This window comes from Dyella sp. 01L423 (assembly GCF_056399945.1).
The window spans coordinates 1-57,671 of record NZ_JBFTSI010000007.1 but is presented as its reverse complement, the minus strand read 5'-3'; the positions used below and the strand labels follow the sequence as shown (position 1 = coordinate 57,671).

44 protein-coding genes, 1 tRNA gene and 1 pseudogene (1 of these 46 running past the window's edge) are annotated in these 57,671 nt (G+C 64.1%); 21 read left to right on the top strand and 25 right to left on the bottom strand.

Annotated elements, in window-relative coordinates; translation table 11 throughout:
* The 3 genes from plsB to AC1DMY_RS17630 all read right to left on the bottom strand — a co-directional run.
* Positions 1-612 carry the start of a glycerol-3-phosphate 1-O-acyltransferase PlsB gene (plsB, locus tag AC1DMY_RS17640; protein ID WP_477166170.1) on the bottom strand. Its footprint begins 2,034 nt before the window's first position, so the window shows 612 of its 2,646 coding nt (coding positions 1-612); it begins with the start codon at positions 610-612; the stop codon falls past the left edge of the window.
* A gap of 141 nt (positions 613-753) precedes the next feature.
* A complete protein-coding gene (locus AC1DMY_RS17635; protein WP_477166169.1) occupies positions 754-1,755 on the bottom strand; it encodes a hypothetical protein in 1,002 nt (333 codons plus the stop codon).
* A 311-nt stretch (positions 1,756-2,066) separates the two neighbouring features.
* Positions 2,067-2,969 carry a 5'-nucleotidase, lipoprotein e(P4) family gene (locus tag AC1DMY_RS17630; RefSeq protein ID WP_477166168.1) on the bottom strand — a complete coding sequence of 301 codons (903 nt, stop codon included), beginning with the start codon at positions 2,967-2,969 and terminating at the stop codon, positions 2,067-2,069.
* A gap of 141 nt (positions 2,970-3,110) precedes the next feature.
* Between AC1DMY_RS17630 and AC1DMY_RS17625 the strand changes: the two genes are divergently transcribed.
* The 3 genes from AC1DMY_RS17625 (at position 3,111) to AC1DMY_RS17615 (ending at position 10,592) form a co-directional block, all read left to right on the top strand.
* Positions 3,111-4,139, top strand: a complete 1,029-nt coding sequence (locus AC1DMY_RS17625) for an AI-2E family transporter (RefSeq protein ID WP_477166167.1) — start codon at positions 3,111-3,113, stop codon at positions 4,137-4,139.
* A 353-nt stretch (positions 4,140-4,492) separates the two neighbouring features.
* Positions 4,493-7,351 (top strand): TonB-dependent receptor domain-containing protein, encoded by a 2,859-nt coding sequence (locus AC1DMY_RS17620; RefSeq protein ID WP_477166166.1) that lies wholly within the window; start codon positions 4,493-4,495, stop codon positions 7,349-7,351.
* A gap of 415 nt (positions 7,352-7,766) precedes the next feature.
* On the top strand, positions 7,767-10,592 hold the full coding sequence (locus AC1DMY_RS17615; RefSeq protein ID WP_477166165.1) for a TonB-dependent receptor domain-containing protein: 2,826 nt from the start codon (positions 7,767-7,769) through the stop codon (positions 10,590-10,592).
* 72 nt (positions 10,593-10,664) lie between these two features.
* On the opposite strand, the gene AC1DMY_RS17610 is transcribed toward AC1DMY_RS17615, so the two are convergent.
* Complete coding sequence (locus AC1DMY_RS17610) at positions 10,665-12,242, bottom strand: tetratricopeptide repeat-containing sulfotransferase family protein (RefSeq protein ID WP_477166164.1); 1,578 nt, start codon at positions 12,240-12,242, stop codon at positions 10,665-10,667.
* Between the two features lie 57 nt (positions 12,243-12,299).
* Positions 12,300-14,279: a UvrD-helicase domain-containing protein gene (locus AC1DMY_RS17605; RefSeq protein ID WP_477166163.1), complete on the bottom strand. Its 1,980-nt coding sequence runs from the start codon at positions 14,277-14,279 to the stop codon at positions 12,300-12,302.
* Between the two features lie 120 nt (positions 14,280-14,399).
* Here AC1DMY_RS17605 and AC1DMY_RS17600 point away from each other — a divergent pair, with 120 nt between their 5' ends.
* From AC1DMY_RS17600 to AC1DMY_RS17580, 5 genes are all read left to right on the top strand, one after another.
* Entirely contained in the window at positions 14,400-15,137 is a 738-nt protein-coding gene (locus AC1DMY_RS17600; RefSeq protein WP_477166162.1) for an SEL1-like repeat protein, read from the top strand.
* 64 nt (positions 15,138-15,201) lie between these two features.
* Positions 15,202-15,999 carry a hypothetical protein gene (locus AC1DMY_RS17595; protein WP_477166161.1) on the top strand — a complete coding sequence of 266 codons (798 nt, stop codon included), beginning with the start codon at positions 15,202-15,204 and terminating at the stop codon, positions 15,997-15,999.
* 58 nt (positions 16,000-16,057) lie between these two features.
* Complete coding sequence (locus tag AC1DMY_RS17590) at positions 16,058-17,416, top strand: NAD(P)/FAD-dependent oxidoreductase (RefSeq protein ID WP_477166160.1); 1,359 nt, start codon at positions 16,058-16,060, stop codon at positions 17,414-17,416.
* 70 nt (positions 17,417-17,486) lie between these two features.
* Positions 17,487-18,119, top strand: coding sequence for a thymidine kinase (locus AC1DMY_RS17585; protein ID WP_477166159.1), 633 nt, complete (start codon positions 17,487-17,489; stop codon positions 18,117-18,119).
* Positions 18,120-18,152: 33 nt separating this feature from the next.
* Entirely contained in the window at positions 18,153-18,908 is a 756-nt protein-coding gene (locus tag AC1DMY_RS17580) for a hypothetical protein (RefSeq protein ID WP_477166158.1), read from the top strand.
* Positions 18,909-19,055: 147 nt separating this feature from the next.
* Here the strand turns inward: AC1DMY_RS17580 and mutM are convergent, their stop codons facing one another.
* The 6 genes from mutM to AC1DMY_RS17550 form a co-directional block, all read right to left on the bottom strand.
* Positions 19,056-19,883, bottom strand: coding sequence for a bifunctional DNA-formamidopyrimidine glycosylase/DNA-(apurinic or apyrimidinic site) lyase (gene mutM, locus AC1DMY_RS17575; protein ID WP_477166157.1), 828 nt, complete (start codon positions 19,881-19,883; stop codon positions 19,056-19,058).
* A gap of 146 nt (positions 19,884-20,029) precedes the next feature.
* Entirely contained in the window at positions 20,030-21,439 is a 1,410-nt protein-coding gene (gene gndA / locus AC1DMY_RS17570) for an NADP-dependent phosphogluconate dehydrogenase (RefSeq protein ID WP_477166156.1), read from the bottom strand.
* A gap of 148 nt (positions 21,440-21,587) precedes the next feature.
* Positions 21,588-22,082, bottom strand: coding sequence for a hypothetical protein (locus AC1DMY_RS17565; RefSeq protein WP_477166155.1), 495 nt, complete (start codon positions 22,080-22,082; stop codon positions 21,588-21,590).
* Positions 22,079-23,434 (bottom strand): GldG family protein, encoded by a 1,356-nt coding sequence (locus AC1DMY_RS17560; protein ID WP_477166154.1) that lies wholly within the window; start codon positions 23,432-23,434, stop codon positions 22,079-22,081. Before AC1DMY_RS17560 ends, AC1DMY_RS17565 begins: the two co-directional genes overlap by 4 nt.
* Positions 23,434-24,219 (bottom strand): ABC transporter permease, encoded by a 786-nt coding sequence (locus AC1DMY_RS17555; protein WP_121883057.1) that lies wholly within the window; start codon positions 24,217-24,219, stop codon positions 23,434-23,436. Before AC1DMY_RS17555 ends, AC1DMY_RS17560 begins: the two co-directional genes overlap by 1 nt.
* Positions 24,216-24,971 carry an ABC transporter ATP-binding protein gene (locus AC1DMY_RS17550; RefSeq protein ID WP_477166153.1) on the bottom strand — a complete coding sequence of 252 codons (756 nt, stop codon included), beginning with the start codon at positions 24,969-24,971 and terminating at the stop codon, positions 24,216-24,218. Before AC1DMY_RS17550 ends, AC1DMY_RS17555 begins: the two co-directional genes overlap by 4 nt.
* A gap of 174 nt (positions 24,972-25,145) precedes the next feature.
* On the opposite strand from AC1DMY_RS17550, the gene AC1DMY_RS17545 reads away from it, so the two are divergent.
* On the top strand, positions 25,146-26,339 hold the full coding sequence (locus AC1DMY_RS17545) for a DesA family fatty acid desaturase (protein WP_477166152.1): 1,194 nt from the start codon (positions 25,146-25,148) through the stop codon (positions 26,337-26,339).
* A 661-nt stretch (positions 26,340-27,000) separates the two neighbouring features.
* On the opposite strand, the gene AC1DMY_RS17540 is transcribed toward AC1DMY_RS17545, so the two are convergent.
* The 4 genes from AC1DMY_RS17540 to rpmB all read right to left on the bottom strand — a co-directional run bounded on the left by AC1DMY_RS17540 (position 27,001) and on the right by rpmB (position 28,510).
* On the bottom strand, positions 27,001-27,414 hold the full coding sequence (locus tag AC1DMY_RS17540; protein ID WP_477166151.1) for a thiol-disulfide oxidoreductase DCC family protein: 414 nt from the start codon (positions 27,412-27,414) through the stop codon (positions 27,001-27,003).
* The gene (locus tag AC1DMY_RS17535; protein WP_477166150.1) at positions 27,404-27,952 is read right to left on the bottom strand and encodes a DUF4166 domain-containing protein; all 549 of its coding nucleotides are present in this window, start codon (positions 27,950-27,952) and stop codon (positions 27,404-27,406) included. The genes AC1DMY_RS17540 and AC1DMY_RS17535 overlap by 11 nt, the downstream gene beginning before the upstream one ends.
* A 143-nt stretch (positions 27,953-28,095) precedes the next feature.
* Positions 28,096-28,263 (bottom strand): 50S ribosomal protein L33, encoded by a 168-nt coding sequence (gene rpmG / locus AC1DMY_RS17530; RefSeq protein WP_008211962.1) that lies wholly within the window; start codon positions 28,261-28,263, stop codon positions 28,096-28,098.
* Positions 28,264-28,273: 10 nt separating this feature from the next.
* Entirely contained in the window at positions 28,274-28,510 is a 237-nt protein-coding gene (gene rpmB / locus AC1DMY_RS17525; protein WP_046971178.1) for a 50S ribosomal protein L28, read from the bottom strand.
* Between the two features lie 310 nt (positions 28,511-28,820).
* Here rpmB and secB point away from each other — a divergent pair, with 310 nt between their 5' ends.
* From secB to AC1DMY_RS17510, 3 genes are all read left to right on the top strand, one after another.
* Positions 28,821-29,312, top strand: a complete 492-nt coding sequence (secB, locus tag AC1DMY_RS17520; protein ID WP_477166149.1) for a protein-export chaperone SecB — start codon at positions 28,821-28,823, stop codon at positions 29,310-29,312.
* Positions 29,313-29,329: 17 nt separating this feature from the next.
* Entirely contained in the window at positions 29,330-30,358 is a 1,029-nt protein-coding gene (locus AC1DMY_RS17515) for an NAD(P)H-dependent glycerol-3-phosphate dehydrogenase (RefSeq protein WP_477166148.1), read from the top strand.
* Between the two features lie 146 nt (positions 30,359-30,504).
* Positions 30,505-33,522, top strand: a complete 3,018-nt coding sequence (locus tag AC1DMY_RS17510) for a DEAD/DEAH box helicase (RefSeq protein ID WP_477166147.1) — start codon at positions 30,505-30,507, stop codon at positions 33,520-33,522.
* A gap of 121 nt (positions 33,523-33,643) precedes the next feature.
* On the opposite strand, the gene AC1DMY_RS17505 is transcribed toward AC1DMY_RS17510, so the two are convergent.
* Together AC1DMY_RS17505 and AC1DMY_RS17500 are read right to left on the bottom strand one after the other, a co-directional pair.
* Positions 33,644-33,970, bottom strand: a complete 327-nt coding sequence (locus AC1DMY_RS17505; RefSeq protein WP_477166146.1) for a hypothetical protein — start codon at positions 33,968-33,970, stop codon at positions 33,644-33,646.
* A gap of 174 nt (positions 33,971-34,144) precedes the next feature.
* Positions 34,145-34,828, bottom strand: coding sequence for an HAD family hydrolase (locus AC1DMY_RS17500; RefSeq protein ID WP_046971182.1), 684 nt, complete (start codon positions 34,826-34,828; stop codon positions 34,145-34,147).
* A gap of 302 nt (positions 34,829-35,130) precedes the next feature.
* On the opposite strand from AC1DMY_RS17500, the gene AC1DMY_RS17495 reads away from it, so the two are divergent.
* Positions 35,131-35,439 carry a hypothetical protein gene (locus tag AC1DMY_RS17495; protein WP_477166145.1) on the top strand — a complete coding sequence of 103 codons (309 nt, stop codon included), beginning with the start codon at positions 35,131-35,133 and terminating at the stop codon, positions 35,437-35,439.
* Between the two features lie 23 nt (positions 35,440-35,462).
* On the opposite strand, the gene glk is transcribed toward AC1DMY_RS17495, so the two are convergent.
* Together glk and AC1DMY_RS17485 are read right to left on the bottom strand one after the other, a co-directional pair.
* Positions 35,463-36,482, bottom strand: a complete 1,020-nt coding sequence (gene glk / locus AC1DMY_RS17490) for a glucokinase (RefSeq protein ID WP_477166144.1) — start codon at positions 36,480-36,482, stop codon at positions 35,463-35,465.
* Between the two features lie 158 nt (positions 36,483-36,640).
* Positions 36,641-37,342 carry an SDR family oxidoreductase gene (locus tag AC1DMY_RS17485; protein WP_477166143.1) on the bottom strand — a complete coding sequence of 234 codons (702 nt, stop codon included), beginning with the start codon at positions 37,340-37,342 and terminating at the stop codon, positions 36,641-36,643.
* A 206-nt stretch (positions 37,343-37,548) separates the two neighbouring features.
* Here AC1DMY_RS17485 and AC1DMY_RS17480 point away from each other — a divergent pair, with 206 nt between their 5' ends.
* From AC1DMY_RS17480 to AC1DMY_RS17465, 4 genes are read left to right on the top strand one after another with little or no spacing between them, the layout of a single operon-like run.
* A complete protein-coding gene (locus AC1DMY_RS17480; RefSeq protein ID WP_477166142.1) occupies positions 37,549-38,088 on the top strand; it encodes a winged helix-turn-helix transcriptional regulator in 540 nt (179 codons plus the stop codon).
* Positions 38,085-39,188 carry an HlyD family secretion protein gene (locus AC1DMY_RS17475; protein ID WP_477166141.1) on the top strand — a complete coding sequence of 368 codons (1,104 nt, stop codon included), beginning with the start codon at positions 38,085-38,087 and terminating at the stop codon, positions 39,186-39,188. Before AC1DMY_RS17480 ends, AC1DMY_RS17475 begins: the two co-directional genes overlap by 4 nt.
* Positions 39,185-40,783 carry a DHA2 family efflux MFS transporter permease subunit gene (locus AC1DMY_RS17470; RefSeq protein WP_477166140.1) on the top strand — a complete coding sequence of 533 codons (1,599 nt, stop codon included), beginning with the start codon at positions 39,185-39,187 and terminating at the stop codon, positions 40,781-40,783. The genes AC1DMY_RS17475 and AC1DMY_RS17470 overlap by 4 nt, the downstream gene beginning before the upstream one ends.
* Before the next feature lie 33 nt (positions 40,784-40,816).
* Complete coding sequence (locus tag AC1DMY_RS17465) at positions 40,817-42,328, top strand: efflux transporter outer membrane subunit (protein WP_477166139.1); 1,512 nt, start codon at positions 40,817-40,819, stop codon at positions 42,326-42,328.
* Between the two features lie 19 nt (positions 42,329-42,347).
* Here AC1DMY_RS17465 and AC1DMY_RS17460 read toward each other — a convergent pair whose 3' ends face one another.
* The 3 genes from AC1DMY_RS17460 to AC1DMY_RS17450 are packed head-to-tail and all read right to left on the bottom strand — an operon-like array spanning position 42,348 to position 46,284.
* Positions 42,348-43,787: a c-type cytochrome gene (locus tag AC1DMY_RS17460; protein WP_477166138.1), complete on the bottom strand. Its 1,440-nt coding sequence runs from the start codon at positions 43,785-43,787 to the stop codon at positions 42,348-42,350.
* Complete coding sequence (locus tag AC1DMY_RS17455) at positions 43,784-45,559, bottom strand: GMC family oxidoreductase (RefSeq protein WP_477166137.1); 1,776 nt, start codon at positions 45,557-45,559, stop codon at positions 43,784-43,786. The genes AC1DMY_RS17460 and AC1DMY_RS17455 overlap by 4 nt, the downstream gene beginning before the upstream one ends.
* Complete coding sequence (locus AC1DMY_RS17450; RefSeq protein ID WP_477166136.1) at positions 45,556-46,284, bottom strand: gluconate 2-dehydrogenase subunit 3 family protein; 729 nt, start codon at positions 46,282-46,284, stop codon at positions 45,556-45,558. The genes AC1DMY_RS17455 and AC1DMY_RS17450 overlap by 4 nt, the downstream gene beginning before the upstream one ends.
* Positions 46,285-46,673: 389 nt before the next feature.
* Between AC1DMY_RS17450 and AC1DMY_RS17445 the strand changes: the two genes are divergently transcribed.
* Positions 46,674-47,576: a cation diffusion facilitator family transporter gene (locus AC1DMY_RS17445; protein WP_477166135.1), complete on the top strand. Its 903-nt coding sequence runs from the start codon at positions 46,674-46,676 to the stop codon at positions 47,574-47,576.
* 804 nt (positions 47,577-48,380) lie between these two features.
* Here AC1DMY_RS17445 and AC1DMY_RS17440 read toward each other — a convergent pair.
* Together AC1DMY_RS17440 and AC1DMY_RS17435 are read right to left on the bottom strand one after the other, a co-directional pair.
* A complete protein-coding gene (locus tag AC1DMY_RS17440; RefSeq protein ID WP_477166134.1) occupies positions 48,381-49,232 on the bottom strand; it encodes a lysophospholipase in 852 nt (283 codons plus the stop codon).
* A 218-nt stretch (positions 49,233-49,450) separates the two neighbouring features.
* Positions 49,451-51,712 (bottom strand): TonB-dependent receptor, encoded by a 2,262-nt coding sequence (locus AC1DMY_RS17435; protein ID WP_477166133.1) that lies wholly within the window; start codon positions 51,710-51,712, stop codon positions 49,451-49,453.
* 201 nt (positions 51,713-51,913) lie between these two features.
* On the opposite strand from AC1DMY_RS17435, the gene AC1DMY_RS17430 reads away from it, so the two are divergent.
* Positions 51,914-56,515 carry a DEAD/DEAH box helicase gene (locus AC1DMY_RS17430; RefSeq protein ID WP_477166132.1) on the top strand — a complete coding sequence of 1,534 codons (4,602 nt, stop codon included), beginning with the start codon at positions 51,914-51,916 and terminating at the stop codon, positions 56,513-56,515.
* A 138-nt stretch (positions 56,516-56,653) separates the two neighbouring features.
* On the opposite strand, the gene AC1DMY_RS17425 is transcribed toward AC1DMY_RS17430, so the two are convergent.
* Positions 56,654-57,025, bottom strand: coding sequence for a nuclear transport factor 2 family protein (locus tag AC1DMY_RS17425; RefSeq protein ID WP_441602053.1), 372 nt, complete (start codon positions 57,023-57,025; stop codon positions 56,654-56,656).
* Positions 57,026-57,194: 169 nt separating this feature from the next.
* Between AC1DMY_RS17425 and AC1DMY_RS17420 the strand changes: the two genes are divergently transcribed.
* A tRNA-Ile gene (locus tag AC1DMY_RS17420) sits at positions 57,195-57,270 on the top strand.
* An 85-nt stretch (positions 57,271-57,355) separates the two neighbouring features.
* Positions 57,356-57,523, top strand: a pseudogene (locus tag AC1DMY_RS17415) (site-specific integrase); the annotation flags it as partial.
* Positions 57,524-57,671: the final 148 nt, after the last annotated feature.

The window sequence follows — 57,671 nt, the reverse complement described above, 5'->3', positions numbered from 1 at the left end:
CAACACACGGGCGATCTTGCGGGTGAGACGTTCGGGGCGAATATCGCCCGCCTCGTTCACCACCGTGCGCAGCGACACCGGCGTGGAGAAATGCACCACGGTGTCGCGGCCATTGAGCAGCAGCGCCAGCATGCGGCGGAAACGGCCGACGACGACCCAGTTTTCCGAGAACAGCACGCTGAACCAGCCCGACTCGCGGGTCGGGGCGCGACCGACATAGATGGAGACGGGCACGATCTGTACGTCGCGGTCGGGGTCGCCTTCCAGCGAGCGCACCAGCTGGCCCAGCGGCTCGCTGGGCGAGCGCTTGCGGCTGCGGCCGAACAGCCAGCCGTCGCGGCGCGCCAGGGCAAACACCGAACGCTTGCGGCGCGTGCCCGACAGCGGCGCCATCGGTGACGGCAAGCCGGCCTCGCGGCAGGCGCGCTCCAGGATCAGGGCATCGGAAAAGCCATCGCGCTCGATCACATAGCAAACCGGTATGCCTGCCTGAAGCAGGGCAGCCGGTTCGGCGGGATCGCGGCGGATGCGCATCCAGGGTTCGAGCAACTGCCCGGCCAGGTTGAACCACCAGGGCGCGCGGCTACGGGCGGGAGAGTCCGTGGTCGACATATTCTGCATTCCCCAATTGTAACTGGTGGCCCGAGAGGTCCGGACCGTTTGGGCGGTTCAGGCGGTAACGGCGAACGCCGCCCATGGCGCCGCCCCGGCCTTTTACCGGAGCGGAAGTAAACAAGGTGTTCTGGCCGGGGCTTAGTGCTTGGCCGGCGGTGGCGTCGTCATGGCCTGGACCGGCGTGCCGACGCTGGCCGGCATCGCCGGTGCCGCGGCACTTCCGGCCGGAGCCGGCGGAGCAAGCAGCCGCTCATGCGCTTCGCGCACGTTCTGCAGCACATCCTCGCTATACCAGCGCCCGTCTTGTTCGATCAGGTCCGACTCGGTAGCCAGCGGCTTGCCCAGCAAGACGTAGTCGATGCGCACATGGGCATGGCCGTTGCGGTTGTCCACCGTACTGACCTTGGCCGAATCGAGCGTGTCATCCACCGACAGGCCGTACACGGCCAGCGCCTGTTTGATGCCCAGGAAGCCGACGCTGTACTTCTGCATCGCGGTGTCGAAGTCCATCGCCTTCAGCTGCTCAGGCGTCTTCAGGTCGAGCTTGCGGGCGGTCGCCACGGCGATGCCGACGACCTGCTTGGCGCGGGCCTGGTCGAACCACGGCACGGTCTGCGCCCACGGCGCCAACACATTGATGACCTCGGTGGCCTGCTGCTTCTGCGGGTTGGTGAGGTCCTTGCTCTGCGACACGCCGGTGGCGGCAATCGCCTGGAAGATACCGATCATCACCGGCACCTGGTCCTGGTACTGCGCCTGCAGCTGGGCCAGCTTGGGCTTGGCCACCGCATAGAGCTTGGTTTCGGCATCGGGCGCGGTGAGCTGCTGCATGGTCTTGATGAAGTCCGCGCGGTCTTCGGGCGTAAGCGGGTGCTCGTCGGGGCGCGGGCGCGTCCAGTCGGAACGCAGCGTGTCGTAATCGGCCGGGGGCAGGGCGTGCTTCCAGAAGCCGGCGAAGTCGCCGGTCTTGATCAGGGCAATCGACTGCTGCACCGACGCTTCGGGGGTATCGCCGCCGACGACCACCGGCACCGGGCCGACGGTCTTGTGGTGCGAGGTCATGAACAGCGCGGCCGCCGTGGCCAGCACCAGCAGGGCAATGAACGCACCAACGGCGTAGTAGACGGATGAGCGACGCATGGAGTCTCGTTTGGTGGCGCCCGGCGACCTACGGAGGCGGTCGGCTGAGCGTAAGCGTGTCGACTCTGCGTGAACAAGAGGCGTGACGCCAAGTTGGGAGCCCGTTCAAGCGCTCTTTAAGTAGCACCAAAAGAAAACCCCGCGGGCGCTGAGCCTCACGGGGTAATCCGGCAGAGCCGGAAGGGAAATGGCCTTGCCTGCGGAGTTATCAAGGTCAGCAGGTGTCAGCGGGGAGGATGTTACTTCCCCGTCAAACTTAAAGCAATACTTTAGATTATGCTGCGTAAGTTGTTGTTTTTTCTTAATTGCAATCAGTCAAAACGCAGCGACTGGATCTTCTGGCGGCGACGCTCGTCGCGCGGGGCCGTGTAGTCATTATTAAACAGAGCGGGCTCCCATGCGCCATAGGTCGGGTTGGGCAGCACGAACCAGCGGGTGCCGATCCAGTCCATATAGGGCTTCATGGCCTTCTGGCGGCCCTCGGCGTTGTTCGCCAGAACGGTCACAAAATCGCCGATCTGGTCGCCAAACTGCATCAACACGCGATATTTATGGCTGATCAGCTGGCGGCGGCAGCCTTTCTCGGTGCCGATCTGTTCGCAGTCTTCGACAAACGTGCCCAGGCCCAGGAAGGATTCCGGACCCGCCACCGGCAGGCCGGCCTTGCGCAGGTTGGCCAGGGTGGCCTGATCCAGGTCCTTGGCGCGGTTGGAGATGTAGATCACCGCAATGCCGTGCTTGGCGGCGAACTGGGTGAATTCCACCACGCCCGGCAGGGCGCGGGCGCGCTGCTCGTTGCACCAGGCCGCCCAGTCAGCCTCGTTGTACTCGCCGCCGCTCTTGATCAGGCGTGCCTGGTAAGGCGAGTTGTCGAGCACGGTTTCGTCGATGTCCAACACCACGGCGGGCTTGAGGTCCTTGGACGGCGCCACGCGGTCGTCCTTGGGCAGCGCGTCCCACTGCTTGTCAGCCAGCGCGGCCGGCAGGCGGGCCTGCGCGTCGCGGTAGGTCTGCAGAAAGATCAGGTCATGCTCGATCGCCGTCTGGCTCCAGGCGACCGCGTTGAGGTTGTCATCGGCCGGTGACTTGGGCGTGGGTGCGGCGGCAGCCGGTGCGGCCGGAGCCGTCGGCGCAGGCGTCTTGGTCGGGGTGGATGTGGAACAACCAGCAAGCAGGACCAGGGCGGCAAGCGCCGCCGACAAACGAACGGACATAGAGGATTCCCGATTAAACAGAGCGCGCAGAATCGGATAAGTTTACGACAGGGGCGTGTCGATGCTGCCCGCGAGACAGGGCTGGCGGCCCTCTCCCGCTACTGACAGACTGCCTCCCATCCCCGCCGCCGCAAGATTTGCATGGAACCTGCCCAGAACGTCCGTCTCCCGTCGTCGGCCATCCGCATCACCAGCTATGTGTTGGCCGGCGTGGTGCTGGTGCTGGTCTTGGGCTTGCGCTTGTTGCCTGCGTTGTTCGCCGGCCTGCTGGTGTACGAGCTGGTGCAATCCACTGCGCCGCTGCTCGGCAAGCGCGTGCCCAGCGATCGGGCGCGGGTACTGGTGGTGGCCTTGCTCGCCACCATCGTGGTGGGTTTGCTGGTGTTGCTGATACTTGGCGCGGTGAGTTTTCTGCGCAATGAAATCGGCAACCCCGAGCTGTTGTGGCAACAGCAATTGATGCCGCTGGTGGAGAAAGCGCGCGAGCAGTTGCCAGGCACCGTGGTGGGCTGGTTGCCAGACAGCGTGGACGACTTGCGCGTGATGGCGCTGGAACTCACGCGCAGGCACTCGGTGAGCCTGCAGACCATCGGCAAGGAAGCGGCGCGCGTGTTCGTGCACATCCTGATCGGCATGGTGCTCGGCGCGATCGTGGCGCTCAGCCGCGCGCGTCCCGCGCACCAAGTCGGTCCGTTGGCTTCCGCGCTGGGCCTGCGCGCGCAGCGACTGGCGGAAGCGTTCCACAACATCGTCTTCGCGCAGATCAAGATATCGCTGCTCAACACGGCGTTTACCGCGATTTTCCTGCTCGGCGTGCTGCCGCTGCTGGACATACATGTACCACTGGCCAAGACCCTGGTGGTGGTGACCTTCATTGTTGGCTTGCTACCGGTCATCGGCAATCTGATTTCCAACACGGCGATCACCATTGCCGGCTTGTCGATTTCCCTGGGCGTGGGCATCGCAGCCCTGGGTTTCCTCATACTCATCCACAAGCTCGAGTATTTCCTCAACGCACGCATCGTCGGCAGCCAGATCCGTGCACGCGCATGGGAATTGCTGGTGGCCATGTTGCTGATGGAAGCCGCCTTCGGTCTGGCCGGCCTGATCGCCGCGCCGATCTACTACGCGTATCTCAAGAGCGAGCTTGAAGCCGAACGGCTGATCTGAGTCGCCGCGCGCGCACTCGCGCGCCAACGCAAGAACTGCACGACGTCCGTTCGCACTTGCGAATGGACGCATTGTGTTGCGCGCCTTCAGCAGTGACCTGCGAATACGAAGGCTTTCCTGCGAATGCATCGCAACTCTGCGATGCAAGAAAATAGTTCTTGCGCATCAATTATTTGCGACTTGCATGGGCCTGTTGCGATGCGCCTTCTTCGTGTTAGAAAGCCAAACAGGTGATTTCATTTGGGCGTCCAAATGATGACAACACCCGCGGGAGACGGGGACGCCGAAATCATCGGGCGTGCGAAGACGCGCGTGTGGGACAACCATTCATAGATTCGATGTAGGGGAGATCCATGTTGAAGTCCAAGCTCACGGCCGCCGTGCTGGCGGCCTTGGCGTTCGGCTGCGCGCCAGCCTTCGCCGCAACTACCGATACAAGCAGCAACGTCCAGCCGGGCGGTGCTGCTGCCACGGGTTCAAGCGCCGACGCGGCGCAGGATCAGTCCACCGATACCGATCAGCAAAAGAAGGCCAAACGCCTCGATGCGGTCACCGTCAGCGGCACCCTGATCAACAATGCGCAGATCCAGACGGCCGCGCCGATCTACACGATCACCAGTCAGGAAATCAAAGCCCGCGGCTTCAACAGCGTGGCTGAAGTGCTGCAGAGCTCGGTGATGTCCACCGGTTCCGTGCAGGGGCCGCAGGCCAGCGGTGGCTTCACCCAGGGTGCGCAGACCATCAGCCTGTACGGCTTGAACCCCGAGTACACGCTGACCTTGATCGATGGCCGGCCGATCACCCAGTTCGGCCAGCTGTACAACGGCCAGAGCAACTTCACCAATATCTCCAACATCCCGTTGGCGATGATCGACCACATTGACGTGCTGCCCGGTGGCGCCTCGTCCATCTACGGTTCGCAAGCCATTGCCGGCGTCGTGAACATCATCACCAAGCAGCACATGGACGGCGCCGAAGTGCTGGTGCGCGCGGGCGGCTACGACGGCGGCGGCGGTTCCAGCCAGCGTTTGTCGCTGACCTTCGGTCACCAGTTCGGCAAGCTCGACGTGCTCGGTGCCATTGAATTCGACAATCAATCGCCGATCTGGGCGTACCAGCGCTCGTTCACCGCGACCAATCCCACGCCGGTCACGGTGGCGCGCGTGCTCGACTACGGCACGCTCGATACCTATACCGGTGCCGTGCAGGGCTATATCAGCCCGCAGGACAACTGCGCCGCGATGAGCGGGTTGTTCAAGGGCACCACGGTCAACGCGCATTCGACCGATACCAGCCGCACCGGCACCTTCTGCGGTTCGAACAACGTCTACGGTTACACCACGTTGCAGAACCAGAGCCGCAGCTACGACGGCATGCTCAAGCTCAAGTATGACCTCAACGAATACGTGCGCTTCTACGGCGATGCGCTGGTCGACTGGCAGCAGCAGAAGTGGACGCCCGGTTCCCAATTCAACTGGTGGGGACCGATCGACTATCCGGGTGGACTGATCGAGGACACCAACGGCCATATCCTGTATCCGGAGCGCGTGTTCGGCCCCGAGGAAGTGGGCAACAATTACTACAATCAGTTCGGCCGCCAGGACGACCTGATGTATCAGGCCGACATCGGCGCCAACGGTACGTTCGGTGATTCGAACTGGTTGTGGGATATCTACTTCGTGCGTTCGGGCGACCGCACCACCTCGAGCACGCCTGAGCGCATGGCGGCGTCCGTGGACAGCTTCTTCGGCAACATCATTGGTCCGTCGCTGGGCAACGACCCCAACACCGGCCTGAACATTTACAACCCGAACTATGCGCAGTTCTACACCCCGCTGACGCCGGCCCAGCTGGCCAGCTTCATGCAGAACGTCGGCAGCGAATCCAACACCTGGGTCAACAACACGCGCGCCACCGTCAGCAACAGCAGCTTGTTCTCGCTGCCCGGCGGCGATGCAGCGTTGGCCGTGCTGGTGGAAGGCGGCAGCCAGGCCTGGTATGAGCCGATCAATCCTCTGATCTTGAACAACGAGGTGTGGGGCCTGACCGGTACCTCCGGCGGCGGCACGCGCAGCCATGCGGCGTCTGCCTTCGAGTTCAACGCACCGATCTGGAAGATGCTGACGGTCGATCTGTCGGGTCGATACGACCACTACGATGCCTCGGGCAGCGACACCGGCAAATTCACCTACAAGGCAGGCCTGGAGTTCCGCCCGTTCGAAACCTTGCTGTTGCGCGGCAATTATTCGACGTCGTTCCTGGCGCCTGACATGTCGGCGCTGTATCTGGGCCCGAGCGGCAACTACCAGAACATCACCGACTACTACCTGTGTGCCACGCAGGGCGGCGGCAACAACTGCAGCCAGAACTATTACTACGAGACCAACGGCACCACGCTGGCCAATCCCAAGCTCAAGCCCACCACCGCCAAGAGCTGGTCGGCCGGCTTTGTGTGGGCGCCATTGAACAACCTGAGCATCACCGCGGACTATCTGCATATCAACATCAGCAACGAGATCGCGCCGCAACCGGTGGATCTGCTGATGCGCGAGAACTCGCAATGTCTGCTCGGTCAGTTGCCTGCCAATTCGCCCGACTGTGCGGCGGCGATCTCGCAGGTGCAGCGTGATTCGCTGACCGGCCAGGTCAGCAGCATCACCCAGTACTACATCAACGTGTCGAGCGAGCAGACCGAGTCGGTGACCTCGCAGATCAAGTACCTGTTCAATCCCACCCCGGTCGGCCAGTTCAACCTGCAGCTCGACTGGAACGACATGCTCAAGCATGCCTACCAGATCTACCCGGGCGGCCCGACCATCAACCAGCTCACCAATCCCCTGTACAGCTCGGAATTCAAGAGCATCGTCAGCGGCTCGCTGGGCTGGTCGTTCCACGATACCTGGTCGAGCACGGTCTATTACCACCGCGATGGACCGTCGCCGAACTACACCGGCCTGATCAACGGTCCGAACTACCCGGGCGATGCCAAGGTGGCACCGTGGATCACCTGGAACTGGAGCGTCACCTACTCGCCCACCAAGGATGTGGACGTGTCGCTGTTGACCAACAACGTGTTCAACAAGATGCCGCCCAAGGATGGTTCGTACGCCGGTACGTACCCGTACTACAACAACGAGAATTACAACGTTTACGGCCGCGAAGTGATGGTGCAGCTGCAGTGGCGTTTCGGCGGCCACACCAACAACGGTTGATGTCCCCAGACCGGGATTGACCCAGCGAGCGGAGCTCTCCGCCCGCACTCGAAAGCCCCGCCAGGCTGGCGGGGCTTTTTTTTTCTCCATACGCCAGCGTTCCAGCCGGCTTGCCTGACTGAGCTGACGGGCTTTGAGGGGGCTTTTGTAGGAAAAACCCTACAGGCGACTGTCACATTCCTGCGAAAAAAATACGTAAATTCACACACTTACGAATTCGCAAGAAGAAACGGTTGTGTAAAATTTTTGTCTCGTGCTAAACATGTTTTTACGGCCTGTTCAGCTAGCCGTCAGCTAAACAAACCGTAGGCGCAAGTGCCTTTTTGCGAGTGGTTATGTCGGGTAGGGAGCCCGCCATAGCTGAAAACACGGCAGCAACGACACAAAAATCATTGCTTTTAGTAGGGGAGACAGCATGTTGAAGTCCAAGCTCACGGTTGCCGTGCTGGCAGCCATGGCGTTCGGGTATTCGTCCGCTTTTGCGGCCACCGCCACGCCAGATCCGCAAGATACGCAGCAGAGCGCGCAAGATGCCGCGCAGGCCGAAAAGGCCAAGAGGCTCGAAGCAGTGACCGTTACCGGCTCGCTGATTCCGCAGTCCCAGATCGAAACTTCTGCTCCGGTCACGACCATCACGGCCGAAGACATGAAGGTGCGCGGCTTCACCTCCGTCGCCGAAGCGCTGCAGCAGTCCTCGTTCGCTACCGGTAGCGTGCAGGGCGCGAGCACTTCCGCGAGCTTCACCCAGGGTGCGCAGACGCTCAGCCTGTTCGGCTTGCCCGTGGGCTTCGTGAAGTACCTCGTCGACGGTCGTCCGATGGGCAACTTCCCCGCGCTTTACAACGGCAGCGATTCGTTCAACAACCTCAGCGGCATCCCGATCGACATGGTCGATCACATCGACATCCTGCCGGGTGGCCAGTCATCGCTGTACGGTTCGGACGCCATTGCCGGCGTCATCAACATCGTGCTGAAGAAGAAGATCGACGCCCCGACCATCGACGCCCGCTACGGCTGGCATTCCGATGGCGGCGGTGCGGATCGCCGTCTCAGCTTTGCCGACAGCTGGAACGCCGGCAAATTCAACATCCTCGTGGGCGGCCAGTACGAAAGCATCCAGCCGATCTGGGGCTTCGACCGCAGCCTGACCAGCCAGTACTTCACCAAGGGCACGACTGCTGCTGTCGCTTCGCGCGACTTCCTGGTGTACAGCCCGTTCTCGGGCCAGTACTACTTCGAAGATCCCGCCAATTGCGCCGGCACCACCAGCCTGTTCCACGGCACGGAAGGCCTGCAGACGCGCAGCGGCGGCCGCACCTATTGCGGTACGTTCCAGTCGCCGGGCTATCGCACGCTGCAGAACGATACGAAGACGGCCAACCTCTACACGCACGCCACCTTCGACGTTAACGAGAACCTGCAGCTGTACAGCGACCTCCTGTACAACTACCAGGAGCAGAAGTACACCGCCGGTGCGCAGTACACCTGGTGGGGCACCGCCGATTTCGGCAGCGCCTTCTACGATCCGAATCTGGACGATTTCGTGGCGCTGCAGCGCGCATTCGCACCCGAAGAAGTCGGCGGCTTCCAGAACATCATGGACAAGCAGACCGAGAACTCGTACATGTTCACGTTCGGCGGCAAGGGCACGTTTGGCCAGTCCAACTGGGATTACGACCTGGGCTTCACCCACTCCGACGACAAGCTCGAGATTCGCAACTTCGATCGCTTCGCTGGCGCCATGGATGCGTACTTCCAGAAGAACGTGCTGGGTCCGCAGCAAGGTGTCGACCCGTACTACCAGAGCTATCCGGTCTTCACGCCGAACTACGCAAACTTCTACAAGACCATCTCGCAGGCCGACTTCAAGGCTATGACGGGCTACACCACCACCAAGGCCAAGACCTGGGACAACATGATCCGCGGCCAGGTCACCAACGGCTCGCTGTTCACCCTGCCGGGTGGCGACGCGGGTCTTGCCGTGGTGGCTGAAGGCGGCAACCAGGGTTGGTCGTACGTGCCCGATGAGCGCCTGCTCAATGGTGATATCTGGGGTCGTTCGGACGTGCAGGGTGCCGGTCATCGCACGCGCTACGCGGTCACCACCGAGCTGCGCCTGCCGCTGCTCAGCCAGCTGACGCTGGACGCCGCGGGCCGTTACGACAGCTATCACGTGGACGGCAACGATGTCAGCCACGGCACCTACAATATCGGTCTCGAGTACCGTCCGTGGGAGTCGTTCCTGCTGCGTGGCCGTTACGGCACGGCGTTCAAGGTGCCGACCCTGTCCGACGAGTTCCAGGGCGAGAGCGGCTACTACTCCTTCGTGCCCGACTACCTCAACTGCGCCCGCATGGGCCACTCGCCGGCGGACATCTCCAACTGTAAGGTGCCGTACGACAGCACTCAGTTCCAGGGCACGCAGTCGGGCAACCCGGCGCTGAAGCCGATCACCGCCAAGGTGTGGAGCTACGGCATGGTGTGGGCGCCGGTCACGCGCATGTCGTTCAGCGTGGACTACTTCCACTACGACATCAGCAACGAAGTGGCGGTCGAAAGTGCCGACAAGCTCTCGCAGGCGGAATACCTGTGCGACATCGGTTCGCTCGACATCAACTCGCCGACCTGTAAAAACGCGTTCGCCAAGATCACCCGCAACATTTCGCTCGATCCGGCCCTGCTTGGCCAGATCCAGTCGATCCTCACCCCGAAGGTGAACGTGGCAAGCGAGAAGGTCAACGCGCTGACCGCCGAATTCAGCTATGGCTGGAGCGTCGGCAGCCTGGGCAACATGACCTTCGCCACCTCCTACAGCGATGTGCTCAAGCACGAAATCCAGCAGTACCCGGGCGACCCGCTGATCGACGTGCTGCGCCATCCGTACTACAGCACGGACTTCAAGACCAAGGTCAACGGCTCGCTGACCTGGACGCCGAACGACCAGTGGAGCGGCACGGTGTACTTCAACCGTTACGGTTCTACGCCGAACTATCTGTCAACGGTGGCAGACAACTACACCGTCGCGGGTACCGGCAAACTGGCCCCGTGGATCCTGTACAACGCCAGCGTGACGTACAACCCGATCAAGAACCTGGGTCTGTCGTTCCTGGTCAACAATGTGTTCAACAAGATGCCGCCGCAGGATACGAGCTATCCGGGCACCGAGGCGTCGCCGTACAACGACACGAACTACAACGTGTACGGTCGTGCTTACTACATCGAGGCGAACTACAAGTTCTAAGCCAGCCTCGATGTCGCAACATGAAAGGCCCCGCGCAAGCGGGGCCTTTTCTTTGTGTACCGCAGGCTGCCGTTAGTCGCGGATGGCGACGCCTTCGTGTTCCAGCAGCGTGCGCAAGGCGTCCATCGGCGCGCCGTAGCGCTTCCAGCGCTGCAGAGATCGACGGTTCATGGGCTCGCGCACTTGAACCGCGCTCGCCGTGGCGACGGGCGAGGTGTTTTCGTGGAAGCTGAGGCAGGCCTCGTTCCATGCCAGTCCGCAGAAGTCGATGATGCGGCGCGACTGGCCTTCCTGGTCGTTGACCAGCGACTCGTAATCCACCTCGAGAATATGGCCGGGAAAGACCTGTTGCCAATGCGCCATCAGCCGCTCGAATCCAACGTAGTATCGGCCGGTATCTTGCAGATCGAATGAGTAGTCGTAGTGCGGCGTGGTAAGGCTGAACAGTTGCCTGAAATTGCTCAGGCAGATGTCCATGGGGTCGCGCCTCAGGCAAATGATCCGGGCGTTGGGCAGCGCGCGCGCGATGAAGCCGGCGTAAAGAAAGTTGTGCGGCAGCTTGTCGATGAAGCGCGGGCGCGCACCGGTGCCCGGTCGCGTGCTCATGACGTAGTGTCGGCCCAGTTGCTCCGGGTCGGTCTGCAGGCTGCGCAGAATGGTGTCTTCGTCCAACAGCATGGGCGTAGGGCTGCCGGACAAGCGTTTCAGCACCAAGCCGAAGTTCTGCAGCTCGCCGGCGGTCTGCACGTCGGGATGATTGCTAACGATGCGCTCGACCAGCGTGGTGCCCGAACGCGGCATGCCGATGATGAAGATGGGTTCCGCGGTGTCGTGCCCTTGCCGGTTGGTCGCGGCTGATGGAAACGCCCTGATCAGTGCGTCGAACAGCGCCCGATCGCGTTCGTGCCGATACCCGCGCCCAATGCCGCCGGCAGCTTTGCCCTTTGCCAAATGCTCGAAGGCCTCGGCAAAGTCTCCGAGGTCCTCGCACTCCTTGGCCAACGCCAGATGCATGTACATCCGCGCGTGGTTGTCGCCGGACGTCTCGGCAAGCCATTGCTCCAGGCGAGGGCGATGATGGCGTTCCGGCGTCTGCCGTCGCGCGTGCGCCAAGGTGAAATGTGCCCGCCACGCGCGCGGGTCGAGCGCAAGGCAGCGCTCGAGCGCGCGCTCGGCATCGTCTAGCCGCCCGTTGGCGATAAGGGACGACGCCAGGTTATAGAGATGGTGAGGGCTGTGCGGGGCCAGCGCCGTGGCGCGCTCGAACGCCTCGCAGGCTTTCTGATGGGCGTTTGCCAACGTATAGATGACACCCAATGTATCGAGCTGGGTGGCGTCAGCAGGTGCCAGCGCCATGGCGCGATCCGCTTGGGCAAGCGCATCCGCGGTGAGATTGCAGTTGGACAAGGTGCGGGCGAACTGGCTCGCATAAAGGCTGCTGCCGGGTTCCAGCGTGGCGGCGTAGCCCACGTGCCGCGCAGCGACTTGTAGTTGTCCCAGTTCCAGCGATGCCACGCCGAGCACGTAGTGCAGCCCGGCGTCCTCCGACATCATGCGCAACAACGGCATGCCGAGCTGGAGCACTCGCTGCCATTCGCGCTGGTTGAACGCGGCGAGGGTCTGCTGGTAAATCGTGGAAATATCGTTCATGGCACCCGGCAACGCAGAACGTGCGAAACCCGATAGTAACCGGATGCCGCAGGCGTGTTATCCCGCCAGCATCGCCGCAATCTTCGCCATGTGCGACTCGGCGGTCTCACGCACCACTTCCTTGTCCGCCTCCGGGTCCTTGCCCTGCCAGTGCAGGTCGTCCTGCGGCAGTTCGTGCAGGAAGCGGCTGGGCTGGTTGCTGTTCACTTCGCCGTAGCGCTTGGTCTTGGCCGACCAGGACAGCGTGAGCATTTCCTTGGCGCGCGTGATGCCCACGTACATCAGGCGGCGCTCCTCGTCGATGCGGCCCTCGTCGATGGCGCCGTCGTGCGGCAGCGTGCCTTCCTCGCAGCCCACGATGAAGACGAAGCGGAACTCCAGGCCCTTGGCTGCGTGCAGCGTCATCATGCGTACGGCGTTGCCCGGCTCGTCGCGATCGGCATGTGTGAGCAGGGCAAGCTGGGCGGCGAGATCGCCGGTGGTGTTGTCGTTGCGCTGCATCGCGCGGAACCAGTCAGCCAGCTCGCGCAGATTGCCAAGGCGCCGCTCGCGCAGCGTGGCATCGGTGGTGCTGGCGGCCACATGGGCGGCGTAACCGGTTCGCTGCAGCACGGTCTCCACCAGATCGGCAGCGCTCTGATGCAGCGATGCGCTGCGCAGCTCGTCCATCAATTGTGTGAACGAAGCGAGCGCCGAGGCAGGGCGCGGCGATAGCTGGCGCAACACGGCATCGCTGCGTGCGGCGTCCAGCAGCGGTGCGTGGCGCGTCTGTGCGATTTCGCCAAGTTTTTCCAGCGTGGTGGCACCAATTTCGCGCTTGGGTACGTTCACCACGCGCAGGAAGGCGGCGTCATCGCTCGGGTTGGTAAGCAGGCGGAAATAGCACAGCAAGTCCTTCACTTCCGCGCGATCGAGAAAGCTCAATGCGCCGGAGAGGTGATAAGGCACGCGTGCCAGGCGCAGTGCTTTCTCCAGCGGACGCGCCTGGAAATTGCCGCGATACAGGATGGCGATGTCGTGCCAGCGCGCTTTGTGCTTTTCCGCGAGCGACGCGGCGATGGCGGCCACGCGTTCGGCTTCGTGCTCGTTTTCCTTGCACTCCAGCACGCGGATCTGCGCGCCTTCCGGGTGCTCGCTCCACAGCTTTTTTTCGTGCAGATGCGGATTGTTGGCGATCAGCTTGTTGGCGGCGCGCAGGATGCGCTTGCCGCAACGGTAGTTCTGTTCCAGCTTGATCACGCGCAGGCTGGGCCAGTCCTTGCCGAGCTGGTCGATATTCTCCGGATTGGCGCCGCGCCAGGCGTAGATCGACTGGTCGTCGTCGCCCACGCAGGTGAAGCTGCCGCGTTCGCCAGCCAGCGCCTTCAGCAGGCGGTACTGCGCGTCGTTGGTGTCCTGGTACTCGTCTACCAACAGATAGCGCAGGCGTTCGCGCCACACCGTGCGGCACTCTTCGTCGCTTTCGAGAATGCGCAGCGGCAGGCGGATCAAATCGTCGAAATCCACCGCATTAAAGGCGTTGAGGCGCTGCTGGTACATCTCGTAGATGGTGGCCGCGTCGAGCTCGCGCGGACTGCGCGCGGCGGCCAGCGCCTCTTCGGGCGACAGGCCGGCATTCTTCGCACGGCTCACCAGGTTGCGTATGCCGAACAACACATCGGGCTTGATGCCCTTGGGCGCCAGTTCCTTGATGATGCCTTCGCTGTCGTCCGCATCGAGCACTGAAAAGCCCTTGCGCAGCCCGGCGCGCGCATGCTCCATCTGCAGGAATTTCAGGCCCAGCGCGTGGAAGGTACACACGGTGAGCGCGGCGGCGTCCTCGCTGCTGATCAGCTTGGTCACGCGCTCGCGCATTTCCTTCGCCGCTTTGTTGGTGAAGGTGATGGCGGCGATGCGCGAGGGCGCGAGCTTCTTGCGCTCGATGAGATAGGCAATCTTTTGCGTGATCACCGAAGTCTTGCCCGAACCGGCGCCTGCCAATACCAGCAGTGGACCGTCACAGTGTTCCACGGCGGCCAATTGTTGGGGATTGAGCATGAGAATCGCGGTAGATGGGCGGCGCCCGATGTTAGCAGAGCGCCCCCGCCCAAAGCAGGCTATGCTGCCCAAACCGCAGGCCGTGGAACGCCGGAAACCTGCGCATCACGGGAGCGTGAGATGGGCAGACTGGCGGGTATCGGCGTGGTGATCCTGGGGCTTGCGTGCGCCGGACACGCGTTGGCGCAGCAGGCAGCCGACACCACCGACATCAAGCGCAGCACCGAGCTGCTCAAGGGCATGGAGTCGCGCGTCTTCGTCGATGCCCACAGCGACTTGCGTTATCGCTATAAGGGCATGGAGGCCTACGGCGAAGGCCACCATCGCGACGCCTTCCACTATTTCCGCCTGGCGTCCCGCTACGCCGACAAGACCTCGCAGTCGCTGGTGGGCGTGATGTATTGGACGGGCGACGGCGTGGCCATGGATCGCCCGCTGGCTTATGCATGGATGGAGCTTGCCGCCAGCCGCGGCTATCCCGAATTGCTGCGTCAGCGACAGATCTACTGGGATCAGCTGAGCGCCGCGGAACGCGCCAAGGCGCGGGAACTGCGCCCGACGCTCGAAGACGACTACGGCGACGCCGCCGGTTCCAGCCGGCTCACCCTCGAGATCGGCGCCAGTCTCAGACAAGTGACCGGTAGTCACGTCGGCTGGCTGGGCAACGGCAGCGCTATGTACGGCGACAACGCCGTGGAAGACTTCAGCAGTTTCGACAAGGCGTTGCACATGAAGACGGCCGAGTACCTGCAGGTGAAGGATGTGCAGTGGGAGTTGCAGATGAATAGCCGCGTCAACGTGGGCGAGCCCGAACCGGTGGAGCCGCCCCGGACCAAGCCGACACGACCGGCAGCCTGAGCCGGTAAAGCCCGGGCGGGCGGTATGCTTGGCGGGCAGCGTCGATCACCATGGAGAGCGTGATATGGCCAAGGCAGTACTTTGCAGTCTCTGTATCGCCGTGCTTGCGGTGGCGCCGGGATGGAGCATGGCGCAGACGGCGGATCCGTCCATGCATTCGGACGATCTGAAGCAACTGGGTGTGCTGGAGCAGGCGCTGGCCGAGCCCGGTGTGGTCGAGCACCACTCCGATCTCTATTTCCGCAGCCTGGGCGCGGACGCCTACAAGGCGGGCCACAAGGAGCGCGCACTTGAGATGTTCACCGCGGCGGCGCGCTTCGGCGACAAACCATCAGAGGCCATGGTGGCCACGATGTACTGGAACGGCGATGGCACCGCGGTCGATCGTCCACGCGCCTACGCGTGGATGGATCTGGCCGCCGATCGCGGTTACCGCGACCTGCTGATCCAGCGCGAGCTTTACTGGAATCGACTGAGCCCGTCCGAACGCGACGAAGCCATCAGCGTGGGCAAGCAGATCTACGACAAATACTCGGACGAACAGGGCAGGCAACATCTTGCCGCCGAGCTGTTCCGCGTCACCCATCAGGTCACCGGCAGCCACGCGGGCTATGTGGGCAATGGCGTCGTGGTCTACTCGCTGGGCGGCCTGGATGCGGCCAACGCGGGCCACACCGGCTATATCTCCGATGGCGATATGACACAGCTCAGCAAGTACTACAGCAAGGCCGTGTGGTCGACGGACGACTATTTGCACCTGAAGGACGTGCAATGGCGCCTCAAGGGCCCCTTGCAGGGAAACGTCGAGGTCGGCGAGCCGCTGCAGGTCTCACCCGCGCCCGAGTCGCAGCCGCGAGGCTGAATAGCGCGCCGCGCGGTACGCCACGGCCCGTGCCGCGCGGCCATAATCCAGATAGGCCATGACGTGGGGATGCAACGTGGTAGAAGCGAGTTCGGAAGTCCACGACCAGTGCGACGTGGTGGTGATCGGCGGCGGCCCTGCGGGCAGCACGGCCGCCACGCTGCTGGTGCGGCGCGGCTATCGCGTCATTGCACTGGAGAAAGACCATCATCCCCGATTTCACATCGGCGAATCGCTGCTGCCGATGAATCTGCCGATCTTCGAGCGGCTGGGCGTGCTCGATCAGGTCCGCGCGCTGGGCGTATTCAAGCCGGGCGCGGATTTCGAGGCCGATAACGAGTCTGGCTACATCACCTTCGAATTCGCCCGCGCGCTCGGCAACAGCCCACCGCATGCCTATCAGGTGCGGCGGCAGGACTTCGATCAGATGCTGTTCCGCCACGCCGCCAGCAGCGGCGCGGATACGCGCGAAGGCCATGAGGTGCGCGGCGTGGAAGAACGTGGCCCGCATGACTGGCTGGTGCAGGTGACCACCGATCGGGGCGAGCAGTACGCCATCCGAGCACGCTACGTGGTGGACGCCTCCGGTCGCGATGCGTTCCTCGCGGGCAAGAAGAAGCTCAAGCGCAAGAATGCGGAACACCAGAGTGCAGCCATTTTTGGCCACTTTCGCGGCGCGGAGTACCGGGCCGGCGAACACGCCGGCAATATCAGCATCTACCGGTTCGATCACGGCTGGATGTGGATGATTCCCTTGCCCGACGGCGTGATGAGCGTGGGCGCGGTGTGCTGGCCCGACTATCTCAAGCAGCGACGCGGCCGCAGCACCGATTTCCTGCTGGAAACGCTGCGCCAGAATCCGGCGCTGTGGAAGCGCATCGAACAGGCCGAGCTGATCGACAACGAAGTGCGCGTGACCGGCAACTATTCGTACGACTCGGCGCGCATGGCGGGTCCGGGCTGGGTGCTGATCGGCGATGCCTTTGCGTTCCTCGACCCGGTGTTTTCCTCCGGCGTCTACCTCGCCATGAGCGGAGCGGAACAGGCGGTGGAAGTGGTGGATGCCGCGCTGCGCGATCCGACCCGCGAGGCGGCCTTGCAGCGCCGACTGGAGCGTCGCCAGCGTCGCGGCATGAAGCGGTTTGCGTTCTTCATCTACCGCTTCAACGGATCGATCATGCGCCAGGTCTTCAGTTCGCCGCGCAATACCTTCCAGATCGAGCAGGGCGTGATCTCGATGCTGGCGGGCGACGTGTTCGACTCGTTCAAGGTGTGGATACGCATACTCGCCTTCAAGGGCGTGTACCGGGCGCTCACCCTGCGCGAATGGCGGCGCTGGAACGGCGACCGCCACTACCGGCTGGCGCAAGCCCATGCACAGTTCAGCGGGGGCACCACGCCGCTGGACAAGGAATAGGCAGAGCGCCTCAGGCGCTGAAGGCCAGCGGTCAACCGGGTAACATCAGCGCCCCGCCACAGGAACCGTCATGGCCAAGCTCTATTTCTATTATTCGGCGATGAATGCCGGCAAGACCACGACCTTGCTGCAGAGTGCCTACAACTACCACGAGCGTGGCATGCGCACGCTTATCCTCACGCCGGCGCTGGACAATCGCTACGGCGAGGGCGTGGTGGCCTCGCGCATCGGCCTCAAGGCGAACGCTGTGCGCTTTGGCGGGGAAGAAGACCTGCTGGCCCTGGTGCAGGCAGATATCGCCGTGCGCGGCCCGCTGCATTGCGTGTTTGTCGACGAGGCGCAGTTTCTCAGCAAGGCCCAGGTTTGGCAGCTGAGCGACGTGGTGGACAAGCTCAACGTCCCGGTGCTCGCCTATGGCCTGCGCACCGATTTTCGCGGCGAGCTGTTCGAGGGCAGCCGCTACCTGCTCGCCTGGGCCGACAATCTGGACGAGATCAAGACCATCTGCCACACCGGCCGCAAGGCCACCATGGTGGTGCGCGTGGATGAACAGGGCCGGGCCGTCACCGAAGGCCCGCAGGTTGAGATCGGCGGCAACGACCGCTATGTCTCGGTGAGTCGCGCCGAGTTCAAGAACATTACGGAAGGACACGGCAGGATTGAACTGCAGCAGCCCGTGCTGCCGCTGGGCGAAGGGCATTGAGCGTTTCGCACTCATCTAAGGAATGGTAACGGTATGTCGAAGATCCCTTTTCCCGCCTGGCAACGTCCGCACTGGCAGTCGAGCAACGAAGACATCCTGTTGCAGTTCTTTGTGTTCGGCAAATTCCAGTCGGGGCGGGCGCCATCGCTGGATTACGGCAGCGAAGGCCTGCCCGAAGGCGTGGAGATGACCAGCCATAACCACGCGCAGCTGCGCCAGTGGGATGGCTATCCGTTGCGCGGCAGCGTCGGGCGCATGTTCAAGGACGGCGCGCCTGAGGCGTATCGCCAGGCCATCGATGCACCGGAAGTGCTGGTGATCCGCGGGCGCCTGCCCGACAGCGCCGACACTGGCTATCTGCGCGACACGCTGGGCGTGCTTGCTGCGCTGCTCGACATGGGCGGCGTGGCCATCCTCGATCCGCAGACGCTCAACCTCTACGACGCCGACACTTGGCGCAGGCACTTTGTCGTGCGCGACGGCGCGCCGATCCGCAATCACCTGTTGATACTGCGCGACGCGGAGCAAAACGGAAACTACTGGATCCACACGCGCGGCATGCGCAAGTTCGGTCGCCCTGACGTCAGCATTCGCAACGTGCCTGAGGCTGACAGCGATCGCGCTGGTTTGTTGTGCGAACGCCTGGTGGAGTTGGAGGCGCTGGGGGCGCGGTTTGCCGAGGGGCAGGAGTTGGAGGCCGACGGCATGTCGCTCGTAGCCACCTTGGGCGGCGGGCTGGAAGATCCGGACTTCAACAATACGTTTGTGGAGTTTCGCTGGCCGGAGTGATTTCCGCGCCCCTGCGAGCAGGCCGGGCTACTGTGGGAGCGCACACTGTGCGCGACGAGCCGACGGAGCGATACATCCCGGCGTGGCTGTCGCGCCCAGGGTGCGCTCCCACTAGTAGGGCGAGTAGCGTGGAATCGCGCCCCAAACCTACTTCTGACACTTCCCACACCAGAACGTCGACCGCTGCCCCAGCACCACCTGCTTCACGGGCGTCCCGCACGCCCGGCACGCTTCCCCTTCGCGCCCGTACACCTGCAACTCGCGAAAGAAATATCCCGGTGCGCCATCGGGGTTGATGAAGTCGCGTAACGTGGTGCCGCCGCGTTCGATGGCCCAGGCCAATATCCGCTTCACCTCGCCCGCCAGTCGCGCATATCGCGCTCGCGAAATGGACCCGGCGGGTTTGCGCGGATCGATGCCCGCGGCAAACAGCGCCTCGCTTGCGTAGATGTTGCCCACGCCAACAACGACGGCGTTGTCCATCAGGAACAGCTTCACCGCCGCCTTGCGCCCACGCGACAGCCGCCACAGAAGGTCGCCGTCGAAATCATCGGTGAGCGGCTCGGGGCCGAGGTCCGCCAGCAATTCATGGGTCTCGCCAGCGGGTTGCCACAGCAGGGAGCCGAAGCGTCGCGCGTCGGTGTAGCGCAAGATGCGGGGACCTTCGGTGGTCGTGGGTTCCAGTGCAATATCGACATGATCGTGCTTGCCCACCAGCGCATCCGGCGGCAGTACGCGCAATACCCCGGTCATGCCGAGGTGGAATAACGCGCTGCCAATGGGCGTGTGCAGCAACAGATACTTCGCGCGTCGCTCCACCGCCTCGATGCGCTGGCCGGGCAGTTGCGTGGTGATTTCCGGCGGAATGGGCCAGCGCAGATCGGGGCGGCGCAGGATCACGCCGGTGACGCGACGGCCGATCACGTGCGGGGCGATGCCGCGGCGGGTGGTTTCGACTTCGGGTAACTCGGGCACTTCGGGTCTCAGTGGGAGGAGGCGGGGACAGAGGTTCCTGAGAGTCCGCGGTCGCGCACAGGGTGCGCTCCTACAAGGTCCGGCCGACCTGTAGGAGCGCACCCTGTGCGCGACCGCAGAGCAGCAGGATCACTTCGATCCGCAGCTCAACCCCAGTCGTTATGGAAACTGCCTTCCTTGTCCACGCGCTCGAACGTGTGCGCGCCAAAGAAATCGCGCTGCGCCTGGATCAGGTTGGCGGGCAATTGCTCCGCACGGTAACCGTCGTAATACGCAATGGCAGAAGAGAAGCACGGCACCGGCACGCCCGCCTTCACCGCCGCCGCCACCACCTCGCGCAGCGCATCCTGATAGTCGGCAGCGATATCGCGGAAATAGCTATCCAGCAGCAGATTCTTCACCTGCGGATCGCGCTCGTACGCATCGGTGATCTTCTGCAGGAAGCGCGCGCGAATGATGCAGCCGGCGCGGAAGATGCTGGCGATGGTGCCGTAGGGAAGATTCCACTGGTATTCGTCCGATGCCGCACGCAGCTGTGCAAAGCCCTGTGCGTAGGACACGATCTTGCTGAGATACAACGCACGACGCACGGCTTCGATGAACGCCTTGCGATCGCCATCGAATTTATGCGGTGCGGGACCCTTGAGGATCTTGCTGGCGGCGACGCGTTCGTCCTTGAGCGACGAAAGCAGGCGCGCAAACACCGATTCGGTGATCAGCGGCAACGGCACGCCAAGATCGAGCGCGCTCTGGCTGGTCCACTTGCCGGTGCCTTTCTGCGCGGCGCGGTCGAGGATGATGTCGACCATCGCCTTGCCGGTGTCCTTGTCCTTCTTGGTGAAGATGTCGGCGGTGATGCTGATGAGGTAACTGTCGAGTTCGCCCTTGTTCCAATCGGCGTAGACCTCGGCCAGTTCGTCGTTGGATAGCCCAAGCACGTTGTGCAGCACCGAATAGCTTTCGGCGATGAGTTGCATATCGCCGTACTCGATGCCGTTGTGCACCATCTTCACGTAATGGCCGGCGCCATTGGGGCCCATATAGGCCACGCAGGGATCGCCATCGGGCGCGCGTGCAGCAATTTCGGTGAGGATGGGCGCCACCAGGTCATACGCTTCGCGCGGGCCGCCCGGCATGATCGACGGCCCGTGCAGCGCACCTTCCTCGCCGCCGGACACGCCGGTGCCGATGAAGTGCAGTCCGGCCGAGCTCATCTCGCTCTCGCGGCGCATGGTGTCCTTGAAGAACGTATTGCCGCCGTCGATGACGATGTCGCCCTTGTCGAGCAGGGGCTTGAGCTGCGCCAGCGTGGCGTCGGTGGGTTCACCGGCCTTCACCATCAGCAGGATGCGGCGCGGCTTTTCCAGCGAGGCCACGAATTCCTCGAGCGAGTAGGTCGGCACCAGGCGCTTACCGGGGTTGTCCTTGACGACTTCGTCGGTGCGCTCGCGATGCCGGTTGTAGATCGACACGGCGTGACCGCGGCTTTCGATATTCAGGGCCAGATTGCTGCCCATCACGGCCATTCCCACTACGCCGATCGCCTGCTTGCTCATGACATCGCTCCTGTCGAGGTTTGCTATCCCATATGGGGAGTCTGCGAGACGGTGCAAGGTACGCCTGGGTGGGGCAGGAGTGAGTGAAGAGGAGTGAGAAGTGAGAAAAAAGCCGGAACGACGTCTCTCACTTCTCACTCCTCTCGCCTCACTCCTTGATCTTGGTCGCTTCGCCCGTCGCCCCACGCGGCGTATAGCGCACGGAAATCAGCGCCACGCGATCGCCCACGCGCACATAGCGCTGCGGTCCCGTCACCGAGGTTTCGCCAAATTCAAGGCGCTGGCCATCGAGCGTGAGCACCGCCATGGGGGTGGCCAGGCCGATCTTGGCGGGGTCGAAATCGTGCAGCGGTCGCCAGCTCAGCACGGCGGCGGCGGCCGTATCGGCCAGTTCGCCCAGGCGTCCGTCGTCCGCGCGTGCGGGCGTGCCATCGGTGCGCCACCAGTGGCCGTCGCGCCGCGCGAAGTGTTCGGTATTACCGCTCCCCAAGGCGAGCGAAATGTCGTGGACGCCGGCAGGGTCGAGCGTCAGCAGCGTGCCTGCCGCCTGCGCGCGATCCTGCTGCCACTGCCAGCCAGCGATCGCCACGATCACCAGAATGCCCGCCGCAAGCCACCAACGCTGTCGGGTCGTCCGCTTCATGCGCGACGACGGCGCCACACGATGAAGCCGCCGATCAGCAACAGCAGTACCGGCAGTGCCACCAGAAAGCCGAGCGTGACACTGCTCAGCTGCGCCTGGGTGATCTGCAGCAGGCGATCGGGCGCGCCGCGCTGCGGCAGATTCACGAGGGCATCGTCGCCCAGCAGCCAATCGAAGATGCGTTCGCCCAGCGCGCGGTTGCCGCCGTTGCCAAGAAAGGTGTTGGAGAGGAAATCGCCATCGCCAATCACCACCACGCGTTGCTCTGCTTTATCGGGGCTCGGCGAGAGGCGACTCAGGGCAAAGCCGAAATCCAGCGGTCCCTTCAGCTCGCCTGCGCTGGCGTCGTACTGGATGCTTGAGCTCTGCGCATTGTCGATCGGCTTGAACTCGGTCCAGCTCTGCGCGCTTGAGCGCAGGAATGGCGCCACCTTCCAGTCGGTACGCGCGGCCATCGCCAGCGCGGATACCTGCGGGAACAGCGTGGTGAGCTGGAAGCCGCGCGTGATCGCGTGCTGCGGGTAGTCACCCAGTGCGAGCATGCGCGGATCCTTCAAACCCAGCGCGGCGCCCTGGCCATCGACCAGCACGCCCGGAAGGATGCGGATGCCAAGCGCATCGGCAAGCGGAGCCAGGTGCAGGTCGTCATTGGTGGGTTCGCTCAACCACAACAGGTTGCCGCCGTTGCTCACGTAGTCGGTGAGTGCCTTCACCGCACCATCGGGCAAGGCCAGCTCGGGGCTGGCCAGCACGACCAGGTCGGTGTGCTGCGGCACCGCGGTGACCTGGGCGAAATTCAGCGGCACGGCGCGCATGCCGCGGCCTTCCATCTGCGCCATGAACGTGCCCAGATCGGCGTTGCCTTTCTCGTCCGCACGACGCTCGCCATCGCCGGACACGAACGCGACGATGCGCTCGCCGCCGCGCGCGAGGCGCTCCAGTGCATTGGTGAGACTGCGCTCGGACAGCTCGTCGAGCCGCTGCTCGCGGCCCTGGTAGTGCAGGATCAAAGCGCCGTCCACCGTGATGCCGAGCTCGCGCATCGCGGCTGGATCCTGCTGCGGGTCGACGAAGCGTAGCGTGAGGTCAGGCTTAGCGCGCTCATAGCGTTCGACGAAACCAGCCACGGTATGGCGCAGGTCGCCTTGCGGATTGGCGTAGCTGACGATCTCCACCGGGCCGTGCAGCGTCGCCAGCACGGCGCGACTTTCCGGCGACAGGCTGGCGCGCCCGCCGAAGGTCCAGTCGCCGACAAGATCGTGGCGCGTGGTGAGATAACCGATGGCGCCCGCGGCCAACAACAGTGCCAGGGCAAATAGCCATCCATTCAGATGCCGGAAAAAGCGCGCCATCAGCCACGCTCCTTTTCGGCAGCCAGCCGTTGCGTGGCGAGTGCCAGCGCCACCACGATCACCAACAGGAACCACGCGACATCCGACAACGACACCAATCCACGCAGCATGTCTTCGAGATGTCCGCTCAGTGCCAGCCAGTTGAATACGCCACTGGTCGCGCCCGCTTTCTGTACGGCGATGTTCATACCGGCCAGGACCAGGCCGACGGTGAGCGCGATCGTTGCGGCGATGGAGGCATGCGACGCGTAGGCGGAACTGGCCACGCCAATCGCCGCCAGCGCCGCGAGCGTGAGCAATGCCCCCAGCGATGCCGCGGCGAGCTTGCCCCAATCAAGCGTGACACCGTGCGAAAGACTCAACGGCATCGCCAGCGCAAGCGCAAGCCACAACACCAACCACAACATCAGCGCGAGGTACTTGCCCAGCACGATGCGCGAAGCGGGCAGGCCGGCAGCGAACCACAATGGCAGCGTGCCATTGCTGCGTTCGCCGGCGAGCGAGGACATGGTGAGCAGCGGCACGATCACCAGCGCCAGCTCCACCACGCCAAACGGCAGGATGCCGCCGGTGAGGATGCTGCTCAGCATCGGCACGCCGACCAGATCGGTATAGCCCGGACCGCCGGGCAAGGCGGCGAGCTTGATCTGTCCAGCCAGGAAGCCGCCCAGCAGCAGGGTGAAACGCCATGCCAGCTGCGCCAGCGTCAACGCGGCAAGCACCCAGGCGAGCGGCCGAACGATCAGGCGGCGCAGCTCCAGCCGCGTCACGGCGAGCACACTCATGCGGCCCGCGCCTTGTCGTTGCCGTCGCCGCCGCGCAGGGCGATATCGAAGAAAGTCTGCTCGAGCATCTTGTGGTCGTCGTCGGTGATGGGGCCGTCGTAGCGCAGCTGCCCCTCATGCAGGATCGCCACGCGATCACAGGCCGCGGTGACTTCGGCCAGCAGGTGCGTGGAAAGAATGACGGCGGTGCCGGCAGCGGCCTGTTCGCGGATCACGGCGCGCAACGCAGCCACCTGCACCGGATCTAGCGCATTGGCCGGCTCGTCCAGCACCAGCAGCGACGGCTCGTGCAGCAAGGCGCAGGCCAGGCCGAGACGTTGGCGCTGGCCCTGCGACAGCACGCCGGCCAACCGACGCGAGAGCACGCCAAGTTCCAGGCGTTCGACGATGCGCTGGCGCGCCTTGGCCAACGCCGCGCCGCCCAGGCCACGCAGACGGCCGTGCGCATCCAGATGCTCCAATACGGTCAGTTCTGGCCATAGCGGGGCACGTTCAGGCAGCCAGCCGATGCCGCGTTGGGCCAGTTCCGGATGCTCCAGAAAGTCCTTCCCATTCAGCTTGATGGCGCCGCTATCAGGCGTCAGCGCACCGGCAATCATCGCCAGGGTGGTGCTCTTGCCGGCGCCGTTGACCCCCAGCAAACCCAGCACCTGTCCCGAGTCCAGGCAAAGGCTGAGATCGGCGACGGCCGCTCGTCCCGCGCGATGTCGGGTTATGTGATCCAGTTGCAATACTGCGGTAGGCGCGGTCATTGCATGATTGTCAGTGCGGCCCCAATTTCATACAACCGGGAGTGGGCGCCGATGGGCGATACAGCACATTAACTTTGTTGCCGCAAATGGGTGCGACAATATTTTGCTGGTCCATGCTGGCGGGTACGGAAACCCCTCGTTTAGACTGACTTTTCATACACCTGGGTGTTTCCCATGCTAGATGCAGTACTCAATTTCTTGTCCAACGGCCTGACGCACGCCAGTTGGCTGACCATGCTGGTCTACATGCTGGTCATGACGCAGCTCACCATTTTCACGGTGACGCTGTACCTGCATCGTTGCCAGACCCATCGCGGCGTGGACCTGCATTGGTCCATTTCGCACTTCTTCCGCTTCTGGGGCTGGCTCACCACGGGCATGGTCACCAAGGAGTGGGTGGCAGTGCACCGCAAGCACCACGCCAAGGTCGAGACCGAGGAAGATCCGCATAGCCCGCAGATCTACGGCATCAAGAAGGTCTTCTGGGATGGCGTGTCGCTGTACCGCGACGCCAGCGAAGTGAAGGAAGATCTCGAGAAGTACGGCCGCGGCACGCCGGATGACTGGATCGAGCGCAAGCTCTACAGCGCGCACCCGTATTGGGGTCCGACCCTGATGCTGTTCATCAGCGTGGCTTTGTTCGGTGTGATCGGTGCGGCCCTGTGGGCGCTGCAGATGGTCTGGATCCCGTTCTGGGCCGCCGGCTTCGTCAACGGCATCGGCCACTGGTGGGGCTACCGCAACTTCGAGAGCGCCGACACCGCGACCAACCTGATTCCCTGGGGTTTCTGGATCGGTGGCGAAGAGCTGCACAACAACCACCACGCTTTCCCGAGCTCGGCGAAATTCGCCCTGCGCAAGTGGGAGTTCGATATCGGCTGGGCGGCCATCTGCGCGCTGCGTGCGGTTGGCCTGGCCAAGGTGTTGCGTGTGGCGCCGACGCTCGACGTTCGCCCGAACGTGCACCTGCCGGATGCCGAGACGCTCAAGGGCGTACTGACCCATCGCTTCGCCGCGATGACCGATTACTACCGCAACGTGATCATGCCGACCCTGCGCGACGAAGCGCAGCACGCCGGCGACAGCATCAAGTCGGTGCCGCGCCGCATGCGTCGCGCCCTGGCTGACGGTGGCCGCTGGTTGGATAGCGAAGGCCGTGACCGCATGCAGGCTGTGCTGGCCAAGCGTCCGACGCTGAGCACGGTTTGCGAGTTCCGCAATCGCCTTGCCGCTCTGATGGAGCAGCGTGGTGCGGATCAGGCGCTGAAGGGGTTGCAGCAGTGGATCGCTGAAGCCGAGCAGAGCGGTATCCGCGCGCTGCAGGAATTCGCGGGTCGCTTGAAGAGTTATTCGGTGGCGAACGCGTAAGCGGTGTCACCGGTTGAATGAAAAAGGCCCGCCGAATGGCGGGCTTTTTTTATGGGGTGGACTAACAACAAAGCGAGCTCGCGCTTTGCTCCTTGTCCCCTCTGGAGAGATGGTTGGGGCATTGCCACCTTTACGGTGGCATTGAGACCTTGAAGGTCGTGAGGGGCCAACCTAGCCTCACCTTCCGCAACTACCTCGGTCCGCTCTTGCTCGTCGTCCCGGCGAAGGCCGGGATCCAGGGCCTCGGTGGCTGGCTGTCGCGTGATCGCCAGCTTGCTCGCCTGCCGCGGGCTTCCGTGCCGCTGCCGCGGCCCGGGTCACTTTTCTTTGCTTGCCCAAAGAAAAGTAACCAAAAGAAAGGGCCCCCGGATGACGCGCCTTCCGGGCCTTTGGCCCTCCAGGTGCGCGTGCGGGCTCCGGGGTTTTTCGACAGGACATCCCTGTCCTGTCGAAAAACTGGCCGCATCCCTGCGGCCACCCTTCGGGCTTTCCTCCACCCGCCCGCCGCGTCATACGGGGACCCCCAAGAGCCAAGAGCCGATGCCAAAAGCCGGAGCCGAGAACTGCAGGGCTACTGTGGGAGCGCACCCTGTGCGCGACAAACCAACGGAGCGATACATCCAAGCGTTGCTGTCGCGCACAGGGTGCGCTCCCACAGGGGCTAGTCGATGAATCGCCAGGCCTGCTCCGGCTCAGGCAGACGACACTGCTGGCGCCGGCCGAACAAGCGATAGCGATGGCGTGCGATCCAGCGATACGCGGGATCGCGCAGCGGCCTGGGTACCGCGCGCAATGCGGCAGCGACCCCACGCCAGCGGCCGCCCAGGCGGTGCAGGACGCGTGCGATGGCATCCGTATCGCTGTAACCGTGGCCGTCGTCGACCAGCAGGAAGGAGGTGGGGTCGTCGGGTGACAGTCCGTGCGCAAGCAGCAGGGCGCGCCCTTGCGTCCCCTGCATGGCCGCCAGTCGGAAGCACCCGGTTCGGTCGTGGCGCAGGATGAAATCCACCCATCGGCTGCACAGCACGCATACACCGTCGAAGACGATCACGGGATGATCGAATTCAGAGGACATGGTCGATCTCCAGCCAACCGCGGTAGGCAATCAACTGTCCCAGCAAGGGCAGGCGCACATCGATGTCGAAGGTATAGCGGCCATCCTGTGCGCCGCTGCGCGACAGCACCTGGCCGCAAAGCATGCGCGGCAGAGGTAGGCCGAGCAGAGTGACACGGCACAGTTGCCAGTCGATCGCATCGTCGTCGCGGCGCAACGTGAAGTGCAGTGCCACGGGGCCCAGGGCTTCCCGCAGCGAGGTTGGTCCACCCGGATGCAAGGTCGAGCGCATGCAGCCGCGCGCGAAGCGCCGGGTCCATTGCTCGTGGGTGGAATGACGCTCGATGGTGAGTGCGATGTGCTGGCCCCGGCCGGGTTCGGGCAGCGTCAGCAGGCGCCGCAGCAGTCGCGCGAAGGCGTGGCGCGCACCGTCAACGTCGGCCTCGCCACTGGCGTGGATCACCCTGCCCTTGGCGTGCATGCGTTGCACCGCCGGCGCCAGGGAGGCCCAGTCGGCGGTATCCAGCAGCGAGCGGAACAGGGCGGTAGCTGATGGCATGCCACACCATCATCGGGAACCGGACGGACGAGGGCAAGCGTGTGCGTTTTGCTTCACGCGGGATGGCCATCCGCGAAAGGGGCCCAACAAAAAACCCGCCTCGCGGCGGGTTCTTCGTGGAAGCGTCAACTAAACCCGAAGGCTTACTTGATCTTGCCTTCCTTGTAGATCACATGCTTGCGAACCACCGGATCGTACTTCTTGAACTCGAACTTTTCCGGGGTGTTCTTCTTGTTCTTCTGCGTGGTGTAGAAGTGGCCGGTGCCGGCCGAAGAGATCAGGCGGATCTTGTCTTGCTTGCTGTTAGCCATGGCTCAATCCTCAGATCTTTTCGCCGCGGGAGCGCAGGTCGGCGAGGACGGCTTCGATGCCGTTCTTGTCGATCGTGCGCAGGGCATGGTTGGAAACGCGCAGCTTCACCCAGCGGTTTTCGCTCGGGACCCAGAAGCGGCGCTCATGCAGGTTCGGCAACCAGCGGCGGCGAGTTTTGTTGTTTGCGTGCGAGACGTTGTTACCAGTCTGCACACCCTTTCCGGTGACTTGGCAAATACGGGCCATGATGACCTCCTGTTAGGCGCCCAAAGGCGCGTTTGCCACCCGTTAGCCAGGGCGGCATCGGCCCAGCGGCACAAGGCCTCGCGATGCTGGAGATGGTGCTTTTTCGCGCCTGCCGTGAGGTCCGCATCGCGTGGCGGACGTGCCCGATGAATCGGGTCGGCATGGTCGAGCCGGCTATTCTCCCAGAAAAACAGGCCGGTGCGCAATATTTGCTCAACATAGGCTCCGGGCGCATGGCGGGCCGCGGGGATGTATGGAACAATTAAACCCTTTGCGTTTTCACGCACCGAACACTTACGAGGAATACCCCATGGCAGACGTTTCCGCCAACGGCCAGGCCGGCCAGCCCCAGCTGGTGCTGCAGAAGATCTACATCAAGGACGTTTCCTACGAGGCGCCCAACGCCCCGCAGATCTTCCAGGAAGTGGGCGAGGGCGACCTGCAGCCGCAAGTCCAGCTCAACCTGGGCCAGAAGTCCGCCGACATGGGCAACGACCTGTACGAAGTGGTGCTGAGCCTCACCCTGACCTGCTCGCTGAACGACCGCACCGCCTATCTGGCCGAAGTGCACCAGGCCGGCGTGTTCGGCATCGCCGGTTTCTCGGAAGATGACCTGGCCGGCATCCTCAACAGCTATTGCCCGAACCTGCTGTTCCCGTACGCCCGCCAGATGCTGTCGTCGCTGGTGCTGGAAGGCGGCTTCCCGCCGTTCCTGCTGCAGCCGATCAACTTCGACGCGCTGTATGCCGAACAGCAGCGCCGCATCCTCGGCGGCAGCGCCGTCCCGACGCTCAACAGCTAATCCAAGAGTCTGTGCTCATGGTTGAGCGTTCGACCCTGGCCGTACTCGGTGCCGGCTCCTGGGGCACCGCCCTGGCGGCCCTGGCCGCCCGCAACCAGGTGCCGACCCGGCTGTGGGGGCGTGACGCCTCCGCGCTGAAGGCAATGGCTGAAACCCATTGCAACCAGCGCTACCTGCCCGACGTCGAGCTGCCGGCTGAGCTTGTCTACGAAGCCGATCTGGCCGCCGCGGTGCGCGGGGCCCAGGTCGTGCTGATCGTGGTGCCCAGCCATGCCTTCGCCTCCATGCTGGAGGAGCTGGCGCCGTACCTGGAGCCCGACGCCCGCATTGCGTGGGCGACCAAGGGCTTTGAGCCGGGCACCGGCCGGTTCCTGCATGAACTGGTGGCTGAGCGCTTCCCGGGTCGCCCGGCAGCGGTCGTCACCGGCCCTTCGTTCGCCAAGGAAGTGGCCTCGGGCATGCCCAGCGCCGTCACCGTGCATTCGGACGACGCCGCGTTCGCGCATGAAATGGCGCTGATCCTGCACGCGCCCAACTTCCGCGCCTATTCCGGCAGCGACGTGCTTGGCGCCGAGCTCGGTGGCGCCATGAAGAACGTGCTGGCCGTGGCCACCGGCGTGGCCGACGGCATGGATCTGGGCCTGAACGCGCGAGCGGGCCTGATCACGCGCGGCATGAACGAAATGCTGCGGCTGGGCATGGCGCTGGGTGCGCGTCCGGAAACGCTGATGGGTCTCGCTGGCCTGGGTGATCTCGTGCTCACCTGTACCGGCGATCTTTCGCGTAACCGTCGCCTCGGTCTCGCGCTGGGTCGCGGCAAGGCCATCGACGAGGCCGTGCGCGAGATCGGCCAGGTGGTGGAAAGCGTGCTCACGGCCGACGAAGTGGCGCGACTGGCCGCCAAGCACGGCCTGGATCTTCCCATCAGCAGCGGCGTGCGCGCCGTGCTTCATGGCGAGGTGACGCCGGCCGAAGGACTCAAGCGGCTGATGAGCCGTGAGCAGAAGCCGGAATATCCGCACGGCCTGTTTACACCGACGGTGTAAGCCCGTTGCTCGATCGTTCCGGCGCCCACGCTGAACGGTTCCGTCATCCAAACGCGCATCGGTTTGAAAAAACCGGTGCGTGAGACGCGCACGCACGCAAGACCCTTGCTAAGCTGAATCTTTTGGTCGCCCTGGATCGAATGCGCATGCAGTCACCGGACGATAAACGACACACGCAACGCGACGACGCTGGCGTCAGCGAGCCGCTGCCCGGCGTCTGGCGCAAGCTGCTCGCGCAAGCGGCACCGCTCGCGCCGGCGGAGCCCTTGGTGCTGGGCTTCTTCCTCGACGTGGTGCCCGAAGAGGGCGTGGCCTACGCGCATGTCGATGTGGCCCCAGTGCTGCTGGCGATGGCCGATCAGACCCGCTACGTGCGCCCGACGCCGTTCGACAGCAAACACCTGTCGCAACAGCCACTGCAGCCGCACGAACAGCGCCTGGCCGCGACCGTGCTCGGCCTGCCGCAGACCCTGCGCAAGAGCCGCACCTACGCGCGCCTGTCCGGCCATGTGGGCGATGCGCTGCTGGCGGAAATCCTCGACACCACACCGTGCTTCCTCGGTGGCCTGGCCGGCTTGCGCCTGTCGCGCGGCAAGGGTCATCAGCTCAACTGGCAATGGCATCTGGAAAACGACGGCAGCCAGCGCCTGATGCCGTGCATGCCGGCCAACCATCGCGTGCTGCGCATCGACGCGCTGTGGTACCTCGATGCCGAGCGTGCCGAGATGGGCCATCTGGATGCGCCGCTGGAAGAAACCTCCTGGCTCGACCTGCCGGCGCTGAAGCACGAGTACAGCCAGATACTGCGCGACGCGCTGCCGGGTAGCCGCCTTTCACATCGCCTGCCGTTGCCGCAGGTGCTGGGCGAGCTGCGTCGTGCGGAGCTGTCGCCCAAGCCGGTACTGACCCTGCATGCGCTCACCCGCCATGCCCGCCTGGCCGCAGGTACGCCACCGCTGGCCTATGCGCGCCTCAACTTTGACTACGCGGGCGAGCGTCTACCGGGTCGCGGTGGCGAACCGCTGGTGCGTCGCGTGCGCAATGGCCATCTGGTGGAAATCATCCGCCGCCGTGCGGAAGAGCTCTCGGCGATGGAACAGCTCGAGCGCGCCGGCCTCACGCCCGGCGTGGATACCGAAGGCCTGCCCTGGGATCTCGCCGACACGCTGCCCGAGGACGCCTGGCTGTTCCCCGGCAAAGGCTATGCGGGCGCGCTGGAAGTGAACACGCCGGCACGCTGGCTGGCGCTGCGTCCCAAGCTGGAAGGGGAAGGCTTCGTGCTCGACTACGCGCCGAGCTTTCCGTTCGAAGTGCTCGAAGGGCCGGTGCGCTGGTACGGCAATGCGGTGGAAGACACCGACGACCACGCCTTCGACCTGGAGATCGGCATCGAAGTGGAAGGCAAGCGCCACAACCTGCTGCCCGCCGTGGCGCAGGCGCTGGCCGATCACCAGTTGAACCTCAGCCCGGTACCGAACGAGCCGGAAGACGCCGTGTGGTACGCGCCGGTCGACGAACGTCGCCGCGTGCCCGTGCGCCTGAAGGAACTGCGCGGGCTGCTGGCGCCGCTCGCCGAATACCTCGAGCGTCCGCGCAAAAAGCTTCATCTGCCGCGCGTGCAGGCCGGCCGCCTGGAAGAACTGGTCGAGGCGCTGCCCACCGGCGGTGAGCTCGTCGCTCCCGACGCCCTGCGCGGATTCACGGCGCGTCTGCGCGATGCAGCCGAGCGCGCCAGCGATGTGGTGCCCGAAGGCCTCACCGTCGAGCTGCGCCCTTATCAGCGCGAAGGCCTGCGTTGGCTCAACGCGCTCGCCGAAGCCGGCGTGGGCGGCGTGCTCGCCGACGACATGGGCCTGGGCAAGACGCTGCAGCTGATCACCCATCTGCTGTCGCTGAAAGACAGCGGTGCGCTGACCGAACCGGCGTTGGTGGTGGTGCCCACCAGCCTGATTCCGAACTGGCTTGCGGAAGTGGCGCGCTTTGCGCCGGCACTGCGCGTGCTGGCCCTGCATGGTCCGCAGCGCAGTGGCGACTTCTCGCAGATCGCCACGCATGATCTGATCCTCACCAGCTACGCGCTGTTGCCGCGCGACGTGGTGTCGCTGCGCAAGCAGCCGTTCTCGCTGATCGTGCTGGACGAAGCACAGCAGGTGAAAAACCCGCGCACGCAGGCACGCCGTGCCGTGCTCAGCCTGCGCGCGCCGCGTTGCATCTGCCTCACCGGTACGCCGCTGGAAAATCACCTCGGCGAGCTGTGGTCGCAAGTGGATCTCTCGGTGCCCGGCCTGCTCGGCGACGAAGGTGCGTTCCGCCGCCACTATCGCGTGCCGATCGAACGACATCGCGATACCGATTGCCAGGATCGACTCAATCGTCGTCTTGCACCCTTCATCCTGCGACGTACCAAATCGCAGGTGGCGAGCGAGCTGCCGCCGAAAACCGAGATCACGCGTCGTGTGATCCTCGAGGGTCGTCAACGCGAACTCTACGAAAGCCTGCGCCTGTCGCTGGCGGAAGAACTGCGCGAGGTCATCGCGCAGCGCGGCATCTCGCACAGCGGCATCGTGGTGCTCGATGCGCTGTTGAAGCTGCGCCAGGTCTGCTGCGATCCGCGCCTGGTGAAACTGGAAGCGGCGCGCGGCGTGCGCGATTCGGCGAAGTTCGAATTGCTGATGGACATGCTGCCTGCGTTGCTGGCGGAAGGCCGCAAGGTGCTGCTGTTCTCGCAGTTCACCGAAATGCTCAAGCTGATCGCGCACGAGTTGGATCGCCATCGCATCCGTTACGTCACGCTCACCGGCGAAACGCGCGACCGCGCCGAACCGGTGCGGCAGTTCCAGGAAGGCGAGGTGCCCTTGTTCCTGCTGTCGCTGAAGGCTGGCGGCGTGGGCCTCAACCTCACCGCAGCCGACACCGTGATCCATTACGACCCATGGTGGAATCCGGCAGCGGAAGCGCAGGCGTCCGACCGTGCCCATCGCATCGGCCAGGACAAGCCGGTGTTCGTGTTCCGCCTGATCACCGGCGGCACGGTGGAGGAGCGCATCGAGGAGTTGAAGGCGCGCAAGGCGGAGCTGGCAGAGGCGGTGCTTGAGGGTGGCGGTACGCGGGAGAAGTTGAGTTTCGATCAGTCGGATCTGGATGCGTTGTTGGCGCCGGGTTGATCGGCCGCTGACGCCTCAATACCCCCAACTGTGGGAGCGCACCCTGTGCGCGACTGCCACGCTTGGGTGTACCGCTCCGTAGGCTTGTCGCGCACAGGGTGCGCTCCCACAAACTGGCTCGTTACAGCGCCGGCCGCGTCCGCAACAGCGCATCCACTGCCTGCTGCCATTGCGGCGACCCTAGCGGTGATTGCGGAGCCTCCTGGCCCAGCTTGTGTTGCACGGCGGTGTTCCATTCCGAGGAGCCGCGGTCGGGGCCGTGGCCGTCGTCGGTGATGTGCAGGCGGTCGTCGACCCATTCGTACCATTGCGGGGAGCCGAGTTCGGCATTGTCGGGCGTGCTGGTCGCCGTGGCCTTGGGCGCGGGTGGTTTCTGCTCGGGCGGTGGCGACGACGGCGAGCACGCCACGAGCAGTGCCAGGGGAAGCAGGGCGAGGAAACGGCGCATGAGCCCTCCGGGTGTTACGGATCCTCTTCCGAGACTAGCGCAAGTGCTTGCGGGGCGATGAATCGACGGAAAACATAAGGAGCGAGTTAAAAGACAGGAGTGGGTGGAGAGGAGTGAGAAGTGAGAGAAAAGCAGGCACGCTCTCTCTCACTCCTCTTCCTTCACTCCTCGCTCTCAGCTGCGCGCCACCACTTCGTCGATGTGCTTCAGCAGGTCCGCCGGATCTTCATACACGCGAAACGCGCCAGCGTCTTCCAGCTCTTCCTCGCCATAGCCACCGGACAGCAAGCCCACGCCGAGCGCGCGGGCGCGCTGCGCGGCGAGCATGTCCCAGATGCTGTCGCCAATGACCAGGCTGTAGTGGATGTCGATGCCGAGACGCTGCGCAGCGGCGATGAAAAGATCGGGATCGGGCTTTGCGTGGCGTACCTGGTCGCGCGTCACCACCGGTACTTTCGATGGATCCACGCCGAGCGCTTCGAGATTGTGCGCAGCGGTGGTCATGCGGCCGCTGGTGGCGATGGCCCAGGGAATTTCAGCGTCAGTGAGGAAGGCCAGCAGCTCGCGTGCGCCCGGCAGCGGACGAACCGAACCTTGCGTGGCCTGGCGGTTGTACGCCTCGGCGTGCCAGGTGCGCAGACGGGTGAGGCGTTCCTCGGTGATTTCGATGCCGGTTTCGCGCAGCAGTATGTTGGCGAACAGGCCGCCGCTCATGCCGATCTTGCGATGGATGCGCCACACCGACAACTCGACACCTTCGCGATCGAGCGCTTCCTTCCAGGCGAGCACGTGCTGGTAGACGCTGTCGACCAGCGTGCCGTCGAGATCAAACAGGAAGGCGGTGTCGCTGCGTGGCATGGGAGGCACTCGAGCTGGGGGAGGGTGCTAAAGCGTAGCACTCGTTCAGCGCGCTCCCTGGAAGCGTGATGCAACGCACGGCCCGATGTAGGCCTCGCATTGCCTGACAGAAAACTTCCCGCCGGCTGCCTAACGTAGGTGTCGTCGAACTAGCGACTCCCGCCGGGGGCGGGGAGCGCACGTTGTCGCAGGGCGGAGTGCGCTCGCTGGATGGCTCATCGCTCCTGGCGACCATCGCCCACGTGGACATCCCCGGCAGATCGCACGCGCGACGACACCACCATCGCGAACAGGGGAATCTCATGAACAGGAACAGGCTGATCGCCGCGGCAGGCTTGGCGGCATGCATGGTTGCAACTACGGCCGGTGCGCAAGAGGGCTATGCGCATCTCTACTTCACCGGCCGCATCGTGCAGCAGGCCTGCAGCTCGGGTCTCGCGCCACTGGGTAGCAATGGCGGCGACCGCAGTTGCGGCAGGGGCAGCTCGCGCGCTGCCTATGTGGAAAACACGGCGACCGCCCGACACGCTACGGGCGTCGCCATGCTCGACTATTTTGCCGATCGGCCCGACGGCGGACGCAAGCTCGTGGTGACGCGCCAATACCGTTGAGCACGGCCAACGGCTGACGACGCTCAGCCGTTGGGCACCAGCGCTTTGCCGGCGTCGAGCACTGCCAGTGCGGCGGCGCCGAGCAAACCCGGATCCGGATGCATCATGGCCACGGTGGGCACCTGTTCCATGGTTTCGCGGAAGCGGCCCTTGGCTTCGAAGCGCTCGCGGAAACCGCCATGCTTCAGCCACGGCAGCAGGATCGGCAGCATGCCGCCGGTGAGATAGACGCCATCCCAGCCGCCCAGGCTCAACACCAGGTCGCCTGCCACGCTGCCGAAAATGCCGGCGAGCGTTTCCACCGTGCGTACGCACAACGGATCGCTGCCTGACTCGGCGCGCGCGGTAATGTCTTCGGGCGTGTATTCCTCCGGCGGCTGGCCGGCGATGTCGGCCAGGGCGAGGTAGAGATTCACCAGGCCGTTGCCGCAGATCATGCGTTCGCTGGAGACGCGGCCGAAACGCGCGTTGAGGCGATGCAGGATTTCCACGTCTTCGGTGGTGTGCGCAGCGAAGCCGGCGTGGCCGCCTTCGGTTTCCAGCACCATCCAGCGACCTTCGCGGCGCATCAGGCCAGCCACGCCAAGGCCGGTGCCCGGACCCACCACCACAAAGGTCTGTGATTCGCGCGTGCCCAGTTCGGTGATCGGCTGCGGGCCGACCGAGGACAGCTGATCATGCGTGTGCAGCGGCACGGCCATCGCCTGCGCGGCGAAATCGTTGACCAGGTGTACCGCTTCCATGCCCAGCTCGGCTTGCAGCGCATGCGCCGCGACCTGCCAGGGATTATTGGTGACCTTCACCGTTTCGCCTTCGCTGACGCGACCGGCGGCGGCGATGATCGCGCGCTGTGCGGTGAACCCCGTGTCCTTGAAGTATTCGCGCATGGCTTCGGCCAGCGAGTCGTGATCCTTGACCCGGTAGCGACGCACGCTGTCCTCCATCAACGGATTCGCACGGCTCGTATCGGCCAGTGCAAATCGCACGTTGGTACCGCCAAGGTCAGCAAGCAAGGTCGGGGCGGCACGGGCGGGTGTTCTCATGGACGGTCCTGCACTTGGGGAGACGGTAAGCGTGACTCCCTCGGGCTTTTTCGTCCAGTACTGCGCTGCAACGTAAGCCTGCCATTCGCGACCGAATGGACGGCCTTATGGCCGTCCACCGGTGTCCAGCGCATGGACTTGCGCGATGCGGCTGCGGATCAGCCGCCCAGATACGCCGCGGGCGTAGCGCCGAAGCCTGCCTTCACGTGCTTGGCGGTGTCGTCCGCCAGCACTTCAGAGTCGCCGCGCTCCAGCGCTTCCAGCGTGCGGGCAGCGATATCGGCGGGGCTGGTCTTGGGCGCGTCGACGTGGCTGACCATGTCGGTGTCGATATAGCCGGCATGGATGCCGAGCACCTGCGTGCCCTGTCCGCGCAACTCGATGCGCAGGCTGTTGGTTAGCGCCCATGCGGCGGCCTTGGTCACCGAGTAGGCGCTGGTGCTGTCCAGGCTCAGCCAGCTCAGCGCGGACAACATATTCACCAGGGCGCCGCCGCCGTTCTTCTTCAGCACCGGGGCAAACGCGGCGCTTACCGCGTACACGCCGTACAGATTGGTTTCCATGATGCGGCGCAGGCTGCTCTCGCCATCGGTCGCGTCCAGCAGCGGGGTGCCGCCAGTGATGCCGGCGTTGTTGATCACGATGTCCACGTCCGCAGCCAGCTTCGCCGCAGCGGCCACGTCCTGCGGGTTGGTCACATCGAGCTTGACCGGCACGACGCCGGGCAGGGTGACGGTGGACGGATCGCGCGCAGCGGCATAGACCTTGCGCGCTCCGGCGGCCAGCACGGCCTTGGCGAAGGCGAGACCGAGGCCGCGGTTGGCGCCGGTGATGAAGACGGTTGAACCCTGGATTTTCATGATGGTGTGTCCGGTAGCGGGGAGAGGAGAACGGCGTTTCGTTATATGACCTAAATCATATAATTCGCGTACTCGCGAGTTTCAAGGGTACGTCCGAAGTTTTTTTGCACCGGTGCCTTTCACGCCGTCCTCACAAAAAGTCACTTGCATTTCGCAAGTTACCATTTATATGATGCTTATCATCTAATGAAGTTGAGGCCGCCAGCGTGCGCCACACCACCGCCGAAAACATGCAATGCCCGATCGCCCGCGGACTGGACCGGGTCGGCGAGTGGTGGAGCATGCTGATCCTGCGCGACGCCTTTTATGGCTTCACGCGCTTCGACGATTTCCAGACCAGCCTGGGGATCGCGCCGAACATCCTCAGCCGCCGCCTGGCGATGCTGGTGGAAACCGGCATGCTGGAGCGCCGTCGCTACAGCACCCGACCGGTGCGCCACGAATACGTCCTCACCGAGCGCGGCCGCGATTTCCGTCCGGTGCTGCTGGCGATGATGGCCTGGGGCAACCGGCACTTCGCCGAGGAAGGCCACGCCATCGAGCTGGTCGACCGCCAGCTGGGGCACATCGTCGAACCGGTGCTGGTCGATCGCCACACGGGCGAACCCATTACCCGCGAACGCCACGAAATGCGCGCCGGCCCTGCCGCCAGCGAGCGCATGCGTGCGCGCATCGAATTCAGGAATTCACGGGCGCAAGCCCTGCAAACCCTTTCCCATCCCAAGTCTCCGGAGTCACTCCCATGAATGCCGTCACCGTTGCCGAGCGAGCGGACGCACCCGCCGTTACGGAATCCGCTCCCCGCAGTCGAAAGAAACAGCTGCTCCGACTCGCCATCGGCGCGGCAGTGATCGCCGGTGTCGTCTATGGCGGTCACTGGTGGAGCGTGGGTCGCTTTATCGAAGACACCGACGATGCGTATGTCGGTGGCGACGTGACCGTGATCGGCCCCAAGGTGCCGGGCTATATCACGCAGGTTGCGGTGACCGACAACCAGGTGGTGCACGCTGGCGATCTGCTGGTGAAGATCGACGATCGCGACTATCGCGCCGCGCTCGCCAAGGCCGATGGTGCCGTGGCTGCGCAGGAAGCCTTGCTTGCCAATCTCGATGCCACTGAAAAACTGCAGCTGGCGGTGATCCGCCAGGCGCAGGCCAGCGTGGCGGCGGCTGCTGCCGAAACGCAGCGCTCGCGTGACGACGAAGCGCGTTACCGCGATCTCTCCAGCCGCTCGGCGGTGTCGATCGAAAGTGCACAGCGCGCTGATGCCACCTATAAGACGGCGCGCGCCGGTTCGGATAAGGCCGATGCCTCGCTGGTCGCCGCGCAACGCCAGATCGATGTGATCGAATCGCAGAAGCAGCAGGCACGCGCCGCCTTGCAACAGGCCAAGGCCGAGCAGGACATCGCGCGGCTCAACGAAGGCTATACCGAGCTGCGCGCGCCGATAGACGGTGTCGTGGGAAACCGACGTGCACGCACCGGCGCCTATGCCGCGGCGGGAACGCAGTTGCTGTCGGTGGTGCCCGCGCATGGCCTGTGGGTAGATGCCAACTTCAAGGAAGACCAGCTTGCACGCATGACCGCCGGACAGTCCGTGGAAATCCGCGCAGACGTGGTGCCTGGCCGCGTGTTCCATGGTCACCTCGCCAGTCTCGCGCCGGCTACCGGTGCGCAGTTCAGCGTGCTGCCGCCGGAGAACGCCACCGGTAACTTCACAAAGGTGGTGCAGCGTGTACCGGTGCGCGTGGTGCTGGACAGCAAGGACGATGAGCTGGGCGTGCTGCGCCCCGGACTTTCCGTGGTGGCTGACGTGGACACGCGCAGCAGGACCGCTACGCCATGAGCGCCCAAGCCGCCAGCGCACCGCTGAGCGGGCCCATCGATCCGGCCGCGCTCAGCGTCGCGCAAAAAGTGTTTGCCTTCGCCAGCATGTGCGTGGGCATGTTCATCGCCTTGCTCGACATCCAGATCGTGTCCGCGTCGCTGCGCGATATCGGCGGTGGGCTGTCGGCCGGCGCGGATGAAACCGCCTGGGTGCAAACCAGCTATCTGATTGCTGAAATCGTGGTGATTCCCCTGTCGGGCTGGCTGTCGCGCGTGATGTCCACGCGCTGGTTGTTCGCCGCCTCTGCCATCGGCTTCACCATCACCAGCATGCTGTGCGGCATGGCCTGGGACATCAAGAGCATGATCGTGTTCCGCGCGCTGCAGGGTTTCCTGGGCGGCTCGATGATCCCGATGGTGTTCACCACCGCCTTCGTGTTTTTCCAGAACAAGCAGCGCGTGATTGCGGCAGCCACCATCGGCGCGATCGCCTCGCTGGCGCCCACGCTCGGGCCTACGCTGGGCGGCTGGATCACCGATCACTCCTCGTGGCACTGGCTGTTCTTCATCAACCTGGTGCCGGGCATCTTCGTCGCGGTGGCGGTGCCGATGCTGGTCAACATCGACCGCTCGGATTACTCGCTGCTGCGCAATGCCGACTACCTCGGCATGGTGCTGCTGGCGATCTTTCTCGGTTGCCTGGAATACACGCTGGAAGAAGGTCCGCGCTGGAACTGGTTCAGCGACCAGGTGATCCTCACCACGGCGTGGCTGTCGGGGCTGGCTGGCGTGGGCTTTATTGCGCGCAGCCTGACTTACGATCATCCGGTGGTGGACCTGCGCGCCTTGCGCGATCGCAATTTTGCGCTGGGCTGTTTCTTTTCCTTCGTCACCGGCATCGGCCTGTTCGCCACCATCTATCTCACGCCGCTGTTTCTGGGGCGCGTGCGCGGCTACAGCGCGCTGCAGATCGGCGAGGCGGTGTTTTCCACCGGCGTGTTCCAGATCCTCAGCATTCCGCTCTATACCTTTCTGGCCAGGCGCTACGACCTGCGCTGGATCATGATGGCGGGGCTGGCCGTGTTCGCCATCTCCATGTGGGACTTCACGCCCATCACCCATGACTGGGGTGCGCACGAACTGCTGCTGCCACAGGCCTTGCGCGGCATGGCCCAACAGCTGGCGGTGCCGCCGGCGGTGACGCTCACCTTGGGTGGCCTCGCGCCGAACCGGCTGAAGCTCGCCTCGGGCCTGTTCAATTTGATGCGCAACCTTGGCGGCGCGATCGGTATTGCGGTGTGCGCGACCATCCTCAATGACCGCACCAACCTGCATTTCTATCGCCTGTCGGAGCATCTCAATACGAGCAACGAAGCGATGAACGGCTGGCTGGCGCAGACCACTGGCCATATCGCCGAGCTCGGCCAGAACGTCGACGACGCTGCCAACGGTTCGCTGCATCAGCTGTGGCAGCTGGCGTATCGCGAAGCGCAGACGCTTTCCTACGCGGACGCCTTCCTCGCCATTGGCCTGTGCTTCGTGGTCGCCACGGCGATGGTGCCACTGATGCGCAAGGTGGCGCCTCCTGCTGCGCCGTCCGCCGATGCGCACTGATTCGATTTCTTTAATCTTTGTCGAGATATCACGATGAACACTTCGCTTTCGTCATCTGCCGGCGCGTCACGCTCATCATCGGGTCGCCATTCACTAACGTTGGGCGCACTCGCGTCGGCGTTGATCGGTCTGGCGGGTTGCACGGTTGGTCCCAACTATGTGCGTCCCGAGGTGAAAACCAACTCCGACTACGCCAGCCAGTCGCTGCTGCAGCAGCGCGAAGCCACGCGTGCCGCACCGGAGCTCGATGCGTGGTGGCAGGGTTTCGATGACCCCGAACTCACCCGCATCATCAGCCGCGTGATGGCGCAGAACCTCGACCTTGCCGCCGCGATGGCGCGCGTGGACCAGGCACGCGCGGCGGCGCGCGAGGCGGGAGCACAGCTCGCACCGCAAGGCAGCCTTGATGGCCAGGTGGTGCAGCAGCATCAATCGACCAAGGGTGCGCTAGGCGAGATCGCCAGCCAGACTCCCGGCTACAAGCGTTCGCAGACTCTGGAAACTTTGGGCGTTGGCGCGAGCTGGGAGCTCGACCTTGCCGGCGGCCTGCATCGCGGCGCCGAAGCGGCAGACGCCGAAGCACAGGCGGCGGAAGCCAGCCAGGACGGCGTACGCGTCTCCGTTGCCGCCGAGGCCGCGGACAGCTACTTCCAGGTACGCGGTGCACAGGAACGCATCCGCCTCGCGCAGCAGCAGATCGATACGGAAAGCCAGCTGCTCGAGCTGGTGAAGGACAGACTGGCCGGTGGCCTGGCGACGTCGCGCGAAGTGGCACAGGCAGAGGCGCTGGTGTTGCAGGCCAAGACCACCTTGCCGCCGCTGCGCATCACGCTGGCGCAACAGCTCAATCGCCTCGACGTGCTGATGGGCGCCGCGCCCGGCACCTACGCGGCGGAACTGAAAGATCACGCGCCGACCTTCACCGTGCCGGTGATCGGCACCGACGGCGGCCCCGACATGCTGCTGCGCCGCCGCCCGGACGTGATCGCCGCCGAGCGCAAGCTCGCCGCCTCGAATGCACGCATCGGCGTTGCCGTGGCCGAGTACTACCCGAAGGTGTCGCTGGGTGGCCTGCTCGGTTTCGAGAGCCTGCAGAGCGGCTCGTTGTTCTCCTCGCAGGCGTTCCAGCCGCAAGCAGTGCTCGGCCTGCACTGGCGCTTGTTCGACTTCGGTCGCGTGGATGCCGAAGTAGCGCAGGCCAAGGGCGCGAATGCCGAGGCGCTGGCGCAATATCGCCAGTCGATGCTGCGTGCCACCGAAGACGTGGAGAACGCCATCGTCTCGCTCGCCGAGCTGGAAACCCAGCACCGCGATCTGATCCTGGAAGTGCAGGCCCACGTGCAGGCCCGCGATGCTGCGCAGGATGCCTACAAGGGCGGCGCGGTGAGCCTGATCGAAGTGCTGGATGAAGATCGCCAGTTGCTGAGTTCGCGCGATCAGCTTGCGCGCGTGCATGCGGATGATGCACGCGCCGCAGTGGCTACGTTCCGTGCACTGGGTGGCGGCTGGTCCGGCAGCGAGGTGAAGGACGTGGCAGGGCGTTGAGCGCTGCCACGCACGGGAGTCACTTCGAAGGTGCGGGTGTTGGCGGCACCTGGTCTTCCGCGTCGGGCTTGAGCTCGTTGGGATCGCGCACCCGCGGATCGTAGCTCGTCATCAGTGGCTGGCCGACGGGTGGCTTGTCGCGCAATTCCGACACCTGATTAGCCGTCACCGCGCCGCCGCGATTGCCCCAGCTTGAGCGAACGAAAGTGAGGATGTCCGCGATCTGCTGATTGTTCAGGCGTTCGCGGAAGGCCGGCATGCTGAACTGCGTGGGCGCGTCGCGGCCGGCCGGCATGGTGGCGCCGTGCAGCACCAGACGGACGGCTGAGCCGGGGTTATCGCCGTTGAGCACGGGATTGCCGGCGAGTGCAGGGTAGACCTGGCCATAGCCGTGGCCGTCGGTGCGATGGCAGGTGGCGCAGTTGTCGACGTATAGCTGCGCTCCAGGTGCACTCACGTTGCCGCTGTACAGCGCCGTGTGCGTGGCCGCGTCGTAGGTCACCGCCTGTTCCTGCCGCGCCGCCGGCAACGACTTCAGGAAGTGGACCATGGCGGCGAGGTCCGCATCGCTCATGTACTGCGTGCTGTGCTCGATCACGTCGCTCATGCCGCCAAAAACGGCACTGCGCTCGGTGCGACCGGATTTGAGCAGGGCGATCAGCTCATCGTCCGGCATGCTGCCAAGACCGCTGGCCAGTTCGCCGCGCAGGCTGGGCGTGACCCAGTTGTCGTTGACGCTGCCGCTGAGATACGCCGCGCCATCATTTGGCCCCAGCGCCTTTTCCTGCAGGGTGAATGCGCGTGGCGTGTGGCAGGCGCCGCAATGTCCCAGGCCTTCCACCAGGTATTGCCCGCGTGCCATGGTCGCGTCGCCGGTGGCGGCGGTTTCGATCGGCGAAACCTTCGGCGCAAACAGCCAGCGCCAATAGGTGAGCGGCCAGCGCATGGACAGCGGCCAGTGGATATCCTCGGCGTGGTTGTCCTGCTTCACCGGTTGCACGCCATGCATGAAGTAGGCATACAAGGCCTGGATGTCCTGGTCGTTCACCTTCGCATACGACGGATACGGCATGGCGGGATACAGCGTATGGCCATCCGCATCGATACCGCGGCGCACCGCGCGCTCGAATTGGCCGTAGCTGTACTTGCCGATGCCAGTGTCCGGATCGGGCGTGATATTGGTGCTGTAGATCGTACCGATCGGCGAGGCAATCGGCAGGCCGCCGGCATACGGCTTGCCGCCAGGCGCGGTGTGGCAGGCGGCACAATCGCCGAGTCGCGCAAGGTATTCGCCCTGCTTGACCTGGTCGGGCGTGGCCTCCGCTGCCTTCGCGGTCGGATCGCCGCCGCCACCGGGGAAGAGCATGGCAAGCAGCCATACGATCACCAGCAATACGATCAGTACGACGATGACGCGCCAAAAGCTGCTGCCACGACGAGGCTTCGCATAGGTGTTCATGCCTGCACCAGAGGCCCAGGGTTCTTGAGGTAGGTCTCGCGGATGGCCTTGACGGACATATACGTGAGGCCGCCGATAAGACCGGTCGGGTTGTAGCCAAGATTCTGCGGGAACGCCGAAGCGCCCGTGACAAACACGTTGTGCACGTCCCAGTTCTGCTGAAAGCGGTTCAAGGCGCTGGTCTCGGGTGACGTGCCCTGGATCACGCCACCGGTGGTGTGCGTCGTCTGGTATTGGCGCACGTCGTAATGGCCGCCGGGTTTGCGTATCGTCTGCGAGGTCTGCCTGGGCTTCATCGCATCGGCAATCTCCTGCGCACGATCGGTCAGGAATTGCGTCATCTTGTATTCGTTGTCGTGCCAGTCGAAGGTGATGCGCAGCAGCGGCAGGCCAAACGAATCCTTATAGGTCGGGTCGAGATCGAGATAGCGATCGCGATAGGACATGACCGAGCCATGCGACTGCACGCCGGTGGTATGCAGGTAGCTGTCCTTCGCCGCGCGCTTCCACTTCTCGCCCCACGCCGGCGTACCCGGCGGCACTAGCAGTTGCTGGATCGGTCGGCCGCCGGTCTGTCCACCGAGGATGTAACCGCCGCCCACGAAACCGTGCGGCCCGTGGTCGAAGTGATCGGAGTTGAACTCGTCGATGATCTGGTTGCCGCCGGAGCCCGCGCCGATGAACGGATTGATCGCCACGTCCTTGTCGAAGAAGACGTTGACGTTGCTCATCATCTGATACGCGTAGTTCTTGCCGATGACGCCCTTGCCGGTATTGGGATCGTAAGGAGCACCAATGCCAGACAGCAACATCAGGCGCGTGTTGTGCATCTGAAAAGCCGACACGATCACCAGGTCGGCAGGCTGCTCTACCTGCTGGCCCTGCGCATCGACGTAAGTGACGCCGGTGGCGCGCTTGCCGGTGGAATCGAGGTTGATCTTCAGCACGTGGCTATTGGTACGCAGCTCGAAATTCGGCTTGCGCATCAGCACGGGCAGGATCGTGGTCTGCGGCGATGCCTTGGAGTACATGAAGCAGCCGAAGCGCTCGCAATAGCCGCACAGGTTGCACGGGCCCAGCCGTACGCCATGAGGATTGGTATACGGCCGCGACGCATTCGACGAGGGCTGCGGGAACGGCTTGTAACCCTTCGATCGCGCCGCGTCGGCAAATAGTTTTGCCCCGTAGTTATCGGCTACCGGCGGGTTCGGATACTCGCGCTTGCGCACGCCTTCGAACGGGTTGCCGCCGTCCTTGATCTCGCCATTGAGATTACCTGCGCGACCCGATGTGCCGCACAGATATTCAAACTGATCGAGGAAAGGTTCCAGCTCGTCGTAGCTGACGCCATAGTCCTGGATCTGCATGTCGTCGGGCATGAACTTCTGCCCGTAGCGCTTGCTGATATGGCTGTGGAATTCCAGATCCTCCGGTGAAGGCCGATAGTGCTGGCCATTCCAGTGGATGCCTGCGCCGCCCACGTTGTTGCCGAGCAGGAACGAACCGTACTGGCGATACGGCACGGCGGTCTCGTTGAGGTTGTGGCGGATCGTCACCGTCTCGCGCGCCAGCGGCTGGAACAGCTCGCCGCGGATGCCGTAAGCCAGTTCGTCGGCATTGTGCGGATAGGTGAAGTCAGGCGAGGTATCGCGATAGGCGCCGCGTTCCAGCGCCAGGATCTTCAAGCCCGTATCGACCAACTCCATGCCGATGATGGCGCCGGTCCAGCCAAAGCCGACCAGCACCACGTCGACCGGTTTCATACGTATCATGATTTCGCCCCTTCGATCGACACCGGCCCGAACGGATAAACCTTGCCGGGCTGTTCGATCCAGTCCGCATAGTCGGCGCGCGCACCCGGAAAACCGATCATCTTCCAGGCGCCCATCTGCTTATTGCCGCCGTACATCGGGTCGGCGAAATAGCCTTCCTTGGTATTGGTCAGCAACTGGTTGAAGAAGGCCAGCGCCGGAATATCGTCCAGCTGGATCTCCGCCTTTTCCATCTGATGGAGGATGGCGTCGCGTTGCTCGGCCGACAGCGCCGCAAACTTCTGGTTGTGCTGCTTCTGGCACCAGCTGTCGATCGAGGCGATGCCCTTGCGATAGAACTCGCGCGGCGTGTAGCGCAGCTGGTAGCCAAGCGTGGCTGGTGCATCGGGCACGAACGGGCCCTGCATATACCAGAGGCCGCCGTGGCCGTAGGCTGCTTCCATCTGGCGATCGAGAAACTCCGGCACGCCGGCTTCAACGGCGCTGGGCCCGTCTTCGCTGGGGGGAATCAAGCGTTCCACCGCGGCCTGCAGGAACTCCCACTCGGGCGCCGTGAAATAACGTGGCGTGTACTTCGTTGCCGCGGCAGCTGCCGCAGGCGTGGCGGCCGTGCTGCTTTGCGTCTGCGCGATGGCGGAGGTTCCCAGCAGACTGACGGCAGGAACCGCCACCAGCGACTGTCGCAAAAAGTCGCGACGGGAAGGCGATCTGGGCTTGCTGGACATGACAACCCCTTACCAAGCGTGCGTTGCGTTCTCCGATCCTGACGCGACAGCTGAATGCAAAACGTGAAGGATTGTTTACAGAACAAACGCAGCAGGCGAGCGGCTTGCGTGCGTTTTCCTGGAGGCGTTTGGACGCCCATCGTTCACAGTATGTCGACCGCACGCATGACGACCATCGGACTTTGGTGTTGTCGGGCGATCGACACGCTGTGCATCGCCAAGGAACAGGACGAACGCTTCCCTGGTTTCGAATCCGAGGTGCAACCTCCCCTTGTGGGAGCGCACCCTGTGCGCGACCGCTGCGACGGGGCAGCGACTTCGGCGGTCGCGTTCGCGCACAGGGTGCGCTCCTACAGACATAATGTCTCCGACATCAGAAGGGGATCGGCATGGACACCTTCCGCGAACAAAGCCTGCTGCGTCTGTCGATCGGCGCGACCTTCCTGGTCGGCGTGGCCTGCGTCACGGTGGGCTTGCTGATGCGCTCGCAAGCCCTCGCCTTCGATGGCTTCTACTCGCTGGTCGACGTGGTGCTCACGGCCGGATCGCTGGCGGTCTCCCATCTGGTCACCAGCGAAGGCAGCCGACGCTTCCAGTTCGGCTACTGGCACCTGGAACCGCTGGTGCTGGTGTTCAACGCGGCGGTGCTCACCGCGATCTGCAGCTACGGCGGGTTCACCGCCTTGCATGGCCTGCTGACTGGCGGTCATGAGCTGGCCTTTGGTTTCGGCGCGGTGTGGGCGGCGATCATGGGCGTGGTCAGCCTGGCCATGGCGCTCTACATGCGACGCCAGGCCAATGCCCTGGGATCGGTGCTGCTGCAACTGGATGCGAAGGGTTGGTTGATCGGCGGCGCCATCAGCGTGGCGGTGCTGGTGGGTTTTGCCCTGGCGGCCGTGATGCAGGGCGGCCCGCTTGACCACTGGACGCGCTACATCGATTCCACCGTGCTGTTGCTGCTGACGCTTGCGCTGTTGCCGCTGCCCCTGGGCAGCCTGTGGCATGCGCTGCGCGAAGTGTTGCAACTGGCGCCGGATTCCCTTGATCAGCGCGTTCGCGATGTCATGACGACGTTGGTGCAGGAACGCGGCTACCTGCACTTCACCAGTTACGTCGCCAAGATCGGCCGCATGCGCTTCATCGACATCCACATCCTGGTGGATGCGGCGCGGCCACTGGGTGATATGCGGGATGTGGATGCAGTGCGTAGCGAGATTGCCACGCGCCTGGGTACCGATATTCGCGCCGAATGGCTAACGATTGTGTTCACCGGTAAGCGGGAGTGGATGTAAGCCGCTGCGAGATCCCTACTGTGGGAGCGCACCCTGTGCGCGACGGCCACGCTGGGGTGTACCGCTCCGTAGGTTTGTCGCGCACAGGGTGCGCTCCCACAAAGTGCGATATTCGGGCCGAGTGGCTGACGATTGTGTTTATGGGCAAGCGGGAGTGGATGTAAGCCGCTGCGAGATCCCCACTGTGGGAGCGCACCCTGTGCGCGACGGCCACGCTGGGGTGTGCCGCTCCGTAGGTTTGTCGCGCACAGGGTGCGCTCCCACAAAGCGCGATATTCGGGCCGAATGGCTGACGACTGTCTTTACGGGCAAGCGGGAGTGGACGTAAGCCGCTGCGATATCCCCACTGTGGGAGCGCACCCTGTGCGCGACGCAGCGCCGCAATGTACTGCTCCGTAAGTTTGTCGCGCACAGGGTGCGCTCCCACAAAGTGCGATATTCGTGCCGAATGGCTGACGATTGTGTTTACGGGCAAGCGGGAGTGGATGTAAGCCGCTGCGATGTCCCCACTGTGGGAGCGCACCCTGTGCGCGACGGCCACGCCGGGGTGTACCGCTCCGTAGGTTTGTCGCGCACAGGGTGCGCTCCCACAAGGTGCGATATTCGGGCCGAGTGGCTGACGATTGTGTTTACGGGCAAGCGGGAGTGGATGTAAGCCGTTGCGATATCCCCACTGTGGGAGCGCACCCTGTGCGCGACGGCCACGCTGGGGTGTACCGCTCCGTAGGTTTGTCGCGCACAGGGTGCGCTCCCACCGGAGGTGTTCGCAAAAGGGTGATCGATTGCCGGAAACCGGTGGAGAAGCTACCCCCGCTTCTGCAACCAATCCCCCAGCTGCTTCAACACCTGGGTGCGCGCCGGCTCGGCTTCATTGAACAGCTCGTGATACAGCGAGTCGAAGTAACGCGTGGTGACCTTGTTGCCGGCCCAGCTGGCCGATGAAAAATCGCGGCTGCCGGAGGGATTGACCAGTTTGTCCGCACCCGCCACCAGCAGCAGGGTGGGGATGGCGAGCTTCGATGCATCGGCGACTGCCGCATCGCCGGCGCGGAAAATGAAATCCGCCAGTCGCGGCGTAATCCAGCCATGCCGCAGCGGATCGCGGCGATACGCCGGTTCCACCTGCGGGTCATGCGAGAGCTTGTCGAACGGCAATCCATTCGGCAGCGGCAGATTGGGCAGCGCCTTGGCCAGTGTGGCCGCCAGCTTCTGTCGCCACACGGGCTCCCAGGTGCGCAGGGAAGGGGAGGACAGCACCATCGCCGCAGGCTGCACGCGGCGGTCGAGCACGGCGCGCGCCGCCACTAGGCCGCCCATGCTGTGACCGAGCAGGAGGGGACGATGCGATCGGGACTGGGCGTAGTCGTTGTAGACCACGGCCAAGTCTTCGAGCAGATCATCCGGATGCGACAGCGCGCCGCGACGGCCGGGCGACTGGCCGTGGCCACGCTGGTCGTAGCTGCGCACCGCGTAGCCGCGCGTGCGGAACCACGCGGCCAGGCGCTGGTAGCGACCGCTGTGCTCGCCCAGCCCATGCACGATCAGCACGGCCTCCTGCGCCCGGCTGCTGGGCCAGTCGCGCACGAACAGCGCCTGGCCGTCGGCCATGGTGAGGGTATGGGAGCGTTCGCTGCCCTGGTCGCCCGGGTGGTTCACATTGCGCACTCGACGGTAAAGGCCTGCATTCTGCAACAAGCGACGTGCGTTTGGCGCTTCGCAGGGGTGTCGCCGATGACCGGGGTCAGCGGCGGCCCTCCCAAGCTCGTCATTCCGGCCTGCGCCGGAATGACGAGCTGAAGAACAAAGAAAAAGGGAGCGGACCGGCCGCTCCCTCTTTTCATATCGCGTGACCAGCAATCAAGCCGGCAGCAGCATCAGAAGTCCGCGCGGAACTCCACGCCAATGATTCGCGGGTCGTTGACGAACGCGGTGCGGTTGTTGAAGTCGATGGCACCGGTGATGTACTGCTTGTTGGTGATGTTGCGGCCGTACAAGGCGATTTCGCGCTTGCCGAAATCCCAGTTGTAGCCCACGCGCACGCCGCCCTCGAGCATCGGCTTGCCGCGGAATTCTTCCGAGTCGTACAGGAAGAAATTCACTTCGCTACGGTAGGCCCAGTCGGTGTAGATGAAGAACTCGCCGCTCTCGCCGTACGGGATGCCGTAGCGCGCGGTGAAGTTGCCGATCCACTGCGGTGCGTTCGGCAGCGGGTTGCCGTTGACCAGCGCATTGCCGTCGGCGTTGACCGGATCGAGCACGGTGCAGCCCGACCCACACACGGCCACGGCCAGGTTGGGATCGTCCAGCTTGGTGTGGTTGTAGCTGCCGCCGGCGGTGAGGACGAAGTTCGGCGTCACATAGGCTTCGAGGTCGAACTCGGCGCCGTAGCCTTCGGTCTTCTTCGCGTTGATCAGGCGCGTGACGTTGATGTCGCCGCCCACCGCGGTGAGCTGCTGGTTGTGCATGGTGTAGTCGTACACGTCGGCGTTGAAACGCAGACGGTTGTCCATGCCGGTGGTCTTCACGCCCAGCTCGTACGAGGTGATCGTCTCGGGCTTGGCCTGCGAGATGAAGTCCGCGAACAGCACGCGGCCCTGAACGCTCGGTGCGCGGAAACCGTTGGCGATGCGGCCGTACACGTTGACGTTGGGATTGAGCTCCCAGGTGCCGGTGAGGTCGCCGCTCCAGCGCGCGTCATGCGGGTTGGCGCTCAGCGACAGCGGGCCGCCGCCGATCGGCGACAGGATGCGGTCGACGTGGAAGTCACGCGAATCGTGCGACCAGCGCGTACCGGCGCGCACGTCGAAATCGTCGGTGATGTGATAGTCGGCCGAACCGAACACCGCATACGCCTTGGTCGTCTGCGCCTGCTGCGCGTAGCCGTCCATCACGTGGTTGGCGAGCGTGTTGTAGTCGTAATTGACGATCGCGATGTTTTCGTAGAAGTAGTACGCGCCCACCTGCCAGTTCAGGCGATCCTGCTGGTTGCTGGCCAGGCGCACTTCCTGCGTGATCTGGCGATCATGCGGCAGCGCATCGGCGGTTTCCGACGGGAACGGCGTGACGGCCTTGTCCTGGCTGGGATTCAGCGGAATGGCGATGCCGCCGTCCACGTCGCCGAGGCTGTACGTGGTGGCCTTCTCGAAACCGGTGATCGAGGTGAGCGTGTAATCGCCCAGGTTCCAGGTCAGGTGCAGGTTGCTGCCCCACGAGAACAGGTGCTGGCGGTTGAGGCCGTCCTGATAGACCACGTTGCGGTCAAAACCTTCGACCAGGCTGTCGCCGCCCAGCGGAATCGCGTTGGCGCGGTTCACCATCGCGCTGCCATCCAGCCAGCGGCCGTGCACGTTGATCAGCGCGTTGAAATCCTGCACGTCGTACATGGCCTGCAGACGCACGGCGCGGTCGTTGTAGCCGCCCAGGTCGTCCTTCTTGCCGGTGTAGTCGTTGTCGATCCATCCGTCGCGATGCTGCGCCAGCGCCGACACGCGGCCCGACCAGTTGCCGCCCAGCGAGCCACCGAGCGCGGCTTCAGCATTGGCGGTGCCCTTGGTGCCGTACGAGGCCTTGGCGTAACCGCTGGTTTCCTGGCTCGGCTTGACCGAGTCGAACTTGATCACGCCGGCCGGCGAGTTACGGCCGAACATGGTGCCCTGCGGACCGCGCAACACTTCGACCTGCTGCAGGTCGAACAGCGGGAAGCCCTTGAGGATGGGGTTTTCCTGCACGATGTCGTCGTACACCATCGACACCGGCTGCGACGCATTCAGATCGAAGTCGCTGTTGCCCAGGCCGCGGATATAAAAACGCGGAAACTCACGACCGTAGGAAGTCTCGGCGTACACGCTCGGCGCGCGACCGGCCAGCTGCAGCACGGTGTCGCCCGCCTGGCCGTAGTTGCTCAATTGCTCCGCCGTCACCACCGTCATGGAGACCGGCACCTTCTGCAGGTTTTCGACGCGCTTCTCAGCGGTCACGTTGATGGTTTCGAGCTGGACGGCCTTGCCGCTTTGTCCCTTGGCCGCGCTAGCGGCGGGTGGGGTCGCGTCCTGTGCGAAAGCAGTCGTTCCTGCGGCAAGGGCACTGGCAATGGAAAGGGCGAGCAACGCGAAACGCGTCTGGCTGGCGGCGGTCATTGGATGGTCCCCGGAGAATGGAAGCAAAGAGCGGAAAGAGGCGGAAAACGCCGCAAGAAGTCAGCGTAAGAAGGCGGCTTAACGATATTGTCACGTAATTCTGGCAAGGGTTGAAGCGAATTTTCTTTCGAAAAGTTGGCAAAACCCCTTGACGCCCCCATGTCTCTCCTTCTGAGAGCGGCTTGAGCGACACTTAAGTCCATGCCCCTACACGATTTTCATCCCGCGGTTGCGGCCTGGTTCCAGGGAGCCTTTCCTGAACCCACGGCGCCGCAAAAAGCGGCTTGGCCATCCATACGGTCAGGCCGACACACGCTCGTGGCCGCACCGACAGGCTCAGGCAAGACGTTGACGGCGTTTCTCTCCGCCATCGACGGGCTGGTGCGCGAAGGCCTAGCCAACGACGGCGCGCTGCCCGAAGCCACCACCGTGGTCTACGTGTCGCCGCTCAAGGCACTGTCCAACGACATCCGCATCAATCTGGAAGCACCGCTGGAAGGCATCCGCGCCGAACTGGCCAAACTAGGCCGGCCCGATGTGGACATCCGGACGGCCGTACGCACCGGCGATACGCCGCAGGCCGAGCGCAACCTGATGCGCAAGCAGGCGCCGCATATCCTGGTGACTACGCCTGAATCGCTGTACATCCTGCTGGGTTCCGAATCGGGTCGCAGCATGTTGTCGAGTACGCGCACGGTGATCGTGGATGAAATCCATGCACTGGCTAACAGCAAGCGTGGTGCGCATCTGGCGTTGTCGTTGGAGCGGTTGGAGTCGTTGTGTCAGCGGCGCTTGTTGCGGATTGGGTTGTCGGCGACGCAGAAGCCGATTGAGGATGTGGCGAGGTTTTTGGTTGGGGCGGACGCAACACTTCTCCCTCTCCCCTCCGGGGAGAGGGCCGGGGTGAGGGGCCAATCTTGCGATACCGCCACAAAGAAGCGCGCTTCGAAAAAGTCTCCCGCAAGCCCCGACCCCTCATCCGTCCCTTCGGGCCACCTTCTCCCCGCAGGGGAGAAGGGAAGCTGCGTCAACATCATTGATGTTGGCCACGCCCGCGACCGCGACCTCGCCATCGAAGTCCCCCCCGTCCCCCTCGAAGCCGTCATGTCCAACGACTGCTGGGAACTGGTCTACAACCGCCTCACGCAACTGGTCGAGTCACACCGCACCACCCTGGTCTTCGTCAACACGCGCCGCATGGCCGAACGCGTGGCGCGCCATTTGTCCGAACGCATGGGCAAGGAAGCCGTCGCCGCGCACCACGGCAGCCTCGCCAAGGAACAACGCCTCGACGCCGAGCAGCGCCTCAAGCGCGGCGACCTGCGCGTGCTGGTGGCCACCGCGTCGCTGGAACTGGGCATCGACATCGGCGACGTGGATCTGGTGTGCCAACTCGCATCGCCGCGTTCCATCGCCGCCTTCCTGCAGCGCGCCGGCCGCTCCGGTCACGCGGTGAACGGAACACCCAAGGCACGCCTGTTCCCCACCTCGCGCGACGACCTGGTGGAATGCACCGCACTACTCGACTGCGTGCGCCGCGGCGAACTCGACGCCCTGATCCAGCCGCCACAACCACTGGACGTGCTGGCCCAGCAGATCGTGGCGGAAGTGGCCTGCCAGGAATGGAACGAAGACGCGCTCTACGACACGCTGCGCCGCGCCTATCCCTACCGCGATCTCACCCGCGAACAGTTCGACGCCACCGTGCGCATGCTGGCCGACGGCTTCACCACGCGGCATGGGCCGCGTGGCGCGTACATCCATCGCGATGCCGTGAACCGTCAATTGCGTGCGCGCCGCAATGCGCGACTCACCGCGATCACCTCCGGCGGCGCCATTCCCGACACCGCCGACTACCTGGTGGTGCTGGAACCGCAGGCCACCATCATCGGTACGGTCAACGAAGATTTCGCCGTGGAAAGCCTCGCCGGCGACGTCTTCCAGCTCGGCAACACCAGCTACCGCATTCTTCGCGTCGAGCGCGATCGCCTGCGCGTGGAAGACGCCCAGGGCGTGCCGCCGAATATCCCGTTCTGGCTGGGTGAGGCGCCCGGTCGCAGCGCCGAGCTGTCGCATGGCGTGTCGCGCCTGCGCGAGGAAATCGCCACGCGTCTCGACGAAGGCGGAGTGCCAGCCGTGCTGCATTGGCTGATGCACACGCTCGGCATGAACGAAGCCTCCGCCCAGCAGCTGGCCGAATACATGGCCGCCGCCAAGGCCGCGCTGGGCGTGCTGCCCACGCAGGAAACGCTGGTGTTCGAGCGCTTCTTCGACGAATCGGGCGGCACCCAGCTCATCATCCACACGCCCTGGGGCAGCCGCATCAATCGCGCCTGGGGCCTGGCGCTGCGCAAGCGGTTCTGCCGCCAGTTCAATTTCGAACTGCAGGCGGCAGCCACCGAAGACGCCATCGTGCTGTCGCTGTCCACCAGCCACAGTTTTCCGCTGGAAGAGGTGGCGCACTACCTGCACTCCAACACTGCCGAACACGTGTTGATCCAGGCCTTGCTGGACGCGCCGCTATTCCCCGCGCGCTGGCGCTGGAACGCCACCACCTCGCTGGCCTTGCCGCGCTTCCAGGGCGGCAAGAAAGTGCCGCCGCAACTGCAGCGCATGAAGAGCGAAGACCTGCTCGCCGCCGTTTTCCCCGATCAGGTGGCCTGCCTGGAAAACATCGTCGGCGAGCGCGAGATTCCAGATCACCCGCTGGTCAACCAGACCATGCACGACTGCCTGCGCGAAGCGATGGACGTCGACGGCCTGCTGCACATCCTGCACGGCCTGGAAGACGGCTCCATCCAGGTAGTCGCGCGCGACCTGGCCGCCCCCAGCCCGCTCGCCAGCGAAGTACTCACCGCCGCACCCTACGCCTACCTCGACGACGCCCCGCTGGAAGAACGCCGCACCCAAGCCGTGCAATCCCGCCGCTGGTCCGACCCCGAAAGCGCCGACGACCTCGGCCGCCTCGATCCCGACGCGATCACCTCTGTACGCGAAGAAGCGTGGCCGCAAGTGCGCAGCGCCGATGAAATGCATGAAGCCCTCACCATTCTTGGCGGCATCACGCAGAGCGAAGCAGATGCAAATGACGGCTGGAACGACTGGCTAAAGAGCCTCGCGAAGAATCATCGTGCGACGCTTCTAGCTCCCTCTCCCCTCCGGGGAGAGGGCCGGGGTGAGGGGTCACTCTTGGCCCAGTCCAGCTCCGCGCACATCTGGACCACCGCCGAATCCCTACCCAAGTGGCAAGCCGTCCACCCAACGGCGACGCTGCACCCACCCATCGACGCGCCAGCCGAATACGCCGCGCAACCCTGGACCCACGAAGACGCCCTACTCGAACTAGTCCGCGGCCGCCTAACCGGCTCCGGCCCCATCACCGTCGCGCAACTCGCCACATCACTCCAAGTCGAGCCCAGCGCCATCGACCTCGCACTGCTGCGCCTTCAATCCGAAGGCTACGTCATGCAAGGTCACTTCACGCCCGGCACGCACGACATCGAATGGTGCGAACGCCACCTGCTCGCACGCATCCACCGCTACACCATCGGTCGTCTGCGCCGCGAAATCGAACCCGTCAGCCGCCGCGACCTGATGCGCTTCCTGTTCGAATGGCAGCACGTCGCCCCCGGCTCACGCCTCAGCGGCCCGGATGCACTCCCGGCCGTACTGACCCAACTGGAAGGCTTCGAAGCCGCCGCCGGCGCATGGGAAAGCGAACTGCTGCCGACGCGCATCAACGACTACTCCATCACCTGGCTGGACGAGCAGATCCGCGCCGGCCGCGTCAGCTGGAGCCGCCTGCGCAGCGGCACCGGCAATGGCGGCGGCCCCGTGCGCGCCACGCCCATCGTGCTGCTGCCACGCCGCAGCTCGCCCATCTGGACCAGCGCTGCGGCCACCGATGCGAACCCGCAGGACATCGTCGTCTCCTCACGCGCACAAGCCGTGCTTGATGCATTGCGCAACCACGGCGCCCTGTTCTTCGACGAACTGCTGAGCGACACCCACCTGCTGCGCACCGAACTCGAAGACGCCCTGGGCGAACTCGTCGCCGCCGGCCGCGTCACCGCCGACAGCTTCGCCGGCCTGCGCGCCCTGCTAGTCCCCGCCGCCAAACGCGACGCAAACCGCCACCGCCGTTTGCGCAGACACATGCTGACTGGCATCGAAGACGCGGGCAGGTGGTCACTAGTAAGGTCAAACCGCGCAACTCTTCTCCCCTCCGGGGAGAAGATGCCCGGCAGGGCAGATGAGGGGCGGGTGCTCGCCAAATCCTCCCCTACGACCAGCGCCAAGCTCGACCCCGACCACCTAGAACACATCGCCCGCAGCCTCCTCCGCCGCTACGGCGTCATCTTCTGGAAACTCCTAGAACGCGAAGCCTCCTGGCTCCCCAGCTGGCGCGAACTCCTACGCGTCTACCACCGCCTGGAGGCACGAGGCGAAATCCGCGGCGGCCGCTTCGTCGAAGGCCTCGTCGGCGAACAATTCGCCCTACCCGAAGCCATCACCCGCCTGCGCGCCGTCCGCCAGCAAGAGCCGCAAGGCGAACTCGTCCTCATCAGCGGCTCCGACCCACTCAACCTCGTAGGCACCGTACTGGCCGGCAACAAACTCCCCGCCGTCACCGGCACTCGCGTGCTCTACGAAGACGGCGCCGCCGTTGCGGCCATGGTTGCGAACAAACCGCAGTGGCTCGCCGAATCCACCACCACCCAGCAACAGCAATGGCGCAACGCACTGCTGCGTCGCGCGGATGTGGATGGTCTTAAAGCGGATGCCCGAGCTGCGGGCTTCTAGCCCGTCATTCTGGTGTGGCCCCTGAAAAGAGGCGAGGGCAGGCCTTTCTAGCCCGTCATTCCAGCGAAAGCTGGAATCCAGCGCCTCTATGCCCGGCTGTCGCGAGGAAGTTAAGTCGGGCTCTCCAAACCAACCCCATCACTCACTGTAATCCCCGATATAAACCAACAACCCATCCCTCTCCCGAAACTCACTCCGCCCATTCAACGTAATCGACTGCCCCGCCCGCACCCCATTAGGCAGGTCAACGGCAAACGTCCCATCAAACAGAATATGCACCGTCGCCGTCCCGTCGCGCTCCTCATAGGCAAGAATCACCTGCCGCCGCGCCGAAAACAGAAAGCTCGAACTCTGCGCCAGATGCCGCAGCTCATCGACGCCAAACGTCCGCACGCTCAACACCCCGGCCGTATAGTTCTCGAACACCACCTCGCGATGCATCGTCGCCGTCATGCCGTCGACATCCATGCGGTTATAGGCAGCCAGGTAACGTTCGATCAGCTCGCGCATGGCGCATCCTTCAAAAAAGCAGGCGCCAACACCGGCGCGACAACGCAAAGTCTACGTTAACCGCGCCAGACAGCCGAATTCCCACCCCAAAACCCACCCACCCCCGTCGACGCCCCCTCCCGACCCCGCTACCATGTCCGCCCCAAGCCAGCGCAACGCCGGCACGCATGGGCCTATAGCTCAACGGTTAGAGCAGGGGACTCATAATCCCTTGGTTCGAGGTTCGAATCCTCGTGGGCCCACCATAAATTGCAGGTTTGCCTGGAGAGTACTTGAAAGTCCCTTGGTCCAAGGTACAGTTTCAGTACACCCACGAAACGCGGCGTATCCATGGCGACCCTCGTAAAGACCCTCTCTGGCACATGGAAGGCGGTCATTAGGAAGCAGGGCTGGCCAACATCGGCGAAGACATTTCGCACGAAGCGTGATGCTGAAGACTGGGCGCGCCGCACCGAGGATGAGATGGTTCGAGGCGTCTTCATCGAGCGTGCGCCATCCTGTTGAGTTTCATCCAAACCTGAGCCACTTCCCGGGGTGATTTTCGTCGAATTTTGAGCCACCTCCTACCACCCTCCGCTCACGACACGAGCGGGAGTAACGGGAGTGATCGACGTGGCCCTATTGAGCGTAATCCGACGCTGGCACC

Excerpts from the sequence above, each read along its gene's own strand:
- AC1DMY_RS17445 (WP_477166135.1), top strand. The coding sequence starts at position 46,674 with ATGGACACCTTCCGCGAACAAAGCCTGCTGCGTCTGTCGATCGGCGCG.
- AC1DMY_RS17635 (WP_477166169.1), bottom strand. The coding sequence starts at position 1,755 with ATGCGTCGCTCATCCGTCTACTACGCCGTTGGTGCGTTCATTGCCCTG.
- AC1DMY_RS17565 (WP_477166155.1), bottom strand. The coding sequence starts at position 22,082 with ATGAAGCGGACGACCCGACAGCGTTGGTGGCTTGCGGCGGGCATTCTG.
- AC1DMY_RS17435 (WP_477166133.1), bottom strand. The coding sequence starts at position 51,712 with ATGACCGCCGCCAGCCAGACGCGTTTCGCGTTGCTCGCCCTTTCCATT.
- AC1DMY_RS17615 (WP_477166165.1), top strand. The coding sequence starts at position 7,767 with ATGTTGAAGTCCAAGCTCACGGTTGCCGTGCTGGCAGCCATGGCGTTC.
- glk (WP_477166144.1), bottom strand. The coding sequence starts at position 36,482 with ATGAGAACACCCGCCCGTGCCGCCCCGACCTTGCTTGCTGACCTTGGC.
- rpmG (WP_008211962.1), bottom strand. The coding sequence starts at position 28,263 with ATGGCTAACAGCAAGCAAGACAAGATCCGCCTGATCTCTTCGGCCGGC.
- AC1DMY_RS17475 (WP_477166141.1), top strand. The coding sequence starts at position 38,085 with ATGAATGCCGTCACCGTTGCCGAGCGAGCGGACGCACCCGCCGTTACG.
- AC1DMY_RS17605 (WP_477166163.1), bottom strand. The coding sequence starts at position 14,279 with ATGCTCAATCCCCAACAATTGGCCGCCGTGGAACACTGTGACGGTCCA.
- gndA (WP_477166156.1), bottom strand. The coding sequence starts at position 21,439 with ATGAGCAAGCAGGCGATCGGCGTAGTGGGAATGGCCGTGATGGGCAGC.
- AC1DMY_RS17550 (WP_477166153.1), bottom strand. The coding sequence starts at position 24,971 with ATGACCGCGCCTACCGCAGTATTGCAACTGGATCACATAACCCGACAT.
- AC1DMY_RS17470 (WP_477166140.1), top strand. The coding sequence starts at position 39,185 with ATGAGCGCCCAAGCCGCCAGCGCACCGCTGAGCGGGCCCATCGATCCG.
- AC1DMY_RS17600 (WP_477166162.1), top strand. The coding sequence starts at position 14,400 with ATGGGCAGACTGGCGGGTATCGGCGTGGTGATCCTGGGGCTTGCGTGC.
- rpmB (WP_046971178.1), bottom strand. The coding sequence starts at position 28,510 with ATGGCCCGTATTTGCCAAGTCACCGGAAAGGGTGTGCAGACTGGTAAC.
- AC1DMY_RS17465 (WP_477166139.1), top strand. The coding sequence starts at position 40,817 with ATGAACACTTCGCTTTCGTCATCTGCCGGCGCGTCACGCTCATCATCG.
- AC1DMY_RS17545 (WP_477166152.1), top strand. The coding sequence starts at position 25,146 with ATGCTAGATGCAGTACTCAATTTCTTGTCCAACGGCCTGACGCACGCC.
- AC1DMY_RS17455 (WP_477166137.1), bottom strand. The coding sequence starts at position 45,559 with ATGATACGTATGAAACCGGTCGACGTGGTGCTGGTCGGCTTTGGCTGG.
- AC1DMY_RS17620 (WP_477166166.1), top strand. The coding sequence starts at position 4,493 with ATGTTGAAGTCCAAGCTCACGGCCGCCGTGCTGGCGGCCTTGGCGTTC.
- AC1DMY_RS17500 (WP_046971182.1), bottom strand. The coding sequence starts at position 34,828 with ATGCCACGCAGCGACACCGCCTTCCTGTTTGATCTCGACGGCACGCTG.
- AC1DMY_RS17460 (WP_477166138.1), bottom strand. The coding sequence starts at position 43,787 with ATGAACACCTATGCGAAGCCTCGTCGTGGCAGCAGCTTTTGGCGCGTC.
- AC1DMY_RS17515 (WP_477166148.1), top strand. The coding sequence starts at position 29,330 with ATGGTTGAGCGTTCGACCCTGGCCGTACTCGGTGCCGGCTCCTGGGGC.
- AC1DMY_RS17630 (WP_477166168.1), bottom strand. The coding sequence starts at position 2,969 with ATGTCCGTTCGTTTGTCGGCGGCGCTTGCCGCCCTGGTCCTGCTTGCT.
- AC1DMY_RS17610 (WP_477166164.1), bottom strand. The coding sequence starts at position 12,242 with ATGAACGATATTTCCACGATTTACCAGCAGACCCTCGCCGCGTTCAAC.
- AC1DMY_RS17450 (WP_477166136.1), bottom strand. The coding sequence starts at position 46,284 with ATGTCCAGCAAGCCCAGATCGCCTTCCCGTCGCGACTTTTTGCGACAG.
- AC1DMY_RS17590 (WP_477166160.1), top strand. The coding sequence starts at position 16,058 with ATGACGTGGGGATGCAACGTGGTAGAAGCGAGTTCGGAAGTCCACGAC.
- AC1DMY_RS17425 (WP_441602053.1), bottom strand. The coding sequence starts at position 57,025 with ATGCGCGAGCTGATCGAACGTTACCTGGCTGCCTATAACCGCATGGAT.
- AC1DMY_RS17510 (WP_477166147.1), top strand. The coding sequence starts at position 30,505 with ATGCAGTCACCGGACGATAAACGACACACGCAACGCGACGACGCTGGC.
- AC1DMY_RS17495 (WP_477166145.1), top strand. The coding sequence starts at position 35,131 with ATGAACAGGAACAGGCTGATCGCCGCGGCAGGCTTGGCGGCATGCATG.
- AC1DMY_RS17625 (WP_477166167.1), top strand. The coding sequence starts at position 3,111 with ATGGAACCTGCCCAGAACGTCCGTCTCCCGTCGTCGGCCATCCGCATC.
- AC1DMY_RS17430 (WP_477166132.1), top strand. The coding sequence starts at position 51,914 with ATGCCCCTACACGATTTTCATCCCGCGGTTGCGGCCTGGTTCCAGGGA.
- AC1DMY_RS17555 (WP_121883057.1), bottom strand. The coding sequence starts at position 24,219 with ATGAGTGTGCTCGCCGTGACGCGGCTGGAGCTGCGCCGCCTGATCGTT.
- AC1DMY_RS17505 (WP_477166146.1), bottom strand. The coding sequence starts at position 33,970 with ATGCGCCGTTTCCTCGCCCTGCTTCCCCTGGCACTGCTCGTGGCGTGC.
- AC1DMY_RS17595 (WP_477166161.1), top strand. The coding sequence starts at position 15,202 with ATGGCCAAGGCAGTACTTTGCAGTCTCTGTATCGCCGTGCTTGCGGTG.
- AC1DMY_RS17580 (WP_477166158.1), top strand. The coding sequence starts at position 18,153 with ATGTCGAAGATCCCTTTTCCCGCCTGGCAACGTCCGCACTGGCAGTCG.
- AC1DMY_RS17535 (WP_477166150.1), bottom strand. The coding sequence starts at position 27,952 with ATGCCATCAGCTACCGCCCTGTTCCGCTCGCTGCTGGATACCGCCGAC.
- AC1DMY_RS17485 (WP_477166143.1), bottom strand. The coding sequence starts at position 37,342 with ATGAAAATCCAGGGTTCAACCGTCTTCATCACCGGCGCCAACCGCGGC.
- secB (WP_477166149.1), top strand. The coding sequence starts at position 28,821 with ATGGCAGACGTTTCCGCCAACGGCCAGGCCGGCCAGCCCCAGCTGGTG.
- AC1DMY_RS17560 (WP_477166154.1), bottom strand. The coding sequence starts at position 23,434 with ATGGCGCGCTTTTTCCGGCATCTGAATGGATGGCTATTTGCCCTGGCA.
- AC1DMY_RS17540 (WP_477166151.1), bottom strand. The coding sequence starts at position 27,414 with ATGTCCTCTGAATTCGATCATCCCGTGATCGTCTTCGACGGTGTATGC.
- AC1DMY_RS17585 (WP_477166159.1), top strand. The coding sequence starts at position 17,487 with ATGGCCAAGCTCTATTTCTATTATTCGGCGATGAATGCCGGCAAGACC.